The sequence below is a fragment of the Nocardia sp. NPDC087230 genome, assembly GCF_044744725.1.
Taxonomy (GTDB): domain Bacteria; phylum Actinomycetota; class Actinomycetes; order Mycobacteriales; family Mycobacteriaceae; genus Nocardia; species Nocardia canadensis.
Genome location: NZ_JBIUYV010000010.1, coordinates 171811 through 213915 on the forward strand (window position 1 = coordinate 171811; position 42105 = coordinate 213915).

Here is a 42105-nt window from a genome sequence, read left to right on the forward strand (position 1 = left end):
CGTCATGAACGTCACCGTAACCGGTCGGCCGACCTGCGGCGCTATCGACCTACTCGGGCTTGATCCGCCTGCCGAGCAAACTGTCGACGGCCTCGCTGACCGAAAGACCCTCGTGACACACCCGGTGCACCGCGTCGGTCAGCGGCATCTCCACGTCGTGGGCGGCGGCCAGGGCCCGCACCGATGTGCACGACTTCACACCTTCGGCCACCTGCCCATTGGTCGCGTCCTGCGCGACCTGCATCGACCCGCCCGCGCCGAGGACATACCCGAAGGACCGGTTCCGCGACAGCGGCGAGGTACAGGTCGCCACCAGGTCGCCGACGCCGGCGAGCCCGGCCAGGGTGACCGGCTGCGCGCCGAGCGCGACTCCGAGCCGGATCACCTCGGCCAGTCCGCGGGTGATCAGGCTGGCGACGGTATTGTCGCCCAGTCCCATCCCGGAAGCGATGCCGCAGGCCAGCGCGATGACGTTCTTACACGCGCCGCCGATCTCGCAGCCGATCACATCGGTGTTGGTGTACGGCCGGAAATAGCCCGTGGCGCAGGCCCGCTGCGCGACGCCGGCCCGCTCGCTGTCCGAACACGCGATCACGGTGGCCGCGGGCTGCCGTTCGACGATCTCCCCCGCGAGATTCGGGCCCGACAGCACCGCGATGCGTCCCGGCTCGGCACCGGTGACCTCGGCGATGACCTGACTCATCCGCAGCAACGTGCCGGTCTCGATGCCCTTGGCCAGGCTCAGCAGCGTGGCGTCGGCATCGATATCGCCCTTCCACTGCTCCAGATTCGCGCGCAGCGACTGCGACGGGACCGCGAGCACGACCAGGTCGGCGCCGGCGAGCGCGGCCCGGTGATCATCGGTGGCGTGTACCGGCGGCAACTGCACGCCGGGCAGGTAGATCGGATTGCGGTGCTCCGTGTCGAGCGCCTGCGCCACCTCGCTCCGTCTGGCCCAGATCGTGACCTCGGTCCCCGCCTCAGCCAACACCTTCGCGAACGCGGTGCCCCACGACCCCGCACCCATAACCGCCGCCCTCGTCATCAGCTCAATATGCCATGTAAGGATTGATGTCATGCGTCCGCACACCGTGCACGCCGTGATGGCGGTCAAGCACATCGATCGGGCCAAGAGCAGGCTGGCCGACGTGCTGACTCCCGAGCAGCGCGGTCAGCTCGTGTTGGCCATGTTCGCCGACACCGTCGTGGCCGCGACCGCGGTGCCCGAGGTGTTGTCGCTGACGGTGGTCACCCCCGATCCGCTCGTCGCGACCCGGGCCCGCGCGCTCGGCGCGCACGTCCTCGACGAACCGGTGGGCGCCCCCGATCCGCTCAACGCCGCGCTGTCGGCGGGCGCGGCCGAGGTGCGCGACCGGCACGGCCCGGCCCATCTGCTGGCCCTGCAGGCCGACCTGCCCGCCCTGCGCCCGGCCGAGTTGGCCGACCTGCTCACCGTCGCTCCCGACGGCGTCCGCTCGGTGGTAATCGACCACACCGGCACCGGCACCGCGGCATTACTGGTCCGCGACACGACCGCCGCGCTGGCTCCGCGCTTCGGCGTCGACTCCGCGCGCGCGCACCGCGCGGACGGCGCGCACGCACTCGGCGGGCACTGGCCCGGTCTTCGTTGCGACGTCGACACCCCCGCCGACCTGGCGACCGTCCACCGGCTCGGGGTCGGTGCGCACACCGCGCACACCCTCGCCGAATTCGGGCTGTCCTGTCACCTGGGTGATCCGGTTCGCACCGTGTGCTAGCCGATCGCCGCCACTGGTCAGGGTCGGGCGAACGCGGCAACGTCATACTGCGGACTGCCCGGTTCGTAGGGGATGATTGACAGCGTGAGCGATACGGAAACCATCAAGCAACAGCCTCCGATTTCCCCGCCACCTGCGGCCGCCACCGCCTCGGGCGGTGACCCGTCGACGCAGCGATTGCCCAGGGATCGCTACCTCAACCGGGAACTGAGCTGGCTCGACTTCAACGCCCGCGTCCTCGCGCTCGCCGAGGACGCCTCGCTGCCGCTGCTCGAACGCGCCAAGTTCCTGGCGATCTTCGCCTCGAATCTCGACGAGTTCTACATGGTCCGCGTCGCCGGCCTGAAACGCCGTGCCGAGACCGGGCTGTCCGTGCGCTCCGCCGACGGCCGCTCCCCGTCGGAGCAACTGGAGATGATCGCCGCCCGCGCCCAGGAACTCGCCGAGCGCCACGCGCACGTGTTCCTCGACGAGGTGAATCCCGCGCTGGCCGAGGAGGGCATCGACCTCATCGGCTGGGCCGATCTCGACGACGATGAACGGCAACGGCTCTCGGGGTATTTCACCGATCAGGTGTTCCCCGTGCTCACCCCGCTGGCCGTCGACCCGGCCCACCCGTTCCCCTACATCTCGGGCCTGAGCCTCAACCTCGCGGTCACGGTGAAGGACACCGGCACCGGCGGCGAGCATTTCGCCCGCGTGAAAGTGCCCGACAACGTCGACCGGTTCGTGCGCGTGCGCCGCACCAAGGCGCCCTCGGCGATCGCGGCGTTCCTGCCGATGGAAGACCTCATCGCCGCGCACCTGGATCTGCTGTTCCCCGGCCTGACCGTGGTGGAGACGCATTCGTTCCGGATCACCCGCAACGCCGATTTCGAGGTCGACGAGGACCGCGACGAGGACCTGCTGCAGGCGATGGAACGCGAACTCGCGCGGCGCCGGTTCGGGAAGCCCGTGCGGCTCGAGGTCTCCGACGACATGACCGAGCACATGCTGGAGTTGCTACTACGCGAACTCGAGGTCGACCCCGGCGACGTCATCCAGGTGCCCGGGCTGCTGGATCTGTCGTGCCTGTGGCAGGTCTACGGCGTCGACCGGCCCGATCTCAAGGACGCGCCGTATGTTCCGGCCACCCCCGCGGCCTTCGGCGAACGCGAGACCCCGCGCAACGTCTTCGCGGCACTGCGCGAGGGCGACGTGCTGGTGCACCACCCCTACGATTCGTTCTCCACCAGCGTGCAGCGCTTCATCGAGCAGGCCGCGGCCGACCCGCAGGTGCTGGCGATCAAGCAGACGCTCTACCGCACCTCCGGTGACTCCCCCATCATCAACGCGCTGATCGAGGCCGCCGAGGCGGGCAAGCAGGTCGTCGCGCTGGTCGAGATCAAGGCCCGCTTCGACGAGCAGGCCAACATCAAATGGGCACGCGCGCTGGAACAGGCGGGCGTCCACGTGGTCTACGGCCTGATCGGCCTCAAGACCCACTGCAAGACCTGCCTGGTGGTGCGCCGCGAGGGGTCCACGATCCGCCGCTACTGCCATATCGGCACGGGCAACTACAACCCGAAGACCGCGCGCCTGTACGAGGACGTCGGGTTGTTCACCGCCGCACCGGAGATCGGCGCCGATCTGACCGACCTGTTCAACTCGCTGACCGGGTACTCCCGCAAGGAGGACTACCGCAACCTGATGGTCGCCCCGCTCGGCGTGCGCGCGGGCATCATCGAACGGATCGACCGCGAGATCGAACTGGCCAGGGAGGGCTTCGACGCCCGGATCCGGCTCAAGGCCAACGCGATCGTCGACGAGCAGATCATCGACGCGCTGTACCGGGCGTCCCAGGCCGGTGTGCCGGTGCAAATCGTCGTGCGCGGCATCTGCGGCCTGCGCCCCGGCGTGCCCGGCCTGAGCGAGAACATCGAGGTGCGCTCGATCCTGGGCCGGTTCCTGGAGCACTCCAGGGTGATCGAGTTCCGCGCGCAGGAGCAGACCTGGATCGGCAGCGCCGACATGATGCACCGCAATCTCGACCGCCGCGTCGAGGTCATGGTCCAGGTGAAGGATCCACGCCTGGTCGAACAGCTGGCCGTGGTGTTCGATTCGGCGCTCGACCCGATGACCCGCTGTTGGGTCCTCGGCCCGGACGGCACCTGGCAGGCCAGCCCGACCGACGCCGACGCCGATCAGGTGCGCGACCACCAGCAGTTCCTGATGCGACTGCGTCGTCCCGATCAGCCGTGAGCGAGGGCGTACAGACCGCGATGCACGACCCCCGGGTTCGACCCAACATCCATGCCGCGGGCGCGGTCCTGTGGCGCGACGGCGCCGCAGGACCGGAGATCGCCGTGATCCACCGGCCCAAGTACGGCGACTGGTCGCTGCCCAAGGGCAAGCTCGACCCCGGCGAGACCCCGGTGATCGCCGCGGTGCGCGAAGTCGGCGAGGAGACCGGGCTGCCGTGCACCCTCGGTCGCTATCTCGGGCACGTCACCTATCCGATCCCCGGCCATCGTCAGCTCAAGCGGGTCGACTACTGGGCCGCCGAGGCGGCGGTGGGCGAGTTCGCCGTCAACGCCGAGGTCGACCAGCTGCGCTGGTACCCGCTCGACCGGGTGATGGATCAGCTGTCGTATCCGATGGACCGCCAGGTCGTCCGGATTTTCGCCCGGCTGCCCGCCCGGACGAACACGGTACTGCTGGTCCGCCATGCCAAGGCAGGCAAGCGCTCGCGTTTCGACGGACCCGACGAGTTGCGCCCGCTCGAGCCCGCCGGCGAGCAGCAGGCGAAGGCATTGACACCGAATCTGCTGGCGTTCGGCCCCTCCGAGATCCATTCGGCCGATCCGCTGCGCTGTATCCAAACCGTGACCCCGTTGGCAGAACAGTTGAACGCCGAAATCAATTGCGAGCCAATGTTTTCCGAGCAAGGTTACGATTCAGCGAAAAGCGCCGCACGGCAACGATTTCTGTCGTTGGTAACGGATCGGGGTGTGCCGGTGGTGTGCAGTCAGGGCGGGGTGATTCCGGATCTGACGCAGTGGCTCGCCGAGCAGGGCGGGCTCACCCTGCCGCCCGCGCGCAATCGCAAGGGCAGCGTCTGGGCATTGTCGTTCGTCGCGGACCGATTGGTCGCGGCCGACCATATGGACCGGTCGCTCTCGGCGGGAATCGTCACCACCTGAGTCGCCCGCACCGCCCCGAAACAGCCGAAACGGCCCCGGATTCCCGGGGCCGTTCTCGGTCCAGTGGTGGGTGATGCGGCCTACGTGCACATTCCCCGACCCGATCCCGCTGCGGCGGGATCAACGAGCACGACGGGTGGCTGTCTTCTTCGCAGCAGTCTTCTTGGCAGGAGCCTTCTTGGCGGCGGTGGTCTTGGCCGCGGTGGTCTTGGCGGCCGTGGTCTTCTTGGCCGCCGTGACCTTCTTGGCCGGAGCCTTCTTGGCCGCGGTCACTTTCTTTGCCGCCGTGGTCTTCTTGGCGGCGGTGGCCTTCTTCGCCGCCGTCGTGGTGGTCTTCTTGGCGGCGGGTGCCTTGGTGGCTGCCTTACGGGCGGTGGTCTTGGCCGGACCCTTCGACGGCGTCGCCTTCTTGGCGGCGGTCTTCTTGGCCGCCGTCTTCTTGGCTGCCGCCTTCTTCGCCGCCACCGGGGCGTTCACGCCACGCTTGACGGCAGGGCCGGACGCGGCCAGCTTCTGCTTACCCGCGATCACCGCCTTGAACTGAGCGCCCGGCCGGAAGGCAGGCACCGAAGTCGCCTTCACCTTCACGGTTTCCCCGGTACGCGGGTTGCGGGCAACCCTGGGGGCACGCTTGCGCTGTTCGAACACACCGAATCCGGTGATGGTGACGCTTTGACCTTTGTGCACGGCGCGAACGATGGTATCGACCACGTTCTCGACAGCCGCAGTTGCCGTGCGCCTGTCCGTACCCAACTTTTCGGTCAGAACGTCGATCAGTTCCGCCTTGTTCATTGAATCCTCCGCAGACTAATGGCCCGTCGTCGGACCGACTAGGTACCACGGTAAACCCAGTTTGAGCAAGAGTCTATGTGCCACGCCAAAATTCATGTGGTTTAGCACACGTCCAGCTACCGCCCCCAGGGAAGCGCCACTAAGCGTCCCAGGTGATTACGCCTGCGAAATAGGCTCCGGCAGCGTCACGGGTTTCCATGACGGCCTTCCCTTTTCGAACTCGCCGATGACGTCGGCCCGCCGCAGCGTGAGGCCGATGTCGTCCAAACCCTCCAGCAGACGCCACCGGGTGTAGTCGTCAATATCGAACGGCAACACGACGGTTCCCGCCGTCACGGTGCGCGCGGTCAGGTCGACAACCAATTCGAGGCCGGGCTGTTCCTCGATCAGCTTCCACAGCATTTCGACATCGTTCTGTGACATCTGCGCGGCCAACAGGCCGCCCTTCCCCGCATTCCCGCGGAAGATGTCGGCGAAACGCGACGAGATGACCACCCGAAAGCCGTAGTCCGACAGCGCCCACACGGCGTGCTCCCGGGAGGACCCGGTACCGAAATCCGGCCCGGCCACCAGCACGCTGCCGTGGCTGTACGGCTCGGTGTTCAGAATGAAGTCCGGATCGGCCCGCCAACCGGCGAACAAGCCGTCCTCGAAACCAGTGCGGGTCACCCGCTTCAGGTAAACGGCCGGGATGATCTGGTCGGTGTCGACATTGGACCGGCGCAGCGGGACCCCGATGCCTTTGTGAACAGTGAAGGCTTCCATAACGATTCTCCTTCGATCGTGGTGGTCGGGGCGCTCAGGCCAGATCGGCGGGCGAGGACAGGGTGCCGCGGACCGCCGTGGCGGCCGCGACCAGGGGCGAGACCAGGTGCGTACGGCCACCCTTGCCCTGCCTGCCTTCGAAATTGCGGTTCGACGTCGACGCGCAGCGCTGGCCCGGCTCGAGCTGATCGGGATTCATGCCCAGGCACATCGAGCAGCCCGCCTGGCGCCATTCCGCGCCGGCGGCGGTGAAAATCTCGCCGAGTCCTTCTTTTTCCGCCTGGACGCGCACCTTCATCGAGCCGGGAACGACCAGCATTCGCACGCCGTCGGCCACGTGGCGGCCCTTCAGCACATCGGCGACGGCCCGCAAATCCTCGATCCGGCCGTTGGTGCAGGAACCGACGAAAACGGTGTCGACGGTGACCTCACGCAGCGGCATTCCCGGCGTCAGGTCCATGTAGCGCAAGGCCTTCTCGGCGGCCTCGCGCTCGCTCTCATCGGCGATCTGGGCCGGATCCGGCACGTTCGCGCCCAGCGGCAGGCCCTGACCGGGGTTGGTGCCCCAGGTGACGAACGGGGTCAGCTGGTTCGCGTCGATGTGGACCTCGGCGTCGAAAACCGCGCCCTCGTCGGTCTTCAGCGCCTCCCAGGCGGCCACCGCGGCGTCCCAGTCGGCGCCCTGGGGCGCGTGCGGGCGGCCCTTCAGGAATTCGTAGGTCACCGCGTCCGGGGCGATCATGCCCGCGCGGGCACCCGCCTCGATGGACATGTTGCAGATGGTCATCCGCGCTTCCATCGACAGCTTGCGGATCGCCTCGCCGCGGTACTCCAGCACATAGCCCTGACCGCCGCCGGTGCCGATCTGGGCGATCACGGCCAGGATCAGGTCCTTGCTCGTGACGCCGGGCGCCAATTCCCCGTCGACGGTGATGGCCATGGTCTTGAACGGGCGCAGCGACAGCGTCTGGGTGGCCAGCACGTGCTCGACCTCGCTGGTGCCGATGCCCATCGCCAGCGCGCCGAACGCGCCGTGCGTGGAGGTGTGACTGTCACCGCAGACCACGGTCATGCCCGGCTGGGTCAGGCCGAGCTGCGGGCCGACCACGTGCACGATGCCCTGCTCGACGTCGCCCATCGGGTGCAGGCGCACGCCGAACTCGGCGCAGTTGCGCCGCAGCGTCTCGACCTGGGTGCGCGAGATCGGGTCGGCGATCGGCTTGTCGATGTCGACGGTGGGGACGTTGTGGTCCTCGGTCGCGATGGTGAGATCGGGCCTGCGCACCGGACGGCCCGCCGCGCGGAGCCCGTCGAAGGCCTGCGGGCTGGTCACCTCGTGCACGAGGTGCAGATCGATGTAGATCAGGTCGGGTTCGCGGGAGGAACCTTCGCCTTCGCCAGGGACGACGACGTGCTGTTCCCACACCTTCTCGGCCAGTGTGCGGGCGCGCTCGGCCATTGCTTGATCACCTTTCGACGGACATACTTGGAATCTCAAGATATGAGACGTTAGTATCGTTCTATGAGACAGCATAGCGGTATCGGGGTCCTCGACAAAGCCGTGGCGGTGCTCTACGCCGTCGCGGACGAGCCATGCGGTCTCAACGACCTGTGCACCCGCACCGGCCTGCCCCGCGCCACGGCGCACCGGCTGGCGGTCGGGCTGGAGACGCACCGGCTGCTGGCACGTGACGGCAACGGGCTGTGGCGTCCCGGCCCCGCGCTCACCGAACTATCGGCGGGGGCCGCCGATCCACTGGTGGAGGCCGCAGGGGCCATTCTGCCCCGGCTGCGGGAGATCACCGGCGAGAGCGTCCAGTTGTACTGCCGCGACGGCAACGCGCGCGTCTGCGTGGCCGCGCTGGAGCCGCCCGTCGGCCTGCGCGACACCGTGCCCGTCGGCTCCCGGCTCCCGCTCACCGCGGGCTCGGCGGCCAAGGTCCTGATGGCGTGGGCGGACCCGGAGCTCCAGCGCACCGTCCTGGCCGACGCGGTGTTCGGCGATCGCGCGCTGGCCGAGGTCCGCAAGCGCGGCTGGGCGCAGAGTGCCGCCGAACGCGCGCAGGGCGTGGCGAGCGTCTCGGCGCCGGTGCGTGACGCGGCGGGCGTCGTGGTGGCCGCGGTGTCGGTGTCGGGCCCGATCGATCGGATGGGCAGGCGGCCGGGCGCGCGCTGGGCGGCCGATCTGGTCGCCGCCGCCGAGGCGCTGCACAAGCGGCTGTGAACGAAGAAGACCCCCGGTCGAATTCGACCGGGGGTCTTTCTTTGTAGCCCCGACGGGATTTGAACCCGCGCTACCGCCTTGAGAGGGCGGCGTCCTAGGCCGCTAGACGACGGGGCCAGGATGATCTCACCGAAGTGAAATCTTGCTGGGGTACCAGGACTCGAACCTAGAATGGCTGAACCAGAATCAGCTGTGTTGCCAATTACACCATACCCCAAGGATGGAAACGCTCGGCCTCCGTTTCACCGGCTGGTTGTCGGTGTTGCGAGGCCGTGTTCCGCGGCGAGGAGAAGATTACCAAACACAGTGGGGTAAACTACAAATCGCCTGGTCAGAAGCCCATTTTCAGCTGTTTTGACCCTTCCGGGGCGGTGCGGACACCGCCCCGGAACGCACTCACTGCGCGGCGGGCACCCAGCCACGGGCGGCGCGGAGCCGGTCGAGCGAGACCGCGCGGCCGAGCAGCTCCATCGACTCGTAGAGCGGCGGGCTGATGTGCGAGCCCGTCACCGCGACGCGCACCGGCGCGAACGCCTTGCGCGGCTTGAGCCCCAGATCGTCGATCAGCGCCTTCTTCAGGGCCTCTTCCAGGGCCGGGGTGGTCCACTCGGCCAGCGGTTCCACGGCGGCGATGGCGGCGTCGAGCACGGGGTCGGCCTCGGCGCCGAGATTCTTGGCGCCGGCGGCCTGGTCGATCGCGAACTCCTCGGGCGCCACGAACAGGAATTTCAGCAGGTCCCAGGCGTCGCCGAGCACGACGATGCGGGTCTGCACCAGTTCGGCCGCGGCGAGGAAGATCTTCTCGTCGATTTCGGCGCCGATATGGCCCTGCGCGGTCAGGAACTCCCGCAAACGGTGGCCGAAATCACCCGGCTCGAGCAAACGAATCTGCTCGGCATTGATCGCGTCGGCTTTCTTCTGGTCGAATCGGGCCGGATTGGAATTGACCGTCGAAATGTCGAACGCGGCCACCATCTCGGCCATGGAGAACACGTCGCGGTCCTCGGCGATACTCCAGCCGAGCAGGGCCAGGTAATTCAGCAAACCCTCGGGGACGAATCCCCGATCCCGGTGGACGAACAGATTCGATTCCGGGTCGCGCTTGGACAGCTTCTTGTTGCCCTGACCCATCACGAACGGCAGATGACCGAACTCCGGGGTGAACTCCGCGACCCCGATACGCTGCAGCGCCGCGTACAACGCGAGCTGGCGCGGGGTCGAGGACAGCAGATCCTCACCGCGCAGCACATGGGTGATCTTCATCAGCGCGTCGTCGACCGGATTCACCAGCGTGTAGAGCGGATCACCGCTACCGCGGGTGAGCGCGAAATCGGGCACCGTGCCGGCTTTGAACGTGGTTTCCCCGCGCACCAGATCGTTCCAGCTGAGATCTTCGTCGGGCATCCGCAGCCGGATCACCGCGGGCCTGCCCTCGGCCTTGTAGGCCGCGATCTGCTCGGCGGTGAGGTCGCGATCGAAGTTGTCGTAGCCCAGTTTCGGGTCGCGACCGGCCGCGCGATGGCGCGCCTCGACCTCGTCCGGGGTGGAGAAGGACTCGTAGGCCTCGCCCGCCTCGACCAGCTTGCGCACGACCTCGAGGTGCTGATCGCGGCGCAGCGACTGCCGGTACGGCTCGTAGGGGCCGCCGACCTCGGGGCCCTCGTCCCAGGTCAGGCCCAGCCAGCGCAGCGCGTCCAGGATCGCCCGGTAGGACTCCTCGGAATCGCGTGCGGCGTCGGTGTCCTCGATGCGGAAGACGAAGCTGCCGCCGTGGTGGCGCGCGTACGCCCAGTTGAACAGTGCCGTGCGGATCAGGCCGACGTGCGGCGTGCCGGTCGGCGACGGGCAGAAACGGACCCGTACTTCAGTCATGACTCTCTCTCCGCGGTATCAGCGCTTGGTGGCAACAGGATTGGTGAGGGTGCCGATGCCCTCGACGGTGACCGACACGTTCTGCCCGGCCCGCAGCGGGCCGACGCCTTCCGGTGTGCCGGTGAGGATCACGTCACCGGGCAGCAGGGTCATCACGGTCGACACCCATTCGATGATCTTGGGGATATCGTGCAGGAACAGCGACGTGCGGCTGCGCTGGCGGACCTCGCCCTCGACCTCGGTGACGATCTCCAGATCGCTTGGATCGATGGCGGTTTCGATCCACGGGCCGAGCGGGCAGAACGTGTCGTAGCCCTTGCCCCTGGTCCACTGCCCGTCGTGGCGCTGCTGGTCACGGGCGGTGACATCGTTGGCGACGGTGTAGCCCAGGATGACCTCGGCGGCCTTGGCGGCGGGCACATCCTTACACGGACGGCCGATCACCACGGCCAGCTCGCCCTCGTAGTCGACCTGGGAAGAGCTGGGCGGCAGGATGATCGGGGCGTTCGGGCCGACGATCGCGGTGTTCGGCTTCAGGAAGATGACCGGATCGGCGGGCGCCTCGCCGCCCATCTCGGCCGCGTGCGCGGCGTAGTTCTTGCCGACGCAGATCACCTTGCTCGCCAGAATCGGGGCCAGCAGGCGGACATCGGCCAGCGGCCAGCTCCGGCCGGTGAACGTCGGCGAACCGAACGGGTGTTCGGCGATCTCCTTGGCGGTGGCATCGCTGCCGTCACCTTCGATGCTGACGAACGCGACTCCATCGGGACTGGCAACTCGACCTAAGCGCATGCCCCGGAGTCTATCGAGACACGCCCACCTGCCCGAACGCGCCCGGGATGCGGCACAGCGGCGGTCATGCGCCCGCGCTCGGAATGCGGGAAAGCTCACACCACTGTGATTCGAAGGCGCTGCCCGCCTACGACATTCGCCACCCGCGCCGGGACCGCCGATTGTGATCTGTCAGACACCGAAGCGGAGGGCGCCATTCAACGGTCACGGGTGTACCGTGAGTCCAGATGTTCACCAAATGAGACATCCATCTCAAATATTGAGATGCAATAGTGCAACCCGGCGAGGTGAGAATCGTGACAGAGGTGCGGCCGACGGCCGAGACGACCAGGATGAGCGACGGCAGACGCTGGCTGATGCTCGCCCTCGGCGTCTTCGCGCAGACCTCGAGTTCGATCTTCATCCACGGCACCCCGTTCCTGCTGCCCGCGCTGACGGCCCGGGGAGATTCGCTGGCCGCCGCCGGTGCGCTGGTCGCCCTGCCGACCGTCGGCCTGGTGTGCACGCTGATCGCGTGGGGCTATGTCGTCGACCGGATCGGTGAGCGGATCGTGCTGGTGGCGGGCACGGCGCTGATGTTCGTGGCCGGCGTCGCCGCCGCGGTGGTAAACGATCCGATCGCCTTCGGCGCGCTGCTGTTCCTGGGCGGCGTCGGCGCGGCCAGCTCCAACGGCGCGAGCGGACGGGTGATCGTCGGCTGGTTCCCGCCGGACCGGCGCGGCCTGGCCATGGGCATCCGCCAGACCGCGCAGCCGCTGGGCGTCGGCCTGGCCGCGCTGAGCATCCCGTGGGTCGCCGCGCACCACGGCATCCCCGCCGCACTGCTGGTGCCCGCGCTGATGGCCGGCATCGCCGCGCTCGGCTGTCTGGTCGGCATCGTCGACCCGCCGCGCCCGCCCGCCGAGGCAGCCGACCGCGCCAACCCCTACCGTGGCGATTCCACCCTGTGGCGCATCCACGCCGTATCGATCCTGCTGGTCGTCCCGCAGGCGACCCTGTGGACCTTCGCCCTGCTGTGGCTGCACCGCGACCTGGGCTGGTCGCTGGCGGCCGCGGGCGCGCTGATGACGGCCACCCAATTCCTGGGCGCCGCCGGGCGGATCGGCGCGGGCGCCTGGTCCGACCGGGTCGGCAGCAGGCTGGGCCCGTTGCGCCGGGTGGCCGTCGCCGCCGTCGTCGTGATGGCCGCGCTGACCGTCACCGCCTGGACCGACTGGTGGTGGGCGGCCGTCCCGCTGATGGTCGCCGCCTCGGTGATCTCGGTGTCGGACAACGGCCTGGCCTTCACCGCCGTCGCCGAGATCGCGGGCCCGTTCTGGAGCGGTCGCGGCCTGGGCGTCCAGAACACCGGCCAGAACCTCGCCATCGCCGCTGTCCCACCGGTCTTCGGCCTCCTGATCACCGCCACCGGCTTCCCCGCCGCTTTCGCCGTAGCCGCCATCGCCGCCGCCGCGGCTGTTCCCCTGGTCCCGCGGGTCACCGGAAAGTAGCTGTGCCGCAGCATTTTTCACGAAATCGAAATATGCTGCGGCACAACATAACAGCGAATGTCCACCCAACGCGAAGGCCCGCCCCGCAAAACCGGGACGGGCCTTCGGTCGTTGCTGTCCTCAGACGATGGCGGCGATCCGGTCGCCGACCTCGACGGTGGAGGCGGTCCCGGTGCGCGAGGCCAGGTCCTTGGCGACGGCGGACTCGATGCGGGCCGCGCCCTCGGTGTTGCCGAGGTGGGTGAGCAGCAGCGAGACCGACAGGATCGCGGCGGTCGGGTCGGCCTTGGACTGGCCCGCGATGTCGGGGGCACTGCCGTGGACCGGCTCGAACATCGACGGGTTGACACCCGAGGCATCGATGTTGCCCGAGGCGGCCAGGCCGATGCCACCGCTGACGGCGGCGGCCAGGTCGGTGATGATGTCGCCGAACAGGTTGTCGGTGACGATCACGTCGAAGCGGCCCGGATCGGTCACCATGTGGATGGTGGCGGCATCGATGTGCTGGTAGGCGGTCTGCACCTCGGGGAACTCGGCGGCGACCTCGTTCACGGTGCGCTGCCACAGCGACCCCGCGAAGGTGAGCACATTGTTCTTGTGCACCAGGGTCAGGTGCTTGCGGCGCGCCTGCGCGGTCGCGAAGGCGTAGCGCACGACACGCTCGATGCCGAAGCGGGTGTTGGTCGAGACCTCGGTCGCGACCTCGTGCGGAGTCTCGACGCGGATCGCGCCGCCGGTGCCGGTGTAGGGGCCCTCGGTGCCCTCACGTACGACCACGAAGTCGATGTCGGGGTTACCGGCCAACGGGCTGGTGACACCCGGGTACAGCCGCGACGGGCGCAGGTTCACGTGGTGGTCGAGCGCGAAGCGGGTCTTGAGCAGCAGACCGCGCTCGAGCACACCGCTGGGGACCGACGGGTCGCCGATCGCGCCGAGCAGGATCGCGTCGTGCTGCTTGAGCTCGGGCAGCACCGACTCCGGCAGGATCTCGCCGGTGCGGTGGTAGCGTGCGGCGCCCAGGTCGTACTCGGTCTTCTCGACACCGGGCACCACCACGTCGAGCACCTTCAGCGCCTCGGCGATGACCTCGGGCCCGATGCCGTCACCGGCGATGACTGCAAGCTTCATGAGTTTCCGACTCCAATCAGAACGATGACGGTCATCCGTCGAACATCGCCACGCTACGCGGCGTCCCTGCCCCTGCTCCCCCGCACCGGGCGCGGTGGGGCAATCCCGCCCCGCCCCACGCAACCCGCACGACCCGACCTCGAGGAAGGTCCCGCCGCGCAGCGGCGCGGGGCGGGCCGGCCCCCCCCCCCCCGCCGGGGGGGGCCCCCCCGCCGCCCCCCCCCCACCCCCCCCCCCCCCCCCCCCGGGACCGAGAGGCCGCGACCTCGAGCGCGCCAGCGCTCCAACAAACACAGTCCGCGACCTCGAGCGCGCCAGCGCTCCGATAATTCAGGCCAGGTCGACCAGGACGACCTTGGCGGCGCCGACGGCCTCGGCGATCGCGGACTGCACCTCGGCGGGCACCTCGCGGTTGACGCGCAGCACCACGGTGGCGCCCTCGGCGTCGACGTCCTGGCTCAGCTGCGCGGCCAGGATGTCGATCTCGGCCTCGCCCAGCTTGGTGCCGATCTTGCCCAGCGCGCCCGGCTTGTCGCCGTAGTTCAGCACGGCCAGGTTCAGGCCCTCGGCGCGCATGTCGTAGTTGCGGCCGTTGATGTTGACGATCTTCTCGACCAGGTTCGGCTCGGTCAGCGTGCCGGCCACGTTCAGGGTCGAGCCGTCGCCGAACACGGCGCGCAGGTCGACGACGCTGCGGTGGTTCGGGCTCTCGGTGGCCGTGGTGACCTCGGCGGTGATGCCGCGCTCCTTGGCCAGCGCCGGGGCGTTGACGAAGGTGACCTGGTCCTCGACCAGCGCCGAGAACACCCCGCGCAGCGCGGACAGCTCCAGCACGGCCACATCCTGCGAGGCCAGCTCGCCGCGCACCTGCACCTCGACGCTGACGGGCAGCTCGTTGGCGATGGCGCCGAGCAGCGCGCCCTGCTTGCGCACGACATCCAGCCACGGCGCGACGACATCGTTGACCGCGCCACCGGTGACGTTCACCGCACCCGGCACGAACTCACCGGCCAGCGCCAGCAGCACCGACTTGGCGACATCGGTGCCTGCGCGGTCCTGGGCCTCGGCGGTGGAGGCACCCAGGTGCGGGGTCACGACGACCTCGGGCAGGTCGAACAGCGGGCTGTCGGTGCACGGCTCGGTCTCGAACACGTCCAGGCCGGCGGCGCGCACGTGGCCCGACTTGATGGCGTCGGCCAGCGCCTGCTCGTCGATCAGGCCACCGCGGGCGGCGTTGACGATGATGACGCCCGGCTTGGTCTTGGCCAGCGTCTCGGCGTTGAGCATGCCCTTGGTCTCGGGCGTCTTCGGCAGGTGGATGGAGATGAAGTCGGCGCGCTCGAGCACCTCTTCCAGGCTCAGCAGCTCGATGCCCAGCTGGGCGGCGCGCGCGGGCGAGGTGTAGGGGTCGTAGGCGACGATCTTGGTCTCGAAGGCCGCCAGACGCTGCGCGAACAGCTGGCCGATGCGGCCGAGGCCGATGACGCCGACGGTCTTGCCGAGGATCTCGACGCCGTTGAACTTGCTGCGCTTCCAGGTCTTCTCGCGCAGGGTCGCGTCGGCCGCCGGGATCTGGCGGGCGGCGGCGAGCAGCAGGGTGACGGCGTGCTCGGCGGCGGTGTGGATGTTGGAGGTCGGCGCGTTGACGACCATCACGCCACGCTCGGTGGCGGCGGGCACGTCGACGTTGTCGAGGCCGACGCCGGCGCGGGCGACGATCTGGAGCTTCTTGCCCGCCTCGAGCACCTCGGCGTCGACAGTGGTGGCGGAGCGCACGAGCAGCGCGTCGGCCTCGGGGACCGCGGCGAGCAGCGCCGGGCGGTCGGGGCCGTCGACCCAGCGAACCTCGACACCGTCACCGAGCGCGTCGACGGTCGACTGGGCGAGCTTGTCGGCGATCAGAACTACAGGACGGCCTGCTTGGCTCACTGTGGGGTACTCCTGGGGAAGAAAGGGGGTCGGCAGTTACCGCCGACCAGAATAGTCGCCGGGGTTCGGATGCCCTTACCCCCCTGCCAAAAACCGGGTGAACCCTGGGCGTCGCCCCGCCTACCATCACGCCATGTCCTTGCGCACCGTCCCCGACTCGATGGATCCGGCCGTCGTGGCCGCCGTCGACGCCGAGCTCGACCGGGTGGCGGCCGAGCACGGCGTAGCGATCCGCCTGGCCATCGAAAGCGGCAGCCGGGCTTGGGGTTTCCCCTCACCGGACTCCGACTACGACTGCCGTTTCGTCTACGTGGCGAGCCTCGAGACCTATCTGTCGCCGTGGACGACCCGCGATGTCATCGAGACCCCGCTGCTGGGACTGCTGGACGTGAACGGCTGGGACCTGGCCAAGGCCCTGCGCCTGCTGGTGCGGGGCAACGCGGTGCTGGTGGAGTGGCTGATGTCACCCATCGTCTATCGCGGCGACGAGGCGTTTCGCGCCCGGCTGCGCGAGGTGGCCCACCAGGTGGCCGATCGCGACCGGATCGCCCGGCACTATCTGCACCTGGGCGCGCGCCAGTGGGCGCTGTTCGAGCGCAACGGCGGCTTGAAGAAGGTGTTCTACTCGCTGCGCCCGGCGATGGCGCTGCGCTGGCTGCGTGAGCACCCCGGCGCGGCGGTGGCGCCGATGCACCTGCCGACGCTGCTGGCCGAGTGCGAGCTGCCCGCCGACCTGGTCGCCGCGATCGGCGAGCTGACCGCGCTCAAGTCCAGGACCAGGGAGATGGGGTCGGGCGAGCCGCCGCGCCTGATCACCGATTTCATCACCGCCGAGTTCGGCGTGGCGACCGCGGAGTTCGTCGCGCGCGGGCCGCGGGACCTGACGGCGGCGCGCGCCGTGACCGACGAGTTCTTCCGGGCGGAGGCGTTGGCCCCCAGATAGCAGAAACTCCGCACCTACTGGTGCGGAGCTTCACGTTCGTACGCTGGTCAAGCGCAGAATCAGAGGACGCGGACGTCCTGAGCCTGCGGGCCCTTCTGACCCTGACCGATCTCGAACTCCACACGCTGACCCTCGTCGAGGGAGCGGAAGCCCGAGCCGCTAACAGCCGAGTAGTGCACGAAGACGTCGGGTCCGCCGCCGTCCTGTGCGATGAAGCCGAAGCCCTTCTCGCTGTTGAACCACTTCACAATGCCCTGAGCCATTTCAAAACCTTCTGTAGACGAGCCAGGTCCTAATAGTCCGGTCCCGGTCTCGGCTTCAACAATGCCATGATCCGACGAATTCCTCCACACTCGAGCTCGCGGACTGTGAGGAACCCAACCCCCCGATGCTGCCACCTGGTGCTGTCACACAGCGGGCGCGGCGGGCAACGAAGCGGATGCTCGGCGTATGCCGAGGCAGTTGCGGCACGGATGCCGGATTAGCTGGGTAGCGCCGAGCAAACCGACTGGCACGGTTCACCATCGACATCTCTACGGCACGGTGACGTATCACCGTCAGCAACCCTAGACATTTTCGAGAAACCCAGTACGGCAAATTTTCTACCAGCGTATTTTCCGAGATCGTGAGGGATCGCACACCTCGCGGAGAAATCACGCAAGGAGTAGACAGTGCTGGACATCAACCATTTCACCTACGGCTGGGTAACCCCGCTGCTGGCGTATCTCATGTCGGTCCTCGGGTCGATGCTGGCACTGCGTTGCATGGTTCGCTCGCGCGCTTCCGGTACTCACGGCGGCTGGCTCACCGCGGCCGCGATCGCCCTCGGCGGGACCGGAATCTGGGTCATGCATTTCATCGCGATGCTCGGGTTTTCCGTCCACGGCGCGACCATCCGCTACAACGTCCCGATCACCTTGTTCAGCGCCGCCGTCGCGATGGGAGTGGTGTGGCTCGGACTGTCCATCGTGGTGCGGCGCAGCTGGGACAGCGCGGCTCTCCCGGTGGGCGGGACGATCACCGGACTCGGGGTCGGCGCGATGCACTATTCCGGCATGTACGCGATGAAGACCGACATCGAGATCGTCTACGACCCGTTCGTGGTGGCCGTGTCGATGGTCATCGCCGTCGTCGCCGCCACCGCCGCGCTCTGGTTCGCGCTGCACGTTCACGGCATCGTCGCCACCATCGGCGCCGCCCTGCTGATGGGCGTCGCCGTCTGCGGCATGCACTACACCGGCATGTTCTCGATGAGCGCGCACACCAGCGCCCACGTCGCCCACGCCACCGGCGCCACCGCGACCCAGCTGCTCACCCCGCTGATCATCGGCATCAGCATGGTCACCATGATCCTGCTCATGCAGGTCGGCATCACCGAGGCCGAGGACCCCAACCTGGCCCGGCCCGTGCACGGTCAGCGCGCGAGCCGGTTCTGGCCGAGCGGCCAGAACTAGGCCGAATCTGTCGTACCCCGGGGAGACACTCCGGCTCAGCGCCCGGCTGCTGATCGTCAGCGCGGTCGTCTCGCCGGCCGCGACCACACGGCGATCTATGCCGTCGGGGTCACTAGACGACCCGCACGTGCTGTGCTTCCGGTCCGCGCCGGGTCTCCCTGACCCCGAATTCCACCCGCTGACCCGCCCGTAGCGTGCGGAACCCCGCACCGACCAGCTCGGTGTATTCCACGAACACCTCGGGCCCGCCCGCGTCGGGGGTGATGAACCCGAATCCCTTACCGCTGTCGAACCAGCTCACAACGCCGTTCGGCATCGACCGACCTTCCGAATCATTTACCTGACATGCAGATTCGTTCATCGTCGCATGCCTGGGTCCGGCACCGGCAGCAGGGCGGCGGCGACCGGCGGCACCACCGGGCAGGTGACCGGTCCGCGACACGGCGGCGGCGGACCTCACGTGCGCCCGCGCGCGCATCGGCCCTGGATAGACTCCCTCGCAGGTCCGCCCGGACCCAGCCGGTCGCGAGAACGGAGATTCGGTGCACGCCCCCATCGCGCGACGCCCGAAGAGCCCGCGACCACCCGTGCGGGCCGCCCGATGACCCGGCGGCCCAACGTCACCGAGCTGCGGACCGCTGCCGAAGCGGTCACGGTGTTCGTGGCCGCCGCGGTCGCCGTCCTCGCCATCATGCTGCCGATCAGCTTCGCCGCTCTGGCCGAATCGCGCCACGTCGACCTGCTGGTGTTCAACATCCCGCGCGCGATGACCGGCGGCGCGTTCGTCGCGGTCATCACCGCCGCGGTCACCGTCGCCGTCGGCAGCGTGCGCACGGCCCGGTGGACGGCACTGGTCGCGCTCGCGGGAATCCTGCTCAGTCATCTGGTCCTGGCCCGCAATGCCGACAGCACGCATTTCACCGGCCTGTCCCTGCCGACCCTGAACTTCGTCGACGCCCTCCTGGCCGGAATGGCGGTGGGCGCCTTGGCCGTCGCGGTCTGGCCCGCCCCGCTGTTGCGCGGGGTGTACCTGTTCGCCGTGCCCGCCGCGACCGTGCTCGGTGACCTCACCGAGGCGCCCACCGACGAGACCTCGGCCGGTTTCGACGGCGTCCTCGCCGGCACCCTGCCGCTGTGGTTCATCGCGGCCACCGTCCTGGCCCTCGGCTACTTCGCGGCGACGACCACCACCTCGCCGCGCCCGGTCCTCGACACCGCGATCCCGTTGGCGCCCGTGTTCGCCGCCGTCATCGCCTTCTCGGCGATCCTGGCGGCGTCGCTGGCGGTGGCCGTGCGCGAGATCACCGTCCCGTACGTGCTCGTCGGCGCGATCGTCGTCGTGGCGGCCGCGACGACGGCCGCGCTGATCCTGCCCGACCGCGACGGCGTCCTGCTGCTGTTGATGACCACATTCGCCGTGGCGGGCAGCCTCGTCATCACCCTGCCCCGCTCGGGCCTGGTCGACGTGGGCACCATGATCGCTCTCGGCGCCGGGCTGCTGGTCGGTCTGCGCGCACCGCGCGCGATCCTCGCCGCGGCCACCGTGGTCGCGCTGTCGGTATTCGTGCTGGCCACCGACCTGCTCGACCCGCCGGCGGCCCTCAACGCCGCCGTCGGCTGTCTGGCGCTGGGCGCGGTGTGCGGATACTGCGTCGGCTCGGCGGTCCCCGGGAGTCCCACCTCCGCCGTCGTCGGCCTGTCGATCCTGTTCGTGCCCTCACTCGGAGTCGCGTTGAGCGACGACGAATTCGGCCACCTCGCCTACTCCTCGTCGTGGTACCGCACCGCCGACGTCGACCGCGGTCCGATCCCCGCGACGGCCTCGATCGGCATCGCGCTCGCCTGCACCGCCGCGATCGCGCTGATCCAGCGCCGCCGACCAGCCGCCTAGTCCCAGCCCAACTCGGAGAACACCCGCCCGGCCAGCGCCGCCCGCACCCCGACCTCGCAGTATTCGACGATCTCCGCCGGGAGCTGTGCCGGATCGAACCACCGCAGCTCCGAACACCTCTCCGGTTCCCGATTGACAACCTCCCCACGCCAGCGCCGCACGACGAAGAACATCTGCACCCGCTCGTCGCTGTGCAGCACATGCGCGAATGCCACGTCCCCGGCGTCGATCTCGACGCCCACCTCTTCGCGCGCCTCCCGGATCAACCCCGCCACCGCCGACTCCCCCGCCTCGAGATGCCCCGCGGGCACATGGAACAACCCGTCCCCGAAGCCGGTAGCGAGCCTGCGCCCCAACAACACCCGCCCGTCACCGTCGAGCAGCACCAGATGAACGCCGACGAGTACCCGATACTTGTCCACGAATTCACCCTACCGAGATACCGAGACCGCCCCTGTTACAGCCGAATTCGGGGTACAACCGGTACATGAGTTTCCCGGTGACCTTCGGGTTCGCCCAGATCGGCCTGCTCGCCCTGCTCGCACTCGCCGTAGCCCTGCTCGTCTCCGCCGCCCTCGCGGCCCGCCGCCGCGGCGGCCTCAAGACCATCCTGGGCCGTGGCGCCCCCGGCCTGGCCCTGCTCCTCGTCGCCACCCTCCTGCTTTGGATCGCCACCCTCCTCCAGACCTACCTGGGCCTGACCGGCGAGATCACCGCCGCCCACGTCACCGCGAAACCCGTTGCCGGACAGTCCGACCAACTCGAGATCGAACTGACCCTCTTCGACGACGACGGCGCCGTCGACACCCGCACCACCCACCGCGTCGAAGGCAACCTCTGGGCCCTGCAAGCCAACATCGTCGAACTCCACCCCTGGGTCAACGCCCTCGGCTTCCACTCCGGCTACAAGATCACCCGCCTCTACGGCCAGCGCCTCGACGGCAAAGCCACCCACCAGGACCACATCATGCTCAACGGCAGCGACCGAGACTTCTTCGAAGACATGAACACCGGCACCTGGTACACCTCCCCCTTCGTCAAATCCGCCTACGGCAACGCCGTCATCGCCACCCCCGGCGAATACGACGTCCTCATCTCCCACGACGCCATCAAGGTCCGCGCGACGAATTGACGCCATCCCGTCGCAATGTGGCAAACTTCCGGTGTGGACCTCGGGGCAGAGCGAGCATTTCGCGAACAAATCTTCATTCAGTTGGCAGAACTGCTCGTAGTGAAGCCGATCCTGCAGCGTCGCGATCTCGAGTATTTCGAACTTGATGGTGCGCATTGCAGGATTGCAGATCGTAGCAAGGGCATCTGGAACCCGCGGGACCTCATGGCCACGCTATCCATCCTATCGACGCCGGATAGTAGCTATCCGGACGTAGATCTGGGAGATGGGCTGTTCGCGTATGCCTACCGAGAGGGGTCCACCGACGGTGACAACACGAAGCTACGCAGAGCATTCGAGCTGAAACTCCCGGTCATCTGGCATCGCGGATTCAAGGCTGGGTCAGTGGTCCGCTACAAGCCCGTGTTCCCGGTCTACATCGTCGAGGACGACCCCGAGAACCGTCGAGTCATCATCTCTCTCGATACCGGAGATGAGCCCGTCGACCTTGACGCACTCACCGATGATCCGGAGATCAAGAAGCGGTACTCCGTGGAAACAAAGCGGCGTCGACTACATCAGCGACAATTCCGGAGTCGACTGCTGGTTGCCTACCAATGGCGATGCGCCGTCTGCCGATTGGATTTTCCGCCTTTGCTGGATGGCGCGCATATCATCGGTGATGCCGAATCCGACGGCAACCCCGTGGTCGACAACGGACTGGCCCTCTGCAAAATCCACCACGCCGCATATGACGCGGACCTTTTGGGCATCTCTCCCGACTACCGAGTGCACATCAGCGAGACATTGAGAGATTCCACCGACAGCGGACCGGTCATCACCCACGGGTTCCGTGAACTCGATGGTCACCCTTTGGCCGTACTACCGGACCAGGAATCTCATAGGCCGTCGAAGGATCGCCTTGGACTCCGGTTCGAGCGCTTCGCCGGCAGCATGGACGTGGCGTGGCCGATCCACCCGGTGCAGACGAGCCTCGCGTCACCAGGCAACGACGAGGTCGACTGACGAGACCCTGCGCGGCTGTCGAAACCGCCTCATTCGCCTGCGTGACGGGCTGAACCATCGAGGACGGGCATTCTGGGCATTGTCAAGAGGCGAATCTTGCGGAAACTTCGTCTGTGGGACGTCGGTTCACATGTATTCGTGTCGTTGTTTTCGTTGTTGTGCACAGATCTTCGTGAAGTTGGGGGTCGGGGGCGGGTGGAGGCGGCATCCTCGGGGGTGAGTTCGCGTTACCCAGGAGTCACATGACGAATCGAAGTGACCGTGAGGGTGGCGTGCCCGTGGCGCTGCCCTCGCTACAGAGTTTGCCTGCTGATGAGGCCAGGGACTTGTTCGAGTTGATGCGGGCGGCGGTGACGTTCGAGGCGAAGGCGTTGGACAAGTCGATCGACTCGATGTTGGGGGCGTTGCCCCGGCCGTTTCGCGCGGTGACGAAGAAGATCATGTTCGGCGGCAGATGACGGATCTGACTACGCGGGCGCAGTTGATTCTGCTGGCTCGCACGCTGCATGTTCATCCTCAGCGGGTGCAGCATCTGCGGTATCTGGGGGCCGATCGGTTGCACGAGTTGCAGCAGCAGATCGCGGGGGTGCTGTTCGATCAGCACACCGAGACGTTTCGGCGGATCAGCGCGCTGGTGCCGTTCATTCCGCTGTCGATCTCGATTCCGTTGGTGCAGCGGCTGGTTCCGCCGATGACGACCGGGCGGGCGGCGGGGTCGGTGGGGGTGGAACATCCGGTCAAGGCCGCGGAGACGTTGATGATGCTCGATCCGGGGTACGCGGCGGATTGCGCGCCCTACCTGGATCCGCGGGCGATCGCGCAGCTGGCGGATGTGGCGCCGCCGGGGCCGGTAGTCGAGATCGTCAACGAGCTGCTGCGGCGGTGTGACTACGTGACGGCGGGGCCGTTCCTGGCGTGCGCCACACCGGAGCTGATCGCCGCGGTCGAGGCGGACGTGCACGACGACGCGGGGCTGATCCACTCCGCCGCGTACTCCTACGATTCCGAGATCCTGAGCTCGGTGATCCGGCAGTTGCTCGATGGGCCGCATCGGCGGATTCCGCGGATGGCGCAGGCGGTGATGGCGGGGCGGCCCGCGCTGCAACACGCCGCGCTGTCGGTGTTCTCGCGGTGCGCGCCGGATGTGATCAGCCGGGTCGGCGACGTGCTGTTCGGTAGCGCGCCGCAGCGGGAGGTCGCGAATCTGGTGCGCAACGCGATCGAGGTGGGCGCGGTGCCCGAGTTCCTCACGGTGGTCGGGCATCTCACGCCGCTCGGGTTGTGGACGCTGGTGGGGAATTCGGTGTTCACCGATCCGGGGGTGGGCGTCGGGTTGGTCGCGCCGCTCGACGATCGCAGTGATGTGGGGAGCTGGCGGGGGCTGTTCACGTTGATGTCGCGGATGGACGACACCATCCGGGGTGTGGTCGGGTACGCGCTGGCGGCACTGTCGGACGCGACGGTCGCGGAATTGCCGGCGCACGCCACCGAGACCAGTTCCTGGCCTGCGCTTCTCGATCTGGTCGCGGTGTCGGGGCCGGAGGCGCAGGGGCGTTTCGGCGCGGTGTGGTCGGATCTGGTGCCGGAGCGGCGGGCACATCTGCATCGGTGCATCCACGAGCATCACTACGACACTCGGTTGGCGGACATCACGGCCGCGGTCGATCCGGTCGCGGTCGATCAGTTGTTCTTCCGGCGGCGGCGGATGCAGCGGTATCGCAACGGCTGATGACAGAGGTGCCTCGCCGGCCGCCTCGTTACACCGGCGGGCCGCCGCGACGGCCTCCGGAGAACCCACCAACAGGACGATCGCCCACATCAGCGACTTCTCCGAATTCGCCTTCGCGAGTACACGAAGCCCCTCACCGAGGTCTACCGGCGAACGGAGGTGGTCGCATTCGACGGACTTCGCTCCCGCAGGGCACGCGAAACAGAGCGAGTGCACCGCCACACCATCGTGGCTACGGGATCCGGGGCTTCGTGTATTCGACCGCCAGTCCGGGTAACTGGGTAGGGCGGCGGGCTCACTCGTGGGCTGGATGCGTGTCGGTGGACGAGACAGCGGGGCGAATCCGGGAGAGGGTGGGGTCGACCGGAAACAGCGAGGAGGAGCGGATGTACAGGGTTGCCGATCAGCGGCCTGCCAGTGGCGGGACGGCCGTGGTGGCGGCGGTGCTCGCGCTGCTCGGGGGAATCGCCGGGGCCGTGGGGGTGCTGTTCGGGCTGTTCAGGATGGTGCGGAGCGAGACCGGGGTGTTCGGGTGGGGGATCGCGCCGGGGTGGGTGTCGGTGGTATCCGGGGCGACCTTGCTGGTCGATGTGCTGTCCGCGGTGTCGCTGTCGGTGGGGGCGATTCTGCTGTTCCGGCGACGTGGGGCGGGGCCCACACTGGTGGCGCTGGGAAGCGTCGGGACGTTGGGCGCGTATGTAGTGACGGCGATGTCGACCGCGGTCCAGCTGATCCAGTACGACCTGTCGATCGGGCGTCACCTGGACGCGGTGCTGGGGCAGTCGGTGTTCAACGGGCTGTTCTCGGTGGAGCGCAGTGTGCCGTGGATGGTGTCGGTGCTGCTGTTGGTGTTTCCGGTGGTGGCGTTCGTGCTCGCGGTGCTGCCGTCGACCCGGCGGTGGTGCAGGGCGGCCCGACCGCCCGGCGGTAGGGGGACGCGGGAGCTGGGCAGGCATCCCGGCATACCGTCGATGGCCGGTGTGCCGGGCCGACCAGGGCCGGGCGCACCGCATCAAGCGCTCCACGCCCAGCCTCCGGGGGCCCAGTTCACCGGCGGTGCACCATATCCCGGCATGCCGCCCGTTCCCGACGCACTTGATGCAGGACGGCAGCAAGCTCCCGGCGCCCCGCATGCGGGCGCCCAACCGGCGCTCGGTGCGCTGCACTCGGGAGCCCAGCCCACGCCCTACCCCAGCGCACCGCTGCGGCCCGACGCGCAGCGGCCCGACAGCCCGGCACCGAATCAGGGGGCACCACAGGGATATCAGCGCCCCACTGGACCACCGCAGGATCATCGTCCGCAGGACGGATACCGGGCCTGACAGATCAGGGGACGACAGCGGCGGGAATCTGGGGCAGGGTGTAGGCCTGCACGATCTGGTTCGAAAGGATTCACCTGTGAGCTCGAAACAATCCCACCGTCGCCTGCTCCGACTCGCGCTGACCGGCGCGTTCCTCGCCCTCCCGCTCGTCGGTATCGCCGGTCCGGCCGGCGCGCACGCGGCGCAGCCGCCCGCTGCGGCCGAGTTCGTCGACCGCGGCTGGCACGACCACGACAACGGGCTGCACCTCGGACACAACCCGCTGCGCAAGTGGCTGCATCAGCTGCTGCCGCACGGCGCTTTCGGTAGCTGCGACTGATCGATCGGGGCCTGCTCTCCCCGTGGGGGCAGGCCCCTGCTGTGCGCGGAATTGCCAGCGGCGGTGTGGGATACCCAGAATGAGCGCATCATTTCGATGCGAGGAGTTCGGGTAATGACACGCGGGCCGTTGGTCTTCTTCGGTGCCGCGGTGGCGGCATTCTGTGGCGCGGTCGGCGCGTTGATCGCGGCGGACCATCTGCTGGACGAGCGAGAGCGAAAGCTGCTCGCGACGCACTGCGCGGTGGCGGTCGACGTTCCCGGCGGGGCGGTGCTGCTGAACTCGCTCGGGGCCGGGTTGCTGATCGGCACCGTGGTGTTGCTGGCCGGGCTGATCGTGTCGCTGACGCGCGGCGACGCGCGGTGGAAGGTGGGGGCGATTCCGGTGGCGGGGCTCGCGCTCGTCGGGGTCGGCCTGTACGCGGCGCTGGTGACGCTGGCGACGGTGTCGCCCGATGCCATCGAGCCCGGTTCCGCCGACTATCACCCCTGCGTGACCCGAAGCTGAGGACTACGACACGGCGCGGAACCGTGATCCCCATTCCGCCAGCCGCTCGGTCAGTTCCGGCGGGCCGAGGACGCGGAACTCGGCTTCCACCTTGCCCAGCAACAGGATCGGCCAGTCGAGGTTGTCGACGGTCATCTCGATGTGGGAGCGGTCGGCGGGCAGCGCGGTGACGGCGCACCAGCGGCCGACGCGGGCGTGGACGTCGAGGGCGGGCGCTTCGATCTCGGCGGTGACGGTGTACCCCGTTCGGCGCGAACCCATTCCGTCGCGGACGAAGGTGACGGCGTCCGGAGCGGGCAGGTCGCGGGGGCGGAACCGGATGCCGGTGGCGCGGGAGTCGGTGAGACGGTCGACGCGGAAGTTGCGCCAGTCGTGGCGGGTCAGGTCGTAGGCCACGAGATACCAGCGGCGGCCCAGCGAGACCAGGCGGTGCGGTTCCACCTCGCGCGCGCTGGTGCGGCCGTCGGCGGCGGTGTAGGTGAAAGTGAGACGTTCCTCGCCGCGGCAGGTCAGCGCGAGGTCGGTGAGCACGGCCGGGTCGACGTCGGAGAGCGGGACGGCGTTCCAGCCGGCGGAGACGGTCATGGCGCGCAGCGCGTCGACCCGGCGGCGCAGGCGGGTGGGCAGGACAGTGACGAGTTTGGCCAGGGCGCGGACCGACGGCTCGGCCAGGCCGTCGCCCGCGCCCTGGGAGCCGGCTTGCAGGCAGACGGTGATGGCGACGGCCTCGTCGTCGTCGAGGACCAGCGGCGGGAGCGCGGCGCCCGCGGCGAGCTGGTAGCCGCCGTCGACGCCGGGCCGGGCGTCCACCGGATAGCCGAGCTCACGCAAACGATCGATGTCGCGGCGCAGCGTCCGTGGCGAAACACCGAGCCGCTCGGACAGTTCCGTGCCCGGCCAGTAGCGATGGGTCTGCAGCAGAGACAGCAGACGGAGGGTGCGAGCGCTCGTGTCGGCCATGTTTTCCATTCTCGCGCACATTGCGGACAGAAAGTGACCGCAATGGGTTCTACCTTGGCTTTCATACCGACAACGAAGGGAAACCAGCTCATGACCACCACCGCTTCCCCCCTCCTCGACACCGAGCGCACCGACCTGCTGGAGATGCTGGCCAAGCACCGCCACTTCCTGCGTTTCACCACCCGCGAGCTGACCGACGAGCAGGCCCGGATGCGGACCACCGCCAGCGAGCTCACCCTGGGTGGGCTGATCAAGCACGTGGCGGCGGTCGAGGCGAACTGGGCGAAGTTCATCGTCGAGGGGCCCGCGGCCGGACCCGATTTCTCCTCGATGAGCGAGGCGGAGATCGCCGAGTGGAGCAACAAGTTCGTGCTGCTGCCGGACGAGACCCTCGCGGGCGTGCTGGCCGAGTACGAGCAGGTGGCCGCGCGCACCGACGAGCTGGTGCGCACGCTGCCGGACCTGAACGTGTCTCAGCCGCTGCCGGAGGCGCCGTGGTTCGAGCCCGGCGGACGCTGGAGCGCGCGCCGGGTGTTCATGCACATCATGACCGAGACGGCGCAGCACTCCGGCCACGCCGACATCATTCGGGAATCGCTGGATGGAGCGAAGTCGATGGGCTGAGCTCGGACTGGATGGCCTGGGCCGCCGCGCGATGCTCGGCGGCGGCGTCCGGGTCGGTGGGTTCGAGCACGTCGGCGATGCCCTGGTGCGCGAGCGCCTCGGCGAGGCGGTAGCCGAGTTTCGGTGCCAGCTCCAGGGTCTGCCGGTACAGGCGCAACGCCTCGTCGGGAAGACCGGCCAGCCGGCAGGTTTCGGCGTAGCCGTTGAGGAAGTGGATCTTCCAGTGCTCCTCGAACAGGTCGTCGAGCAGGGCGAACGCCTCCCGATGGCTGGCGAGGGCCTGTTCGTAGCGGCCCATCCGGCGCAGCGCGACGCCCTGGCAGTTCAGGCACCAGGCCTCGTTGTGCTTGTGGCCGTCGGCGCGAGCCGAGGCCAGCGCGCTGCTCAGGTGCGCGAGCGCCTCCTCCGGCGCGTCGGCGGCGATCGCGACACCGAGGGTGATCTGGGCCTGCAGCGACGGCGGCCAGGTCGGATTGTCGGCGGGGACCGCCAGCGCCTCGCGGGCCAGCTCGGCGGCCTGCTCGCGATGGCCCAGCTGCAGCATGGCCCACGCCTCGCTGGCCATGGCGTCGGCGGCGCTCATCGGGCAACCGCTGCTCGCGTAGAGGTCGCGGGCCTGGCGGAACAGTTCGAGTGGTTCCTCGGTATCGCCTTCGTCCCAGCGTAATTGGGCGCAGCGCATGGTCAGCTCGGCGCGCGGCAGCGGGTCGCCCGCGGCCGCGACCAGCGGGGCGGCGGCGGCGTAGGCGGCGGCCGCCTCGGTCATCCGGCCCGCGTTGTAGCGGGCGAAACCCAGGTCGCTGTGCGCTTCGGCGAGCTGGCGGGGGTCACCGAGATGCTGTGCGGCGGTCAGGGATTGCTCGAACAGGGCATTGAGGTGGGTGGTGCCGCACCGCCGGGCGAAGAACGCGCGCATGAAGCGCGGCAGCTCGCACACGTGGACGTTCGCGCCCACCTCGACGGCCGCGTAGAACACTGCCATCAGGTTGGTGTACTCGGAGACGAACCAGAAGAACGCGGCGTCGCGGCCGGGGAAGGTCGGTAGGTCGGCCGGAGGCGAGCCCGCCGAGACGGGGCGGGTGGGCGACAGGAACGGCATCGCGGCGTCGGCGGCGGCCGCGGTGTGCACGTAGTAGTCCAGGACCCGGCCCAGCGCGCGCTCGCGGTCGGCGTCGGAATCGTGTTCGAAGGTGGCGTGGCGGGCGTGCTGCCGGACGAGATCGTGCAGGCGGTAGCGGCCCTCGGCCGGCTGCTGGACCAGGTGGGCGTCGAGGAGATCCTCGAGTATGGTGCGCGCGGTGCGCAGCGGCACGTCGGCGACGGCGGCGGCGACATAGTCGGTGAAGGTGGAGCCGGGGATCAGGCCGAGCAGCCGGAACAGACGGCGCTGATCCCGGTTGAGCTGACGCACCGACATGCCGAACGCGGTGTCGAATTCGGTGGCGCCCTCGGCCATTCGCTCGACGAGGATGCCGACCGACCAGCCCGGACGATGCCGCAACCGGGCCGCGGCCAGCCGCAACGCCAGCGGCAGATTGCCGCACAGCCGCAGCACCTCCGCGGCCTGCTCCGGCTCCCGCGCGAGCCTGCCGTCGGGTCCGCGCGCGTCACCACTGGCACGGACCAGCAGTTCGGCGCTCTCCTCGGCGGTGAGCACGTCGAGGGTCACCGGCGGCACCTCGTCGAGCTCGAGCAGCCGATTGCGGCTGGTGATGATGGCGACCGACTCGCCCGCGCCCGGCAGCAGCTGGCTGACCTGCGCCGCGTCGGCGACGTTGTCGAGCACGACCACCGCGCGCAGCCGGGCCAGCTCCGAGCGCCAGCACGCCGCCCGCAACTCGACGCCACCGTCCTGCGGCACCTTCTCCGAGGGCACCTGCAGGGCGGCCAGCAGGGCACGCAGGGCGGCGTCGGGGTCCAGCGGCTGACGGCCGTCGGTGAAACCGTGCAGGTCGAGATAGAGCTGGGCGTCGGGGTAGTCGGCCGTCAGCTGGTGCGCGGCGTGCACGGCGAGGGAGGTCTTGCCGACGCCGGCCATGCCGTCGATGGCGACCACGCGGTCGGCCCGGACGGCGGCCAGGACATCGGCCAGCGCCTGTTCCCGGCCGGTGAAGTCGGGGACGTCGCGGGGCAGGTCGTTACGCGGCGGCGGTGGGGCGTCGGCGGGCGGGCTCGGCGGCGCGACCTGTCGACTGGTCTTCGGCGGCGCGGGCAGCGGGTTGTTGGCGCGCTCCCAGAGCGGGCGCAGCGGACGCGGATCGCGTTTGACCAGGCGGCACAGTTCCAGCACGGCGGGCCACGGCGGCACCGTCTGCCCGCTGAGGTAGCGCGACAACGACGACGAGCTCAGCCCGGTGTCGCGAGCCAGCGCACGCACGCCGCGGCCCGACAGCTCCTGGATCAGGCGCAGGCGCGCCGCGAGTTCGTCCTGCGGGTAGGCCTTCGCCGTCTGCTGTTGCACAACCACCGTTTCCCACTGTCGCTGTCCCGGCCCGGATCAGGAAGTTTCCCGAGGACAATCGGGAGGTCAGGGCCGTTTTCCACTGTCCCACAGTGTCCCACAGCCATCGTTTTCCGGCGCACGACGGGCTGTTATTGGGTCACACCGCAAGCAGCGGAGAACAACGGGAAACAAGGAGAACGACATGCAGTCTCGGATGCAGAACCCGGCCATGGTCCTCACCGACGCGATGGGCCCGATCCAGCAGGTCCTCAAGGCCGTGCAGACCGGCGGCGTCGACGGCGAGATCCTGGAGCTGGTGCACCTGCGGGTCAGCCAGATCAACGGCTGCAGCGCCTGTGTCGACGGCGGCACCAAGACCGCCCGCAAAGCCGGCGTCAGCGAGGATCGCCTCGCCACCGTCGTCGCCTGGCGGGAGACCCCGTACTTCACCGACGAGGAGCGCGCCGCCCTCGAGCTGGCCGAGGCGGCGACCCGCCTGGCCGACCGTCCCAACGCCGTCACCGACGAGATCTGGGACGCGGCCGCCAGCTACTTCGACGAGCGCCAGCTCGCCTCGATCGTGCTGATGATCGGCGTCACCAACATGTTCAACCGGCTCAACGCCACCACCCGCCAGATCGCCGGCGCCTGGGGCTGAGCCCCGTTCACCCCCCTGATCCACCGAAAGGAACCTTCGAGATGACCACCAACCAGTCCCACAAGAAGAGCTCGCACGGGGGTTTCTCCCGGTGGATGCAGCACCGGATGAACGCCAGGATGAACCGCAAGGTCCGCTCGGGCCACGGCACCTTCATGGGCATGGACGTGCTGATCCTGCACACCATCGGCCGCCGCAGCGGCGAACCGCGACAGACGCCGATCTCCTGGTTCGCCGACGGCGACTCCTGGCTGCTGGTGGCCTCGGGCGGCAAGAACGGCCACCCCGACTGGCATCTCAACCTGATGGCACACCCGGACCAGGCCACCATCGAGCTGCCCGGCGAGGCACCGCTGCCGGTCACCCCGCGCGTGCTGACCGGCGCGGCGCGGGCCACGGCCTGGGAGTCCATCACCGCCGCGCAGCCCCGGTACGGCAAGTACCAGGCCAAGAGCGAGCACGAGTACGCGGTGGTGCGGCTCAGCCCGCGCTGACCGGACGCGAACTCACGCGGGCAGCAGCCGGCCGATCACCTCGGCCAGCTGCCGCACCGTGCGGCATTCGTGCATGGTGACGATGTCGGTGTAGACGTGGGCGGCCGAGTCACCGGTCGACCACGAGCGCGACGGCTCCGGATTGAGCCAGTACACCGCCTTGGCCCGTTCGGTCATCGCTTGCAGCGCGGCCAGATTCGGGTCGGTGCGGTTGGTGCGGGCATCGCCGAGGATGAGCACGCAGGTACGTGGGCCCAGGGCGTCGAGGTAGTGGTCGACGAAACCCTGGAAGGCCTCGCCGTAGTTGCTGGAGCCGAAGCGGGCCACGCCGGCGTCGCGGACGATCTCGCGCGCGAAGCCGGCCGGGGGTGGTTCACCGGGGGTGAAGTAGTCGGTGATCTCGGCGCACACGTCGACGAAGCCGAAACTGCGGACCCGGCTGAACTGGTCCTGCAGGGCCTGCACCAGTTGCAGGGTGAACTCGGCGAAACCGGTCACCGAACCCGAGACATCGGCCAGCACGACGAGATCGGGGCGGCCGTGGCGGCGGGCCCGCAGCACCGGATCGATGGGGACACCACCGGTGGCCATCGAACGGCGCAGGGTGCGGCGCAGGTCGATCTGCCCGCGCACGGCCTTCTTGCGGCGCACCGCCAGGCGGGTGGCGAGCTTGCGGGCCAGCGGATGCACCAGACGCCGCATCTCGGCCAGGTCCTGCTCGCGAGCACCGAGGAAATCGGTACTGTCCGCGCCGGATTCGACGCCGCGGCGCGCGATGTAGTCGGTGCCGCGCAGCTGCGCCGAGCGCAACCGGGCCTCGGCCTGCACCTGCGCACGGAACTGCTCCACCCGGCGACGTGCCTCGATCGTGTGCACTGCCGCGTCGAACTGGCCTGTCCCGCCCATGGTCTGCGCGACCTGTTCGGAGATCTCGTCCGGGCGCAGCGATTTCATCGTCAGATACGACGACCAGCCCGCGCCCGACGCCGAGGTGACCCGGCCCGCGCTTTCCCCCGCGCCACCGTAGGCACCGAAGGTATTGAGCGCCTCCCTGGCGAGTTCGGCGGTGTCGGCGCCTTGAATCAGCGCCGCGATGACCCGCTCGCGCAGCGGATCGGCATCCTCGTCCGCCACGGCGACCGGCCGGGCGCCGTCGAGGAAGTAGAGATCGAAGAGCTGATCGAACACCGCGCGCTGGCCGTTGCGGCGCAGCAGGCAGGCGGCCAGGCCCGAGCGCAGCACCCGGGAGTCTGCGGTGCCGAGGGCGACGATCGTCGCCGCGGCGTCGACGGTCTCGCTGGGGCCCGCGTGGATGCCGTGTTCGCGCAACAGCCCGACGAAGCCGACCAGGCGATCCGACATCGGTGCTTCGACACCGCCGTGCGCCGCCACGATGGTCACCACGCCACGGCGCCGGTCATCGGGCCACGCTGCCGTCGGTCCGATCGTCGAGACCGAGCCGTTCGATCGCCACCCGATGATCGGACTGGTACTTCAGCAGCACGCCCAGGGTGGCGCGGACAACGCCCGCGCTGAGCGTGCGGCTACCCAGCGCGACCAGGGTCTTGGCCCAGTCCACGGTCTCCGCGATCGAGGGTGCCTTGCGCAGCGACAGCTGCCGCAACGCGCTCACGGTCGCCACGACCGGCTCGGTCAGGTCCGCGTCCAGTTCGGGCACCTTGAGCCGGACGATCGCCTTCTCCAGTTCGGCCGCCGGATAGTCGATGTGCAGGTACAGGCAGCGCCGCTTCAGCGCTTCGGACAGGTCGCGGTTGGCGTTGGAGGTGAGGATCACGAAGGGCTTGCGCACGGCGGTGACCGTGCCGAGCTCGGGAATGCTCACCTGGAAATCGCCGAGCACCTCCAGCAGGAGGCCCTCCAGCTCCACGTCGGCCTTGTCGAGCTCGTCGATCAGCAGCACCGTCGGATCGGGGTTGCGGATGGCGGCCAGCAGCGGACGGGCGAGCAGGAACTCCTCGGTGAAGACGTGGTCGCGGGTGCCCTCCCAGGTCTCCCCCGAGGTCGCGGTGATCCGCAGCAGCTGTTTGGCGTGGTTCCACTCGTAGAGCGCGCGGGCCTCGTCGATGCCCTCGTAGCACTGCAGGCGGATGAGCTCGGCCGAGACCGCCGCGGCGACGGCCTTGGCGAGCTCGGTCTTGCCGACACCCGCGGGCCCCTCGATCAGCAGGGGCTTGCCGAGGTGATCGGCCAGGAAGACCGCGGTCGCGATGTCGGGGGACGGCAGGTAGCCGGCCGCGGTCAGCCGGTCCTGCACCTGGTCCACCGAGGCAAAGAACTTACTCATCGGTAACCAGTGTAGGCGGCGAGGACCTCAGTAGGCGTGCGGGGCCGCGGTGATGCGGCCGGAGTCGATGGCGGCGAGCAGAGAGTGGCGGTCGGCGAGGGTCTGGTCGCCGTAGGCGAGGCCGAACTCGCCCATCGCGCGATCGAAAACGTCGCCCTTGCCGAGGTAGGCGGCGATGGCGACGCGATCGCCGGAGCGCGCGTGCGCACGGGCCAGCACCGAGCCGCACAGCTCCGCGTACTGGGCCAGCTCGCTGTGGGTCTGATTGGCGACGTCGGCGGAGCCCTTCATGTCGCGCAGCTGCCGCATGTAGAAGAACCGGCCGGCCGGCCCGGTCGCCCAGGCCAGGAAGACATCGCTGGCCGACTGCATCAATCGCTGCCCGACCACCACCCGATGCCCCTGGTGGTGATACTTGCTCGGATTCAGGTGCGGCGCCAGCACCGAGGTCTCGGCCTCCTTGAGCTGCAGGAACAGCGGGCTGCCCGTCTCCTTGTCCATCATCAACGCGATGAAGCACCGGGTGCCGACGCTGCCGACACCGACCACCTTCATCGCCTGATCCACCAGGCGGTGCCGGTCGAGCAGGATCCGGCGCTCGTCGGGCAGGCTACGGCGGAAGTCGGCGAAGACCTCCTTGATGATCTTCTCGTCCGGCACCTCGATCGGCACCAGCAGCGGCGGCTGGTTCTTGATGCGTGGAATACCGTTCGCGTCGGGCTCGGTGAGCTTGTTCAGCGCCTGCAGACTCGTCTTACCGCGGGCGGTGCTGATGGCACGGTCGAGCTTCTTGCGCACCTTCGGCTTCTGAATCAGGTCGTAGACCTGCTCGGCGTCGACCCGCTCGTACCAGACCGACATGCTGTCGGCCTCGGCGAGCATGTGCATGGCCTCGCGGTAGCCGCGGGCGGCGGCTTCGACGGCGGTGGCGGCCCGATCGTCCTCGCACCCGTTGTCGCGAGCGGCCACGGCGACACTGGCCGCGAGGCGTTTGACGTCCCACTCGAACGGACCGGGCAGGGTCTCGTCGAAATCGTTGACGTCGAAGACCAGGTTGCGCTCCGGCGAGGCGTAGAGCCCGAAGTTCGACAGGTGGGCGTCACCGCAGAGCTGCACCGTCAGGCCGGTGTTGGCGCTCTTGGCCAGATCCGCCGCCATGATCGCGGGCGCGCCGCGCAGGAAGGTGAACGGGGACAGACTCATCCGGGCATACCGGATGGGCACCAGCTCCGGCACCCTGGTCATGGCCTGACGTTCCAGAATGGTGACCGGATCCTCCCGGTCCGGCCCCGCGCCCCACTCCCCCAGTTCCGAGCGCGAGATCCGTTTGCGCGCCGCCTTGCCCTGTGCGACCGCTTCGTCCGCGAAGTCCTCCACCGTCTGATTCGTCATCGAGCAAGTCTCGCGCTATCGGTGATCAACAGCAAGGACGCGCGCCGAACCCGACCTCAGCGGCCGATCGGCAAATCGATGGCGAAGGGCCCGCTCGCGCGCGGCGAACGGGCCCTTCGACAGCGAACAGCGAGAACTTACGCGGTCTCGGTGATCGGGCGATCGACCCAGCTCATCAGGCCGCGCAGCTTGGCGCCGGTGACCTCGATCGGGTGCTCGGCGTTCTCCTTGCGCAGACCCTCGAGCTCCTTGTTGCCGCCCTCGACGTTGGCGACGAGGCGCTTGACGAAGGTGCCGTCCTGGATGTCCTTGAGGATCGCCTTCATGCGCTCCTTGGTGTCGGCGTCGATGACGCGCGGACCGGACAGGTAGCCACCGAACTCCGCGGTGTCGGACACCGAGTAGTTCATGCGCGCGATGCCGCCCTCGTACATGAGGTCGACGATCAGCTTCAGCTCGTGCAGGACCTCGAAGTAGGCCATCTCGGGGGCGTAGCCCGCCTCGACCATGACCTCGAAACCGGTCTTGACCAGCTCCTCGGTGCCACCACAGAGGACGGCCTGCTCACCGAACAGGTCGGTCTCGGTCTCTTCCTTGAAGGTGGTCTTGATGACGCCGGCGCGGGTGCCGCCGATGCCCTTGGCGTAGGACAGCGCCAGCGCCTGGCCCTCGCCGGTCGGGTCCTGGTCCACCGCGATCAGGGCCGGAACGCCCTTGCCGTCGGCGAACTGACGGCGCACCAGGTGGCCGGGGCCCTTCGGGGCGACCATCGCGACGGTGACGTTGGCCGGAGCCTTGATCAGACCGAAGTGGATGTTGAGGCCGTGGCCGAAGAACAGCGCGTCGCCGTCCTTCAGGTTCGGCTCGATGTCGTTGGTGAAGATCGACGCCTGGGCGGTGTCGGGCGCCAGCACCATGATCACGTCGGCCCACTCGGAGACCTCGGCGGGGGTGCCGACGGTCAGACCGGCCTCTTCGGCCTTCGGCCGCGACTTCGAACCCTCAGCGAGGCCGACGCGGACGTCGACACCGGAGTCGCGCAGGCTCAGCGAGTGCGCGTGGCCCTGGCTGCCGTAGCCGATCACGGCGACCTTGCGGCCCTGGATGATCGACAGGTCAGCGTCGTCGTCGTAGAACATCTCGACTGCCACTGTGGAGTCCCTTCTGGATAATTTCTGGTGGGTAAAAGTTAGCGGGTGGCCGTGATCGACTTCGGACCGCGTCCGACTGCGACCACGCCCGACTGCACGATCTCGCGAATGCCGTAGGGCTCGACCATGCGCAGCAGGGCATCCAGCTTGGACCGGGTGCCGGTGGCCTCGATGGTCAGCGCGTCGGGCGAGACGTCGATCACCTTGGCGCGGAACAACTGCACGGCTTCGATCACCTGGGTGCGCACCGACGCGTCGGCCCGCACCTTCACCAGGATCAGTTCGCGGGCCACCGAGGCGTCGGCGTCCTGCTCCACGATCTTGATGACGTTGATCAGCTTGTTGAGCTGCTTGGTGACCTGCTCGAGCGGCAGATCGTCGACGGTCACGACGATCGTCATGCGCGAGATCTCGGGGATCTCGGTGCCGCCGACCGCCAGCGACTCGATATTGAAGCCGCGGCGCGAGAACAGGCTCGCGACACGCGCCAGCACGCCCGGCTTGTCCTCGACGAGAACGCTCAGGGTGTGGGTGGTGCTCATTCCTGGGAACCCTTCTCGAAGGCCGCCTGCTCGCGCTCCATCGCCTCGTGGATGACGGCGGGCTCGGAGACCTGCTCGTCCTCGTCGAAGAGCGGGCGGATGCCGCGGGCGAACATGATCTCGTCGTTGCTGGTGCCCGCGGCGACCATCGGCCACACCTGGGCGTCCTTGCCGACGATGAAATCGATCACGACCGGGCGGTCGTTGATCGCCTGCGCCTGCCGGATCGCGGCCTCGACATCCTCTTCCTTCTCCACCCGGATGCCGACGCAGCCCAGGGCCTCGGCCAGCTTCACGAAGTCGGGGATGCGCAGGGTGTGCGTGCCGAGATCGGTGTTGGAGTAGCGCTGCTCGTAGAACAGGGTCTGCCACTGGCGGACCATGCCGAGGTTGCCGTTGTTGATCAGCGCGACCTTGATCGGCACGCCCTCGACGGCACAGGTGGCCAGCTCCTGGTTGGTCATCTGGAAGCAGCCGTCACCGTCGACCGCCCAGACCTCCTTCTCCGGGGTGCCCATCTTGGCGCCCATGGCCGCGGGAACCGCGTAACCCATGGTGCCGAGGCCACCGGAGTTCAGCCAGGTGCGCGGCTTCTCGTACTTGATGAACTGCGCGGCCCACATCTGGTGCTGACCGACGCCCGCGCAGTACACGGCGTCGGGACCGGCCAGCCGGCCCAGCGTCTCGATGACGAACTCCGGCGAGAGCGAACCGTCGCTGGGCGTCTTCCAGCCCAGCGGGTAGTTGTCGCGGATCCCGCTGAGGTAGGCCCACCACTCGGTCAGGTTCAGCAGCGGGGCGGCGCCGGACTGCGGATCGGCCTTGAGGGTCTCGATCAGCTCGACGATGACCTCACGCGCGTCGCCCACGATCGGGACGTCGGCGTGGCGGTTCTTGCCGATCTCGGCCGGGTCGATGTCGGCGTGGATGACCTTCGCGTCGGGGGCGAAGGAGTCCAGCTGACCGGTGACGCGGTCGTCGAAGCGGGCGCCGAGGGTGATCAGCAGGTCCGACTTCTGCAGCGCGGCCACGGCGCCGACGGTGCCGTGCATGCCGGGCATGCCCATGTTCAGGGTGTGGCTGTCGGGGAACGCGCCCCGCGCCATCAGGGTGGTGACCACCGGGATGCCGGTCAGCTCGGCCAGCTCCAGCAGCTCGGCCGAGGCGTCGGACTTGATGACACCGCCACCGACATAGAGCACCGGCGACTTGGACTCCAGGATCATCCTGGCGGCCTCGCGCACCTGCTTGCCGTGCGGCTTGGTGACCGGACGGTAGCCGGGCAGCCGCATCTCCGGCGGCCACGAGAACGTGGTCTGGGCCTGCAGAGCGTCCTTGGTGATGTCGACCAGGACGGCGCCGGGACGGCCCGAGGCGGCGAGGTAGAACGCCTCGGCCAGGATGCGCGGGATGTCGATCGGGTCCTTGACCAGGAAGTTGTGCTTGGTGATCGGCATGGTGATGCCGGAGATGTCGGCTTCCTGGAACGCGTCGGTGCCGACCAGGCTCGACGGCACCTGACCGGTGATCGCCACGATCGGGACCGAGTCCATCTGGGCATCGGCCAGCGGGGTCACCAGGTTGGTGGCGCCGGGGCCCGATGTGGCCATACACACACCGACCTTGCCCGAGGACTGCGCGTAGCCGGTCGCCGCGTGACCGGCGCCCTGCTCGTGACGCACCAGGACGTGGCGGACCTTGGTGGAATCGAACAGCGGGTCGTAGACGGGCAGGACCGCGCCGCCGGGAATGCCGAATACGGTGTCGACGTCGAGCTCTTCGAGGGACCGGACCACCGACTGCGCGCCGGTGACGCGCTCGGGCGCGACCTGGCGGCGGGTGGGGTTGGTCGCCGGGTTACCAGTCTGGTTCGACTGTCCCGCTGAAGGCGCTGACCTGCGGGCCGATGGCCCGGGCCGTGCGGTTGGTGCACTCACCGTCTTCGTTCCTAACTTTGTCGTTCTGACCCCGGACAACACTTGGTGTGCCTGACACGCGGTGCCTTGCGACCCGCCGCGTCGGGTAATGCCCGAACACAAAAAAGCCCCCGACCAGCCATGGCTGTTCGAGGGTGGCGCGTCGCAACGCGAGCTGACGTATTCGACTCAGGCAGTCAGGCTCAACGCTGGACGCGCCGGCCGATTACGAGCAACTCGGTTCGATTCACGAGCACGACGTTAGGCGCGCGTGAGCCGAAGAGTCAAACAGACTACTCTCTGCGTCCCATTATGTGGGACGTGAGTGGTTGCGTGGGTCCGTGTACCAGGATGCGAGGATAGGAGGGTGTCATCACCGCATCAGTCCGTGCCACCGGCTAAATCGTCCCACACCGCCGCCGAGGGAACCGATACGGGTCGCTCCTCGCGACCCGGCGGCCTGCGCTCGGCGAGCCCGGGCAGGCTCGCGGCCATCGCCGCGGTGGTGCTCGCGTACCTGATCTTCGTCGTCGTCGGCACCGTGCAGGACTGGTCGCTGGGCCTGCGGATCGGGCTGATCGTGCCCACCGCGGTCGTCGTCTGGCTGCTGGTGCCGCGCAGGTCGACCACGCCCACGCCGGGCGTGCACGTCATCGGGGTGCCGCGCCTGGCCTACATCGGCGTGCTGGTGCTCGCTTTCTGCGTGTTCTTCCCGTTCGTCGGCTGGCCGGCGGGACTGTGGTGGCTGCTGCTGCTCCCGCTCGTGGCGATCTGGTGGGTCGTGCGGACGCACACCACGATCTCCGACGCGGGCCTGGACCTGAGCACGATGGTCGGCACGAAGCACCTCGACTGGGCACAGGTCAAGGGCATCAGCATTCCCAAGCGTGGCGCGGTGAAGGCACGGCTGGCCGACGACTCCGAGGTCCGGCTGCCCGCGGTGGGCTACGACCGGTTGCGTGAACTGATCGACGCCTCCGGTGGCCGCCTGCCCGATGTGTTCGCCGCCGCCGAGCAGGCCGAGGCCGAGCGCGTCGCCGCCGAGCGGGCGGCCGAGGCGAAGAAGGCCGAGCAGTCCGAAGCCGAGGAGCCCGGCACCACGGAGTGAGGGTCGGCTCCGTCACTGTGGGAATCGGCACGGCGCCGCCTGCGGTTGCAGGGGTACGCTGACGGCACCCGGGCACCCCGCGCCGACGGCACCACCGCGGCGACACCTTCCGGAGCGACACTCCCGCCTCGAGCCCGGTTCCGGCACCCACCCGCACCCACCACCGGCGCGACGCGACCACCGCGCGCCGGAGTAACGTGCAGGCTTGCCGGACGCACCGCGCACTCGCCTTGTGCGGCGCAGGTCAGCCCCCTGCGCGCACGCTTGGACGCACCCAGCGACACTACGAGGACTCCCCCATGCCACCGCTTCGCTCACGCACCACCACCATCGGCCGCAATGCCGCGGGCGCCCGCTCGCTCTGGCGCGCCACCGGCATGACCGACTCCGATTTCGGTAAGCCGATCATCGCGATCGCGAACTCCTACACCCAGTTCGTTCCCGGCCATGTGCACCTCAAGAACATGGGCGACATCGTCGCCGAGGCCGTGCGCGCCGCGGGCGGCGTGCCGCGCGAGTTCCACACCATCGCCGTCGACGACGGCATCGCCATGGGCCACGGCGGCATGCTGTACTCGCTGCCCTCGCGCGAGATCATCGCCGACTCGGTCGAGTACATGGCCAATGCGCACACCGCCGACGCGCTCGTGTGTATCTCCAACTGCGACAAGATCACTCCCGGCATGCTCAACGCCGCCATGCGGCTCAACATCCCGGCCGTGTTCGTCTCCGGCGGCCCGATGGAGGCGGGCAAGGCGGTGGTCGTCGACGGTGTCGCGCACGCGCCGCTGGACCTGGTCAGCGCCATCTCGGCGAGCGCCAGCCAGGCCGTCTCCGAGGAGGGCCTCGACGAGGTCGAGCGCTCGGCCTGCCCGACCTGCGGTTCGTGTTCGGGCATGTTCACCGCCAACTCGATGAACTGCCTCACCGAGGCGCTGGGCCTGGCCCTGCCGGGCAACGGCTCCACGCTGGCCACGCACTCGGCGCGCCGCGCGCTGTTCGAGCGGGCGGGCACCGTCATCGTCGACATCGCCAAGCGCTGGTACCAGGACGACGACGCCTCGGTCCTGCCCCGCAATATCGCCAACGCCAAGGCCTTCCGCAACGCGATGGCCCTCGACGTCGCCATGGGCGGTTCCACCAACACCGTGCTGCACACCCTCGCCGCCGCGCAGGAGGGCGAGATCGACTTCGATCTGAGCACCATCGACGAGATCAGCCGCCGGGTGCCGTGCCTGTCGAAGGTCTCGCCGAACTCGGACTACCACATGGAGGACGTGCACCGCGCCGGCGGCATCCCCGCCATCCTCGGCGAACTGCGTCGCGGTGGGCTGCTCGAGACCGACGTGACCACCGTGCACACCGCCGACTACGAGGAATTCCTCGACACCTGGGACATCCGCTCGGGCAAGGCTTCCGAGGAAGCGATCGAGCTGTTCCACGCCGCGCCCGGTGGCGTGCGCACCGTCGAGCCGTTCTCCACCAGCAACCGCTGGTCCTCGCTGGACACCGACGCCGCGGGCGGCTGCATCCGTGACATCGAGCACGCCTACACCGTCGAGGGCGGGCTGTGCGTGCTGCGCGGCAACATCGCCCCGGACGGCGCGATCCTCAAGACCGCGGGCATCGACGAGGAGCTGTTCACCTTCGAGGGACCGGCCGTGGTGGTCGAGTCCCAGGAGGAAGCGGTCTCGATGATCCTGGGCAAGAAGATCCAGCCCGGCGACGTGATCGTCGTCCGCTACGAGGGCCCCTCCGGCGGCCCCGGCATGCAGGAGATGCTGCACCCCACCGCCTTCCTGAAGGGCGCGGGCCTGGGCAAGGTGTGCGCGCTGATCACCGACGGCCGCTTCTCCGGCGGCACCTCGGGCCTGTCGATCGGCCACATCTCCCCCGAGGCCGCCCAGGGTGGCGTGATCGGCCTGATCGAGAACGGTGACCGCATCCGCGTCGACGTGCACACCCGCGCGCTCGAGGTCCTGGTCTCCGACGAGGTGCTGGCCGAGCGCCGCGCCAAGATGGAGGCCTCGGAGCGGCCGTGGCAGCCGGTGGACCGCGTCCGTCCGGTGACGACGGCCCTGCGCGCCTACGCGGCGCTGGCCACCTCGGCCGACAAGGGTGCCGTCCGCAAGGTGCCGTAATCGCCTTACCCGCGAGCAGTGGGGGGGGGGGGGGGGGGGGGGGGGCGGGGGGGCGGGGGGGGGGGGGCGGGGGGGGGGGGGGGTGCCGGCCCGCGCCCCCCCCACGCGGGGGGGGGGGGGAGGAGGGCGCGGGGGGTG

40 protein-coding genes and 2 tRNA genes (1 of these 42 only partly in view) are annotated in these 42105 nt (G+C 68.9%); 19 read left to right on the top strand and 23 right to left on the bottom strand.

Translation table 11 applies throughout. The annotated features are described in order from the left end of the window. Both ACIO52_RS27480 and ACIO52_RS27485 read right to left on the bottom strand, forming a co-directional pair. A protein-coding gene (locus ACIO52_RS27480) for a D-alanine--D-alanine ligase family protein (protein WP_218719244.1) crosses the window boundary here: on the bottom strand, positions 1 to 6 show its 5' end (the start). The gene continues 1089 nt to the left of window position 1, outside the view; 6 of the gene's 1095 nt are visible here — the first part of the coding sequence; it begins with the start codon at positions 4 to 6; its stop codon lies off the left edge, out of view. Positions 7 to 49: 43 nt separating this feature from the next. Continuing rightward, on the bottom strand, positions 50 to 1045 hold the full coding sequence (locus ACIO52_RS27485) for an NAD(P)H-dependent glycerol-3-phosphate dehydrogenase (RefSeq protein WP_218719243.1): 996 nt from the start codon (positions 1043 to 1045) through the stop codon (positions 50 to 52). Between the two features lie 31 nt (positions 1046 to 1076). Here ACIO52_RS27485 and cofC point away from each other — a divergent pair, with 31 nt between their 5' ends. The 3 genes from cofC (at position 1077) to ACIO52_RS27500 (ending at position 4939) form a co-directional block, all read left to right on the top strand. Continuing rightward, a complete protein-coding gene (gene cofC / locus ACIO52_RS27490; protein ID WP_218719242.1) occupies positions 1077 to 1757 on the top strand; it encodes a 2-phospho-L-lactate guanylyltransferase in 681 nt (226 codons plus the stop codon). A gap of 72 nt (positions 1758 to 1829) precedes the next feature. After that, positions 1830 to 3998 (top strand): RNA degradosome polyphosphate kinase, encoded by a 2169-nt coding sequence (locus tag ACIO52_RS27495; RefSeq protein WP_316575612.1) that lies wholly within the window; start codon positions 1830 to 1832, stop codon positions 3996 to 3998. A gap of 20 nt (positions 3999 to 4018) precedes the next feature. After that, on the top strand, positions 4019 to 4939 hold the full coding sequence (locus ACIO52_RS27500) for a bifunctional NUDIX hydrolase/histidine phosphatase family protein (protein ID WP_316576341.1): 921 nt from the start codon (positions 4019 to 4021) through the stop codon (positions 4937 to 4939). A gap of 120 nt (positions 4940 to 5059) precedes the next feature. On the opposite strand, the gene ACIO52_RS27505 is transcribed toward ACIO52_RS27500, so the two are convergent. The 3 genes from ACIO52_RS27505 to leuC all read right to left on the bottom strand — a co-directional run bounded on the left by ACIO52_RS27505 (position 5060) and on the right by leuC (position 7955). Beyond that, positions 5060 to 5731, bottom strand: coding sequence for an HU family DNA-binding protein (locus ACIO52_RS27505; RefSeq protein ID WP_316575613.1), 672 nt, complete (start codon positions 5729 to 5731; stop codon positions 5060 to 5062). Between the two features lie 156 nt (positions 5732 to 5887). Continuing rightward, positions 5888 to 6496, bottom strand: coding sequence for a 3-isopropylmalate dehydratase small subunit (leuD, locus tag ACIO52_RS27510; RefSeq protein ID WP_218719239.1), 609 nt, complete (start codon positions 6494 to 6496; stop codon positions 5888 to 5890). Positions 6497 to 6530: 34 nt separating this feature from the next. Continuing rightward, positions 6531 to 7955, bottom strand: coding sequence for a 3-isopropylmalate dehydratase large subunit (gene leuC, locus ACIO52_RS27515; protein WP_316575614.1), 1425 nt, complete (start codon positions 7953 to 7955; stop codon positions 6531 to 6533). 63 nt (positions 7956 to 8018) lie between these two features. Here leuC and ACIO52_RS27520 point away from each other — a divergent pair, with 63 nt between their 5' ends. Next, a complete protein-coding gene (locus tag ACIO52_RS27520; protein WP_218719237.1) occupies positions 8019 to 8720 on the top strand; it encodes an IclR family transcriptional regulator in 702 nt (233 codons plus the stop codon). A 44-nt stretch (positions 8721 to 8764) separates the two neighbouring features. On the opposite strand, the gene ACIO52_RS27525 is transcribed toward ACIO52_RS27520, so the two are convergent. From ACIO52_RS27525 to ACIO52_RS27540, 4 genes are all read right to left on the bottom strand, one after another. Then, positions 8765 to 8837, bottom strand: a tRNA-Glu gene (locus tag ACIO52_RS27525). A gap of 28 nt (positions 8838 to 8865) precedes the next feature. Beyond that, positions 8866 to 8937 (bottom strand) — tRNA-Gln (locus ACIO52_RS27530). A gap of 179 nt (positions 8938 to 9116) precedes the next feature. Continuing rightward, positions 9117 to 10592 (bottom strand): glutamate--tRNA ligase, encoded by a 1476-nt coding sequence (gene gltX, locus ACIO52_RS27535; RefSeq protein ID WP_402647915.1) that lies wholly within the window; start codon positions 10590 to 10592, stop codon positions 9117 to 9119. A gap of 18 nt (positions 10593 to 10610) precedes the next feature. Beyond that, a complete protein-coding gene (locus ACIO52_RS27540; protein ID WP_218719235.1) occupies positions 10611 to 11384 on the bottom strand; it encodes a fumarylacetoacetate hydrolase family protein in 774 nt (257 codons plus the stop codon). Between the two features lie 332 nt (positions 11385 to 11716). On the opposite strand from ACIO52_RS27540, the gene ACIO52_RS27545 reads away from it, so the two are divergent. Further along, entirely contained in the window at positions 11717 to 12874 is a 1158-nt protein-coding gene (locus ACIO52_RS27545; RefSeq protein ID WP_402647955.1) for an MFS transporter, read from the top strand. A 120-nt stretch (positions 12875 to 12994) separates the two neighbouring features. Here the strand turns inward: ACIO52_RS27545 and ACIO52_RS27550 are convergent, their stop codons facing one another. Continuing rightward, positions 12995 to 14002, bottom strand: coding sequence for a 3-isopropylmalate dehydrogenase (locus ACIO52_RS27550; RefSeq protein WP_218719234.1), 1008 nt, complete (start codon positions 14000 to 14002; stop codon positions 12995 to 12997). 330 nt (positions 14003 to 14332) lie between these two features. Next, on the bottom strand, positions 14333 to 15931 hold the full coding sequence (gene serA, locus ACIO52_RS27555; RefSeq protein WP_218719233.1) for a phosphoglycerate dehydrogenase: 1599 nt from the start codon (positions 15929 to 15931) through the stop codon (positions 14333 to 14335). A 133-nt stretch (positions 15932 to 16064) separates the two neighbouring features. Here serA and ACIO52_RS27560 point away from each other — a divergent pair, with 133 nt between their 5' ends. Continuing rightward, the gene (locus tag ACIO52_RS27560; protein WP_342800724.1) at positions 16065 to 16874 is read left to right on the top strand and encodes a nucleotidyltransferase domain-containing protein; all 810 of its coding nucleotides are present in this window, start codon (positions 16065 to 16067) and stop codon (positions 16872 to 16874) included. A gap of 59 nt (positions 16875 to 16933) precedes the next feature. Here ACIO52_RS27560 and ACIO52_RS27565 read toward each other — a convergent pair whose 3' ends face one another. Then, the gene (locus ACIO52_RS27565; protein ID WP_014987157.1) at positions 16934 to 17137 is read right to left on the bottom strand and encodes a cold-shock protein; all 204 of its coding nucleotides are present in this window, start codon (positions 17135 to 17137) and stop codon (positions 16934 to 16936) included. 408 nt (positions 17138 to 17545) lie between these two features. Here ACIO52_RS27565 and ACIO52_RS27570 point away from each other — a divergent pair, with 408 nt between their 5' ends. Then, positions 17546 to 18328 (top strand): MHYT domain-containing protein, encoded by a 783-nt coding sequence (locus ACIO52_RS27570; RefSeq protein WP_218719231.1) that lies wholly within the window; start codon positions 17546 to 17548, stop codon positions 18326 to 18328. Positions 18329 to 18440: 112 nt separating this feature from the next. On the opposite strand, the gene ACIO52_RS27575 is transcribed toward ACIO52_RS27570, so the two are convergent. Beyond that, positions 18441 to 18644, bottom strand: a complete 204-nt coding sequence (locus ACIO52_RS27575) for a cold-shock protein (RefSeq protein WP_218719230.1) — start codon at positions 18642 to 18644, stop codon at positions 18441 to 18443. 285 nt (positions 18645 to 18929) lie between these two features. Between ACIO52_RS27575 and ACIO52_RS27580 the strand changes: the two genes are divergently transcribed. Beyond that, entirely contained in the window at positions 18930 to 20219 is a 1290-nt protein-coding gene (locus tag ACIO52_RS27580) for a hypothetical protein (protein WP_402647920.1), read from the top strand. Here the strand turns inward: ACIO52_RS27580 and ACIO52_RS27585 are convergent. Continuing rightward, positions 20216 to 20641: an NUDIX domain-containing protein gene (locus tag ACIO52_RS27585; RefSeq protein WP_402647923.1), complete on the bottom strand. Its 426-nt coding sequence runs from the start codon at positions 20639 to 20641 to the stop codon at positions 20216 to 20218. The two genes, ACIO52_RS27580 and ACIO52_RS27585, sit on opposite strands and share 4 nt — an antisense overlap. 65 nt (positions 20642 to 20706) lie before the next feature. On the opposite strand from ACIO52_RS27585, the gene ACIO52_RS27590 reads away from it, so the two are divergent. After that, positions 20707 to 21351: a hypothetical protein gene (locus tag ACIO52_RS27590; RefSeq protein WP_402647926.1), complete on the top strand. Its 645-nt coding sequence runs from the start codon at positions 20707 to 20709 to the stop codon at positions 21349 to 21351. A gap of 33 nt (positions 21352 to 21384) precedes the next feature. After that, a complete protein-coding gene (locus ACIO52_RS27595) occupies positions 21385 to 22356 on the top strand; it encodes an HNH endonuclease (protein ID WP_402647929.1) in 972 nt (323 codons plus the stop codon). A 238-nt stretch (positions 22357 to 22594) separates the two neighbouring features. Here ACIO52_RS27595 and ACIO52_RS27600 read toward each other — a convergent pair whose 3' ends face one another. Continuing rightward, complete coding sequence (locus ACIO52_RS27600; protein WP_218719291.1) at positions 22595 to 22870, bottom strand: hypothetical protein; 276 nt, start codon at positions 22868 to 22870, stop codon at positions 22595 to 22597. 9 nt (positions 22871 to 22879) lie between these two features. On the opposite strand from ACIO52_RS27600, the gene ACIO52_RS27605 reads away from it, so the two are divergent. The 4 genes from ACIO52_RS27605 to ACIO52_RS27620 all read left to right on the top strand — a co-directional run bounded on the left by ACIO52_RS27605 (position 22880) and on the right by ACIO52_RS27620 (position 26233). Continuing rightward, positions 22880 to 24085 carry a hypothetical protein gene (locus ACIO52_RS27605; protein WP_316575626.1) on the top strand — a complete coding sequence of 402 codons (1206 nt, stop codon included), beginning with the start codon at positions 22880 to 22882 and terminating at the stop codon, positions 24083 to 24085. A gap of 386 nt (positions 24086 to 24471) precedes the next feature. Beyond that, positions 24472 to 25407 (top strand): hypothetical protein, encoded by a 936-nt coding sequence (locus ACIO52_RS27610; RefSeq protein WP_402647933.1) that lies wholly within the window; start codon positions 24472 to 24474, stop codon positions 25405 to 25407. A 76-nt stretch (positions 25408 to 25483) separates the two neighbouring features. Then, complete coding sequence (locus tag ACIO52_RS27615) at positions 25484 to 25726, top strand: hypothetical protein (protein ID WP_218719217.1); 243 nt, start codon at positions 25484 to 25486, stop codon at positions 25724 to 25726. Positions 25727 to 25840: 114 nt separating this feature from the next. Further along, the gene (locus tag ACIO52_RS27620) at positions 25841 to 26233 is read left to right on the top strand and encodes a hypothetical protein (RefSeq protein ID WP_402647935.1); all 393 of its coding nucleotides are present in this window, start codon (positions 25841 to 25843) and stop codon (positions 26231 to 26233) included. A 3-nt stretch (positions 26234 to 26236) separates the two neighbouring features. Here the strand turns inward: ACIO52_RS27620 and ACIO52_RS27625 are convergent, their stop codons facing one another. Continuing rightward, positions 26237 to 27193, bottom strand: coding sequence for a YafY family protein (locus tag ACIO52_RS27625; RefSeq protein ID WP_342800717.1), 957 nt, complete (start codon positions 27191 to 27193; stop codon positions 26237 to 26239). Between the two features lie 90 nt (positions 27194 to 27283). Between ACIO52_RS27625 and ACIO52_RS27630 the strand changes: the two genes are divergently transcribed. Then, a complete protein-coding gene (locus ACIO52_RS27630; protein WP_316575630.1) occupies positions 27284 to 27817 on the top strand; it encodes a DinB family protein in 534 nt (177 codons plus the stop codon). Here the strand turns inward: ACIO52_RS27630 and ACIO52_RS27635 are convergent. Beyond that, a complete protein-coding gene (locus ACIO52_RS27635; protein ID WP_402647938.1) occupies positions 27777 to 30284 on the bottom strand; it encodes a tetratricopeptide repeat protein in 2508 nt (835 codons plus the stop codon). The genes ACIO52_RS27630 and ACIO52_RS27635 overlap by 41 nt on opposite strands. Before the next feature lie 178 nt (positions 30285 to 30462). Here ACIO52_RS27635 and ACIO52_RS27640 point away from each other — a divergent pair, with 178 nt between their 5' ends. Together ACIO52_RS27640 and ACIO52_RS27645 are read left to right on the top strand one after the other, a co-directional pair. After that, positions 30463 to 30918 (top strand): carboxymuconolactone decarboxylase family protein, encoded by a 456-nt coding sequence (locus ACIO52_RS27640; protein ID WP_218719210.1) that lies wholly within the window; start codon positions 30463 to 30465, stop codon positions 30916 to 30918. A 41-nt stretch (positions 30919 to 30959) separates the two neighbouring features. Beyond that, the gene (locus ACIO52_RS27645) at positions 30960 to 31412 is read left to right on the top strand and encodes a nitroreductase family deazaflavin-dependent oxidoreductase (protein ID WP_218719209.1); all 453 of its coding nucleotides are present in this window, start codon (positions 30960 to 30962) and stop codon (positions 31410 to 31412) included. A gap of 12 nt (positions 31413 to 31424) precedes the next feature. Here ACIO52_RS27645 and ACIO52_RS27650 read toward each other — a convergent pair whose 3' ends face one another. From ACIO52_RS27650 to ACIO52_RS27675, 6 genes are all read right to left on the bottom strand, one after another. After that, positions 31425 to 32813: a VWA domain-containing protein gene (locus ACIO52_RS27650; RefSeq protein WP_342800715.1), complete on the bottom strand. Its 1389-nt coding sequence runs from the start codon at positions 32811 to 32813 to the stop codon at positions 31425 to 31427. Between the two features lie 16 nt (positions 32814 to 32829). Continuing rightward, positions 32830 to 33717 (bottom strand): AAA family ATPase, encoded by an 888-nt coding sequence (locus ACIO52_RS27655; RefSeq protein WP_402647942.1) that lies wholly within the window; start codon positions 33715 to 33717, stop codon positions 32830 to 32832. A gap of 27 nt (positions 33718 to 33744) precedes the next feature. Continuing rightward, a complete protein-coding gene (locus ACIO52_RS27660) occupies positions 33745 to 35109 on the bottom strand; it encodes a DUF2252 domain-containing protein (RefSeq protein WP_316575633.1) in 1365 nt (454 codons plus the stop codon). A gap of 137 nt (positions 35110 to 35246) precedes the next feature. Further along, positions 35247 to 36248, bottom strand: a complete 1002-nt coding sequence (gene ilvC / locus ACIO52_RS27665) for a ketol-acid reductoisomerase (protein WP_186817432.1) — start codon at positions 36246 to 36248, stop codon at positions 35247 to 35249. 50 nt (positions 36249 to 36298) lie between these two features. Beyond that, on the bottom strand, positions 36299 to 36802 hold the full coding sequence (gene ilvN, locus ACIO52_RS27670) for an acetolactate synthase small subunit (protein WP_019048314.1): 504 nt from the start codon (positions 36800 to 36802) through the stop codon (positions 36299 to 36301). After that, positions 36799 to 38739 carry an acetolactate synthase large subunit gene (locus ACIO52_RS27675; protein ID WP_316575634.1) on the bottom strand — a complete coding sequence of 647 codons (1941 nt, stop codon included), beginning with the start codon at positions 38737 to 38739 and terminating at the stop codon, positions 36799 to 36801. Before ACIO52_RS27675 ends, ilvN begins: the two co-directional genes overlap by 4 nt. A 346-nt stretch (positions 38740 to 39085) precedes the next feature. Here ACIO52_RS27675 and ACIO52_RS27680 point away from each other — a divergent pair, with 346 nt between their 5' ends. Further along, a complete protein-coding gene (locus tag ACIO52_RS27680) occupies positions 39086 to 39826 on the top strand; it encodes a PH domain-containing protein (protein WP_402647946.1) in 741 nt (246 codons plus the stop codon). A gap of 299 nt (positions 39827 to 40125) precedes the next feature. Then, on the top strand, positions 40126 to 41967 hold the full coding sequence (gene ilvD, locus ACIO52_RS27685; RefSeq protein WP_218719205.1) for a dihydroxy-acid dehydratase: 1842 nt from the start codon (positions 40126 to 40128) through the stop codon (positions 41965 to 41967). Positions 41968 to 42105: the final 138 nt, after the last annotated feature.

What these genes read in the sequence shown, in the direction of transcription:
- ACIO52_RS27520 (WP_218719237.1), top strand. Translation starts at nt 8,019, where the DNA reads ATGAGACAGCATAGCGGTATCGGGGTCCTCGACAAAGCCGTGGCGGTG.
- ACIO52_RS27500 (WP_316576341.1), top strand. Translation starts at nt 4,019, where the DNA reads ATGCACGACCCCCGGGTTCGACCCAACATCCATGCCGCGGGCGCGGTC.
- ACIO52_RS27660 (WP_316575633.1), bottom strand. Translation starts at nt 35,109, where the DNA reads ATGACGAATCAGACGGTGGAGGACTTCGCGGACGAAGCGGTCGCACAG.
- ACIO52_RS27590 (WP_402647926.1), top strand. Translation starts at nt 20,707, where the DNA reads ATGAGTTTCCCGGTGACCTTCGGGTTCGCCCAGATCGGCCTGCTCGCC.
- ACIO52_RS27560 (WP_342800724.1), top strand. Translation starts at nt 16,065, where the DNA reads ATGTCCTTGCGCACCGTCCCCGACTCGATGGATCCGGCCGTCGTGGCC.
- ACIO52_RS27630 (WP_316575630.1), top strand. Translation starts at nt 27,284, where the DNA reads ATGACCACCACCGCTTCCCCCCTCCTCGACACCGAGCGCACCGACCTG.
- leuD (WP_218719239.1), bottom strand. Translation starts at nt 6,496, where the DNA reads ATGGAAGCCTTCACTGTTCACAAAGGCATCGGGGTCCCGCTGCGCCGG.
- ACIO52_RS27540 (WP_218719235.1), bottom strand. Translation starts at nt 11,384, where the DNA reads ATGCGCTTAGGTCGAGTTGCCAGTCCCGATGGAGTCGCGTTCGTCAGC.
- ACIO52_RS27655 (WP_402647942.1), bottom strand. Translation starts at nt 33,717, where the DNA reads ATGAGTAAGTTCTTTGCCTCGGTGGACCAGGTGCAGGACCGGCTGACC.
- ACIO52_RS27550 (WP_218719234.1), bottom strand. Translation starts at nt 14,002, where the DNA reads ATGAAGCTTGCAGTCATCGCCGGTGACGGCATCGGGCCCGAGGTCATC.
- ACIO52_RS27505 (WP_316575613.1), bottom strand. Translation starts at nt 5,731, where the DNA reads ATGAACAAGGCGGAACTGATCGACGTTCTGACCGAAAAGTTGGGTACG.
- ilvN (WP_019048314.1), bottom strand. Translation starts at nt 36,802, where the DNA reads ATGAGCACCACCCACACCCTGAGCGTTCTCGTCGAGGACAAGCCGGGC.
- ACIO52_RS27640 (WP_218719210.1), top strand. Translation starts at nt 30,463, where the DNA reads ATGCAGTCTCGGATGCAGAACCCGGCCATGGTCCTCACCGACGCGATG.
- ACIO52_RS27545 (WP_402647955.1), top strand. Translation starts at nt 11,717, where the DNA reads ATGAGCGACGGCAGACGCTGGCTGATGCTCGCCCTCGGCGTCTTCGCG.
- ilvC (WP_186817432.1), bottom strand. Translation starts at nt 36,248, where the DNA reads ATGTTCTACGACGACGACGCTGACCTGTCGATCATCCAGGGCCGCAAG.
- gltX (WP_402647915.1), bottom strand. Translation starts at nt 10,592, where the DNA reads ATGACTGAAGTACGGGTCCGTTTCTGCCCGTCGCCGACCGGCACGCCG.
- ACIO52_RS27610 (WP_402647933.1), top strand. Translation starts at nt 24,472, where the DNA reads ATGTACAGGGTTGCCGATCAGCGGCCTGCCAGTGGCGGGACGGCCGTG.
- leuC (WP_316575614.1), bottom strand. Translation starts at nt 7,955, where the DNA reads ATGGCCGAGCGCGCCCGCACACTGGCCGAGAAGGTGTGGGAACAGCAC.
- ACIO52_RS27495 (WP_316575612.1), top strand. Translation starts at nt 1,830, where the DNA reads ATGATTGACAGCGTGAGCGATACGGAAACCATCAAGCAACAGCCTCCG.
- ACIO52_RS27575 (WP_218719230.1), bottom strand. Translation starts at nt 18,644, where the DNA reads ATGCCGAACGGCGTTGTGAGCTGGTTCGACAGCGGTAAGGGATTCGGG.
- ACIO52_RS27625 (WP_342800717.1), bottom strand. Translation starts at nt 27,193, where the DNA reads ATGGCCGACACGAGCGCTCGCACCCTCCGTCTGCTGTCTCTGCTGCAG.
- ACIO52_RS27485 (WP_218719243.1), bottom strand. Translation starts at nt 1,045, where the DNA reads ATGACGAGGGCGGCGGTTATGGGTGCGGGGTCGTGGGGCACCGCGTTC.
- ACIO52_RS27645 (WP_218719209.1), top strand. Translation starts at nt 30,960, where the DNA reads ATGACCACCAACCAGTCCCACAAGAAGAGCTCGCACGGGGGTTTCTCC.
- ACIO52_RS27600 (WP_218719291.1), bottom strand. Translation starts at nt 22,870, where the DNA reads ATGAACATGCAGCGTGCGAGCCAGCAGAATCAACTGCGCCCGCGTAGT.
- ilvD (WP_218719205.1), top strand. Translation starts at nt 40,126, where the DNA reads ATGCCACCGCTTCGCTCACGCACCACCACCATCGGCCGCAATGCCGCG.
- cofC (WP_218719242.1), top strand. Translation starts at nt 1,077, where the DNA reads ATGCGTCCGCACACCGTGCACGCCGTGATGGCGGTCAAGCACATCGAT.
- ACIO52_RS27620 (WP_402647935.1), top strand. Translation starts at nt 25,841, where the DNA reads ATGACACGCGGGCCGTTGGTCTTCTTCGGTGCCGCGGTGGCGGCATTC.
- ACIO52_RS27580 (WP_402647920.1), top strand. Translation starts at nt 18,930, where the DNA reads ATGACCCGGCGGCCCAACGTCACCGAGCTGCGGACCGCTGCCGAAGCG.
- ACIO52_RS27565 (WP_014987157.1), bottom strand. Translation starts at nt 17,137, where the DNA reads ATGGCTCAGGGCATTGTGAAGTGGTTCAACAGCGAGAAGGGCTTCGGC.